Source organism: Roseicyclus persicicus (genome assembly GCF_012395815.1).
GTDB classification, from domain to species: domain Bacteria; phylum Pseudomonadota; class Alphaproteobacteria; order Rhodobacterales; family Rhodobacteraceae; genus Roseicyclus; species Roseicyclus persicicus.
In genome coordinates this window covers 31,758-88,257 of record NZ_JAAZQQ010000008.1, presented here as the reverse complement: position 1 = coordinate 88,257, position 56,500 = coordinate 31,758, and the positions used below count along the sequence as shown (strand labels likewise).

Annotated in this window: 51 protein-coding genes (1 of these 51 running past the window's edge); 19 read left to right on the top strand and 32 right to left on the bottom strand. The window is 62.4% G+C overall.

Annotated features, from left to right (window positions below; all coding sequences use genetic code 11):
- The 8 genes from HCU73_RS18525 to HCU73_RS18490 all read left to right on the top strand — a co-directional run.
- A protein-coding gene (locus HCU73_RS18525) for a TrbL/VirB6 family protein (protein WP_168624959.1) crosses the window boundary here: on the top strand, window positions 1-784 show its 3' portion. 242 nt of this gene lie to the left of the window's left edge; the window shows 784 of its 1,026 coding nt (coding positions 243-1,026); the start codon falls outside the window, past its left edge; its stop codon occupies window positions 782-784.
- 275 nt (window positions 785-1,059) lie between these two features.
- Window positions 1,060-1,674 (top strand): DNA-binding response regulator, encoded by a 615-nt coding sequence (locus HCU73_RS18520; protein WP_168624958.1) that lies wholly within the window; start codon window positions 1,060-1,062, stop codon window positions 1,672-1,674.
- Window positions 1,667-2,257: a hypothetical protein gene (locus HCU73_RS18515; RefSeq protein WP_168624957.1), complete on the top strand. Its 591-nt coding sequence runs from the start codon at window positions 1,667-1,669 to the stop codon at window positions 2,255-2,257. Before HCU73_RS18520 ends, HCU73_RS18515 begins: the two co-directional genes overlap by 8 nt.
- A 3-nt stretch (window positions 2,258-2,260) precedes the next feature.
- The gene (locus tag HCU73_RS18510) at window positions 2,261-5,665 is read left to right on the top strand and encodes an ATP-dependent helicase (protein ID WP_168624956.1); all 3,405 of its coding nucleotides are present in this window, start codon (window positions 2,261-2,263) and stop codon (window positions 5,663-5,665) included.
- Between the two features lie 70 nt (window positions 5,666-5,735).
- Window positions 5,736-6,869 carry a ComEC/Rec2 family competence protein gene (locus HCU73_RS18505; RefSeq protein WP_168624955.1) on the top strand — a complete coding sequence of 378 codons (1,134 nt, stop codon included), beginning with the start codon at window positions 5,736-5,738 and terminating at the stop codon, window positions 6,867-6,869.
- Between the two features lie 2 nt (window positions 6,870-6,871).
- Complete coding sequence (locus tag HCU73_RS18500) at window positions 6,872-9,145, top strand: ThiF family adenylyltransferase (RefSeq protein WP_168624954.1); 2,274 nt, start codon at window positions 6,872-6,874, stop codon at window positions 9,143-9,145.
- The gene (locus tag HCU73_RS18495) at window positions 9,142-10,302 is read left to right on the top strand and encodes a patatin-like phospholipase family protein (RefSeq protein ID WP_168624953.1); all 1,161 of its coding nucleotides are present in this window, start codon (window positions 9,142-9,144) and stop codon (window positions 10,300-10,302) included. Before HCU73_RS18500 ends, HCU73_RS18495 begins: the two co-directional genes overlap by 4 nt.
- Before the next feature lie 196 nt (window positions 10,303-10,498).
- Window positions 10,499-11,461: a hypothetical protein gene (locus HCU73_RS18490; RefSeq protein WP_210730712.1), complete on the top strand. Its 963-nt coding sequence runs from the start codon at window positions 10,499-10,501 to the stop codon at window positions 11,459-11,461.
- Window positions 11,462-11,622: 161 nt separating this feature from the next.
- Here the strand turns inward: HCU73_RS18490 and HCU73_RS18485 are convergent, their stop codons facing one another.
- The 3 genes from HCU73_RS18485 to HCU73_RS18475 are packed head-to-tail and all read right to left on the bottom strand — an operon-like array spanning window position 11,623 to window position 16,535.
- Window positions 11,623-13,602 carry a type IV secretory system conjugative DNA transfer family protein gene (locus tag HCU73_RS18485; RefSeq protein WP_168624951.1) on the bottom strand — a complete coding sequence of 660 codons (1,980 nt, stop codon included), beginning with the start codon at window positions 13,600-13,602 and terminating at the stop codon, window positions 11,623-11,625.
- Window positions 13,595-15,946, bottom strand: a complete 2,352-nt coding sequence (locus HCU73_RS18480) for a relaxase/mobilization nuclease domain-containing protein (protein ID WP_168624950.1) — start codon at window positions 15,944-15,946, stop codon at window positions 13,595-13,597. The genes HCU73_RS18485 and HCU73_RS18480 overlap by 8 nt, the downstream gene beginning before the upstream one ends.
- On the bottom strand, window positions 15,933-16,535 hold the full coding sequence (locus HCU73_RS18475) for a helix-turn-helix domain-containing protein (protein WP_168624949.1): 603 nt from the start codon (window positions 16,533-16,535) through the stop codon (window positions 15,933-15,935). The genes HCU73_RS18480 and HCU73_RS18475 overlap by 14 nt, the downstream gene beginning before the upstream one ends.
- A gap of 561 nt (window positions 16,536-17,096) precedes the next feature.
- Here HCU73_RS18475 and HCU73_RS18470 point away from each other — a divergent pair.
- From HCU73_RS18470 to HCU73_RS18645, 4 genes are all read left to right on the top strand, one after another.
- Window positions 17,097-17,816 (top strand): ParA family protein, encoded by a 720-nt coding sequence (locus HCU73_RS18470; RefSeq protein WP_168624948.1) that lies wholly within the window; start codon window positions 17,097-17,099, stop codon window positions 17,814-17,816.
- A 10-nt stretch (window positions 17,817-17,826) separates the two neighbouring features.
- Entirely contained in the window at window positions 17,827-18,483 is a 657-nt protein-coding gene (locus HCU73_RS18465; RefSeq protein ID WP_168624947.1) for a hypothetical protein, read from the top strand.
- Window positions 18,484-18,634: 151 nt separating this feature from the next.
- On the top strand, window positions 18,635-18,805 hold the full coding sequence (locus tag HCU73_RS18460; RefSeq protein WP_168624898.1) for a hypothetical protein: 171 nt from the start codon (window positions 18,635-18,637) through the stop codon (window positions 18,803-18,805).
- A gap of 14 nt (window positions 18,806-18,819) precedes the next feature.
- The gene (locus HCU73_RS18645; RefSeq protein ID WP_210730711.1) at window positions 18,820-19,146 is read left to right on the top strand and encodes a hypothetical protein; all 327 of its coding nucleotides are present in this window, start codon (window positions 18,820-18,822) and stop codon (window positions 19,144-19,146) included.
- A gap of 188 nt (window positions 19,147-19,334) precedes the next feature.
- On the opposite strand, the gene HCU73_RS18450 is transcribed toward HCU73_RS18645, so the two are convergent.
- Window positions 19,335-19,544, bottom strand: a complete 210-nt coding sequence (locus tag HCU73_RS18450; RefSeq protein WP_168624945.1) for a hypothetical protein — start codon at window positions 19,542-19,544, stop codon at window positions 19,335-19,337.
- 230 nt (window positions 19,545-19,774) lie between these two features.
- On the opposite strand from HCU73_RS18450, the gene HCU73_RS18445 reads away from it, so the two are divergent.
- Together HCU73_RS18445 and HCU73_RS18440 are read left to right on the top strand one after the other, a co-directional pair.
- Entirely contained in the window at window positions 19,775-21,538 is a 1,764-nt protein-coding gene (locus HCU73_RS18445; RefSeq protein ID WP_210730710.1) for an AAA family ATPase, read from the top strand.
- A gap of 10 nt (window positions 21,539-21,548) precedes the next feature.
- Complete coding sequence (locus HCU73_RS18440) at window positions 21,549-22,787, top strand: hypothetical protein (RefSeq protein ID WP_168624943.1); 1,239 nt, start codon at window positions 21,549-21,551, stop codon at window positions 22,785-22,787.
- Window positions 22,788-22,812: 25 nt separating this feature from the next.
- On the opposite strand, the gene HCU73_RS18435 is transcribed toward HCU73_RS18440, so the two are convergent.
- The 4 genes from HCU73_RS18435 to HCU73_RS18420 form a co-directional block, all read right to left on the bottom strand.
- Window positions 22,813-24,054, bottom strand: coding sequence for a DNA-methyltransferase (locus tag HCU73_RS18435; RefSeq protein WP_168624942.1), 1,242 nt, complete (start codon window positions 24,052-24,054; stop codon window positions 22,813-22,815).
- 165 nt (window positions 24,055-24,219) lie between these two features.
- Window positions 24,220-25,152: a DUF2493 domain-containing protein gene (locus tag HCU73_RS18430; protein ID WP_168624941.1), complete on the bottom strand. Its 933-nt coding sequence runs from the start codon at window positions 25,150-25,152 to the stop codon at window positions 24,220-24,222.
- Window positions 25,153-25,514: 362 nt separating this feature from the next.
- Complete coding sequence (locus HCU73_RS18425; RefSeq protein ID WP_168624940.1) at window positions 25,515-26,546, bottom strand: DUF7146 domain-containing protein; 1,032 nt, start codon at window positions 26,544-26,546, stop codon at window positions 25,515-25,517.
- A 3-nt stretch (window positions 26,547-26,549) separates the two neighbouring features.
- Window positions 26,550-30,911 carry a strawberry notch family protein gene (locus HCU73_RS18420; RefSeq protein WP_168624939.1) on the bottom strand — a complete coding sequence of 1,454 codons (4,362 nt, stop codon included), beginning with the start codon at window positions 30,909-30,911 and terminating at the stop codon, window positions 26,550-26,552.
- A gap of 179 nt (window positions 30,912-31,090) precedes the next feature.
- Between HCU73_RS18420 and HCU73_RS18415 the strand changes: the two genes are divergently transcribed.
- Window positions 31,091-31,387: a hypothetical protein gene (locus HCU73_RS18415; protein ID WP_168624938.1), complete on the top strand. Its 297-nt coding sequence runs from the start codon at window positions 31,091-31,093 to the stop codon at window positions 31,385-31,387.
- Window positions 31,388-31,409: 22 nt separating this feature from the next.
- Here HCU73_RS18415 and HCU73_RS18410 read toward each other — a convergent pair whose 3' ends face one another.
- The 13 genes from HCU73_RS18410 to HCU73_RS18345 form a co-directional block, all read right to left on the bottom strand.
- Window positions 31,410-32,432: a nucleotidyl transferase AbiEii/AbiGii toxin family protein gene (locus tag HCU73_RS18410; RefSeq protein ID WP_168624937.1), complete on the bottom strand. Its 1,023-nt coding sequence runs from the start codon at window positions 32,430-32,432 to the stop codon at window positions 31,410-31,412.
- Window positions 32,425-33,018, bottom strand: a complete 594-nt coding sequence (locus HCU73_RS18405) for a DUF6088 family protein (RefSeq protein ID WP_168624936.1) — start codon at window positions 33,016-33,018, stop codon at window positions 32,425-32,427. The genes HCU73_RS18410 and HCU73_RS18405 overlap by 8 nt, the downstream gene beginning before the upstream one ends.
- A gap of 57 nt (window positions 33,019-33,075) precedes the next feature.
- On the bottom strand, window positions 33,076-33,720 hold the full coding sequence (locus HCU73_RS18400) for an antitoxin of toxin-antitoxin stability system (protein WP_168624935.1): 645 nt from the start codon (window positions 33,718-33,720) through the stop codon (window positions 33,076-33,078).
- Window positions 33,713-34,132, bottom strand: a complete 420-nt coding sequence (locus HCU73_RS18395) for a hypothetical protein (RefSeq protein WP_168624971.1) — start codon at window positions 34,130-34,132, stop codon at window positions 33,713-33,715. Before HCU73_RS18395 ends, HCU73_RS18400 begins: the two co-directional genes overlap by 8 nt.
- Before the next feature lie 274 nt (window positions 34,133-34,406).
- Window positions 34,407-34,784, bottom strand: coding sequence for a DUF6915 family protein (locus HCU73_RS18385; protein WP_168624934.1), 378 nt, complete (start codon window positions 34,782-34,784; stop codon window positions 34,407-34,409).
- Window positions 34,785-34,794: 10 nt separating this feature from the next.
- Window positions 34,795-35,286, bottom strand: coding sequence for a DUF6878 family protein (locus HCU73_RS18380; RefSeq protein WP_168624933.1), 492 nt, complete (start codon window positions 35,284-35,286; stop codon window positions 34,795-34,797).
- Between the two features lie 101 nt (window positions 35,287-35,387).
- Complete coding sequence (locus tag HCU73_RS18375) at window positions 35,388-35,906, bottom strand: DNA repair protein RadC (RefSeq protein ID WP_168624932.1); 519 nt, start codon at window positions 35,904-35,906, stop codon at window positions 35,388-35,390.
- 108 nt (window positions 35,907-36,014) lie between these two features.
- On the bottom strand, window positions 36,015-36,455 hold the full coding sequence (locus HCU73_RS18370) for a JAB domain-containing protein (RefSeq protein ID WP_168624931.1): 441 nt from the start codon (window positions 36,453-36,455) through the stop codon (window positions 36,015-36,017).
- 125 nt (window positions 36,456-36,580) lie between these two features.
- Window positions 36,581-37,780 carry a DUF932 domain-containing protein gene (locus HCU73_RS18365; RefSeq protein WP_168624930.1) on the bottom strand — a complete coding sequence of 400 codons (1,200 nt, stop codon included), beginning with the start codon at window positions 37,778-37,780 and terminating at the stop codon, window positions 36,581-36,583.
- A gap of 226 nt (window positions 37,781-38,006) precedes the next feature.
- A complete protein-coding gene (locus tag HCU73_RS18360; protein ID WP_168624929.1) occupies window positions 38,007-38,531 on the bottom strand; it encodes a DUF488 domain-containing protein in 525 nt (174 codons plus the stop codon).
- Window positions 38,532-38,584: 53 nt separating this feature from the next.
- Window positions 38,585-38,956 carry a DUF4186 domain-containing protein gene (locus HCU73_RS18355; RefSeq protein ID WP_168624928.1) on the bottom strand — a complete coding sequence of 124 codons (372 nt, stop codon included), beginning with the start codon at window positions 38,954-38,956 and terminating at the stop codon, window positions 38,585-38,587.
- On the bottom strand, window positions 38,956-40,308 hold the full coding sequence (locus HCU73_RS18350; RefSeq protein WP_338052138.1) for a replication-associated recombination protein A: 1,353 nt from the start codon (window positions 40,306-40,308) through the stop codon (window positions 38,956-38,958). Before HCU73_RS18350 ends, HCU73_RS18355 begins: the two co-directional genes overlap by 1 nt.
- 48 nt (window positions 40,309-40,356) lie before the next feature.
- Window positions 40,357-40,827: a RidA family protein gene (locus HCU73_RS18345; RefSeq protein WP_168624927.1), complete on the bottom strand. Its 471-nt coding sequence runs from the start codon at window positions 40,825-40,827 to the stop codon at window positions 40,357-40,359.
- Window positions 40,828-41,036: 209 nt separating this feature from the next.
- On the opposite strand from HCU73_RS18345, the gene HCU73_RS18340 reads away from it, so the two are divergent.
- Entirely contained in the window at window positions 41,037-41,765 is a 729-nt protein-coding gene (locus tag HCU73_RS18340; RefSeq protein ID WP_168624926.1) for a helix-turn-helix transcriptional regulator, read from the top strand.
- A 141-nt stretch (window positions 41,766-41,906) separates the two neighbouring features.
- Here the strand turns inward: HCU73_RS18340 and HCU73_RS18335 are convergent, their stop codons facing one another.
- Window positions 41,907-42,311: a single-stranded DNA-binding protein gene (locus HCU73_RS18335; RefSeq protein ID WP_168624925.1), complete on the bottom strand. Its 405-nt coding sequence runs from the start codon at window positions 42,309-42,311 to the stop codon at window positions 41,907-41,909.
- 424 nt (window positions 42,312-42,735) lie between these two features.
- Here HCU73_RS18335 and HCU73_RS18330 point away from each other — a divergent pair, with 424 nt between their 5' ends.
- Window positions 42,736-43,056, top strand: a complete 321-nt coding sequence (locus HCU73_RS18330; RefSeq protein ID WP_168624924.1) for an H-NS histone family protein — start codon at window positions 42,736-42,738, stop codon at window positions 43,054-43,056.
- A gap of 81 nt (window positions 43,057-43,137) precedes the next feature.
- On the top strand, window positions 43,138-44,439 hold the full coding sequence (locus tag HCU73_RS18325) for a competence protein CoiA family protein (protein ID WP_168624923.1): 1,302 nt from the start codon (window positions 43,138-43,140) through the stop codon (window positions 44,437-44,439).
- A gap of 115 nt (window positions 44,440-44,554) precedes the next feature.
- On the opposite strand, the gene HCU73_RS18320 is transcribed toward HCU73_RS18325, so the two are convergent.
- From HCU73_RS18320 to HCU73_RS18290, 7 genes are all read right to left on the bottom strand, one after another.
- Window positions 44,555-44,719: a hypothetical protein gene (locus HCU73_RS18320; RefSeq protein WP_168624922.1), complete on the bottom strand. Its 165-nt coding sequence runs from the start codon at window positions 44,717-44,719 to the stop codon at window positions 44,555-44,557.
- 389 nt (window positions 44,720-45,108) lie between these two features.
- The gene (locus HCU73_RS18315) at window positions 45,109-45,582 is read right to left on the bottom strand and encodes a hypothetical protein (RefSeq protein WP_168624921.1); all 474 of its coding nucleotides are present in this window, start codon (window positions 45,580-45,582) and stop codon (window positions 45,109-45,111) included.
- 100 nt (window positions 45,583-45,682) lie between these two features.
- Window positions 45,683-47,854, bottom strand: coding sequence for a ParB/RepB/Spo0J family partition protein (locus HCU73_RS18310; protein WP_168624920.1), 2,172 nt, complete (start codon window positions 47,852-47,854; stop codon window positions 45,683-45,685).
- A gap of 127 nt (window positions 47,855-47,981) precedes the next feature.
- Entirely contained in the window at window positions 47,982-49,094 is a 1,113-nt protein-coding gene (locus HCU73_RS18305; protein ID WP_168624919.1) for a helix-turn-helix domain-containing protein, read from the bottom strand.
- Between the two features lie 203 nt (window positions 49,095-49,297).
- Window positions 49,298-50,227, bottom strand: coding sequence for a ParB/RepB/Spo0J family partition protein (locus HCU73_RS18300; RefSeq protein WP_168624918.1), 930 nt, complete (start codon window positions 50,225-50,227; stop codon window positions 49,298-49,300).
- Entirely contained in the window at window positions 50,217-51,362 is a 1,146-nt protein-coding gene (gene repA / locus HCU73_RS18295) for a plasmid partitioning protein RepA (RefSeq protein ID WP_168624917.1), read from the bottom strand. Before repA ends, HCU73_RS18300 begins: the two co-directional genes overlap by 11 nt.
- Before the next feature lie 293 nt (window positions 51,363-51,655).
- Window positions 51,656-52,540, bottom strand: a complete 885-nt coding sequence (locus HCU73_RS18290; RefSeq protein WP_168624916.1) for a recombinase family protein — start codon at window positions 52,538-52,540, stop codon at window positions 51,656-51,658.
- A 238-nt stretch (window positions 52,541-52,778) separates the two neighbouring features.
- Here HCU73_RS18290 and HCU73_RS18285 point away from each other — a divergent pair, with 238 nt between their 5' ends.
- Window positions 52,779-54,014, top strand: a complete 1,236-nt coding sequence (locus tag HCU73_RS18285) for a helix-turn-helix domain-containing protein (protein WP_239025636.1) — start codon at window positions 52,779-52,781, stop codon at window positions 54,012-54,014.
- A gap of 18 nt (window positions 54,015-54,032) precedes the next feature.
- Here the strand turns inward: HCU73_RS18285 and HCU73_RS18280 are convergent, their stop codons facing one another.
- The 3 genes from HCU73_RS18280 to HCU73_RS18270 form a co-directional block, all read right to left on the bottom strand.
- Window positions 54,033-54,572, bottom strand: a complete 540-nt coding sequence (locus HCU73_RS18280; RefSeq protein WP_210730708.1) for a hypothetical protein — start codon at window positions 54,570-54,572, stop codon at window positions 54,033-54,035.
- 78 nt (window positions 54,573-54,650) lie between these two features.
- Window positions 54,651-55,493 (bottom strand): helix-turn-helix domain-containing protein, encoded by an 843-nt coding sequence (locus HCU73_RS18275; protein WP_168624915.1) that lies wholly within the window; start codon window positions 55,491-55,493, stop codon window positions 54,651-54,653.
- A 238-nt stretch (window positions 55,494-55,731) separates the two neighbouring features.
- Window positions 55,732-56,388, bottom strand: coding sequence for a hypothetical protein (locus HCU73_RS18270; RefSeq protein WP_168624914.1), 657 nt, complete (start codon window positions 56,386-56,388; stop codon window positions 55,732-55,734).
- Between the last annotated feature and the right edge of the window lie 112 nt (window positions 56,389-56,500).

Genomic DNA, 56,500 nt, shown 5'->3' with positions numbered 1-56,500 from the left:
CAACGCTGTGTCCAACGCCGTGATCGGGGGCCTCGACTATGTCGCTGGTGCGCTCGTATCGTCCGTCGGTGGGGCAGGGGCAGGTGCCAGCCACTTTGCGGGAGAGTTCGACAATCTGATCGAGCGCTTCGCCACGTACCTCAATGCAATCGGCAGCAATCTCAACTGGATGACCGGTGCCATCCTCGGCGGCATCGGTCTGGTGCTCCTGAGCCTCCTTGGCTTCATGACCGGCATCGTCCTCATCTTCGCCAAGATGATGCTGACCCTGATGCTGGGCCTCGCGCCGATCATGATCGCTCTGTCGCTCTTCGATGCGACCAAGGATTTCTTCCACAGATGGGTCTCGACGACGATCAGCTACGCCTTCTACCCCATCGTCATCGCCGCCATGTTCTCGACCGTCGTCGGCATGGCGAATTCGCTGCTGGCCCAGCTCGGAGATCTGAACTCCGCGACCAACATCGGCTCGCTGGTGCCGTTCTTCGTGATGGTCTTCCTGGCGAAGGGGTTCGTCGCGGCAACGCCCTTAATCGTGCGTGGGATCTCGGGAAACCTGATGGTGGCAGCTGCACCTGCGATCGTCAGTGGGTCTGCTGGCGTGCTCCGGGGCTTAGTAAACACCTCAGGTGTCCAGGGCAGGGAGCGGATCGGTGCGCTGACGACGGGTGAAGCGATCGGTCGGGGGGCAATGCAGGCCCCTGCAGCCGTGCGGAGTGCGGCAGCGACCGCGAGCGCGCAGGTGGTCAGGATGGCTGAGAGGGCGAAGCGGTTGGGAAGTTGATAGGCTGCACCCTCTATGAAGGCAATTCAATTAAGTGCTACCATTCCTCGAGGCGCTGATAGATCAAGAGGATACCTTTGAATAATGCTGTAGTGAAACCACTTACCAAGTGTCGATCTGATGGCACGCCCTACACGCGTCGTCCTGAGGTTGAAAAGGCACTTGCGATACTGATTACACGGCCACGCAAGGATATCGTTGCAGCCCTGAAGGTTCGTGACACAACGTCACCACTTTACATAAAGTCTGAGTGCATCGTTTATCTTATACGAAACATGCGTAACGACAACGACGTTGGCTATTTCAACGAACTTTACCGTGAGCTAATGCGTCGACTTGCCTCAGCGTTACCGTTCATATCGGGTGAACAAGCAGACCGATCGGAAAATGTTCATGCCGCAGGCGGGCGAGAGCGAGTGAGAGACCTTTTCGTCGCCAAGCTCATGGAAGACCGAAGTGATGCTGGGTCGGCCCTCGACTATTTCGAAATAATGTTTGCCAGCGCCATCGCAGCTCTCCGCAGGACGTCCATGCATAGGGCGAAGAAGCACGCCTGGCGCACCCTTCCAATCGAAGACGAAGAGAACTCGAATGAGCCTTCTCTGGCAGTAGAGCGCGCTGTCGGCAGTCTTGATCTTAGGGAAGAGCTGCTTTCCGACGACCCGTTTTACCGGTCGCGCATCGCTGCCGCGATTATCGCCTTACCAGACAAGTACCGAAGAGTCATCGAGTTGATAATGAGAGAAATACCGATCGATTCATCTGATGATAGCGTCATGACCATTCGAAAGGTGATCGGCGTTAAATCTGAGAAAACAGTTCGGAACCGGCGCGACGAAGCATATCAAATGATACGCAAGGCTCTGTCAAATGGAGACGGACATGACTGACAGCCATGACGACATCTTCGAAGAAATCCTTCTCACGTTTTCAGTCGAGCATTTGCAAGACAATGCAACCCTTGAACGATTCCTCCGACAGTATCCTCACCTTGCTGATCAGCTTATAGAACTTTCCCTTGATCTTAGGCTGCAGCGAGCAACAGAAAAAGTGACAGCGCCAACCGATGAGGATTGGGTTGAAGCATCGCTTTTAGCATTTCACGCGATATTACCCGTTCACACTTCGGCTGAAGTGAAAGATCCGTTCACCAACCTATCTTCGCAGGAACTGGTAGCGCTACGTCGTGAACTTGATGTACCGAGCGGTGTAATTCAGGGATTTAGCTCTCGGCTTGTGGACGTTGCTAGCGTACCTGCATCATTTGTTGACGCTCTTGCGATCGGCCTCCGATCCACTGCGGACGACCTACGTCGCTTCATGGCAGCACCGCCTCGACGTGCACCTAGCATCAGCTACAAAGCTGACAATAATCCGTCTGCTGAGACAGAAAAGATTACGTTTGAAGATCTCCTTATGCAGTGCAAGGTTCCAGATGAGCGACGACGTCAACTTCTGGCCTCGCGGGATTGACTCATGGACGCCGTAGAACTAGCCCGGCAGCGTGCAGCAGCACTTCACGATGAAGTGGTCTCAAAGGGCGCTGACCCTTGGGATCCCGAGGCGCTAGTTAAAGCCGCGGCGTCCAGTCTGGAACTAGACATAGAGATCGTCGAGCCAGGCAGCGCGATTCTGGAAGGCGGTCGGGCACAGTTCGATCCCATAAATCGTGCCATCAGACACGAGGACTCGGGAACAATTTTTTTCAAGGCCTTCCTCGTAGGCCACGAACTCGGTCACGCCACGCTCGGCGACGACCGGGTTCAGCATGTCGCCCTCGACGTTGATCCCACTCGATCGCCAGAAGCATCGCCAGTTGGTGAGGACCGGGTTGTTGACTACAGTCGACGGCAGCGCCGGGAGGTCCAGATGGACCTCTTCGGTCGCGAATTCTTATTGCCGCGCAAATGGGCTCGCGCACTACACCTTGAGGGCATGACGGCGTCAGAAATTGCGACGAAGTTGGGTGCACCCTTTGACGTTGTCGCGTTGCAGCTTCTTGACGCGCTGCTGCTTCCAGCGGTCGAACCGGAAGCAGAGGACACCGAGGTAAGACCTCCAAAAGCGCTGAACGCCGATCAGTGCAAAGCCGCAATGCATCGTGGGTCTCCGTATCTTTTGGAGGCCGGACCGGGAACGGGAAAGACACAGACTCTCGTCGGGCGGGTTTCTGGCCTCGTCGATGAAGGAGTCGATCCCCGATCAATTCTTGTGCTGACCTTCTCCAATAAAGCTGCAGGAGAACTATCTGAACGCATCGCTGGACTAAGGCCAAAGGCTGCGTCAGCGATGTGGGTTGGGACATTCCACGCCTTCGGTCTTGATTTGGTGCGCAGATACCACAAGCAGCTGGGTTTCCCTAGAGAACCCCGCATGATGGATCGCAGCGAGGCGATCGAGATCATGGAGCGCGAATACCTTGCTCTCAACCTCACCCATCATCGGGAGTTCATGAATCCTGACCGCCCCCTCAAGGACATGCTCACCGCGATATCCCGGGCGAAGGACGAAGTTGCGGACGCTGACCGCTACGCCGCGCTGGCGCAAGAGATGCTGGACAGGGCCGCCGACCCCGAGGCCCGCCTTGCCGCTGAGCGATGCGCTGAAGTCGCTCTTGTCTTTAAGAAGTACGAGGAGTTGAAGCTCGCGGCATGCGCGGTGGACTTCGGAGATCTAGTGTCTCTCCCCGTAAAGCTCCTCGATTCAGATTCTGAGGCCGTATCAATTCTACGGGCTACCTATAGCCATGTCCTCGTTGATGAGTACCAAGACGTAAACCGCAGTAGCGTGAGGCTGCTCCAGCGACTAACGGATGGTGGAAAGAACCTTTGGGCCGTTGGTGACGCGCGGCAGGCCATCTACAGGTTCCGCGGTGCGTCCTCATTCAACATGTCGCGATTCAAGACAGAAGACTTTCCTAGTGGCACCGGAGATCGACTACGCCTCAACTATCGCTCAACACCCGAGATCGTTGGAGCGTTTTCGAATTTCGGTGCGGGCATGCAGGCTGGTACCGGCGATGCGTCCCTAAAAGCATATCGACAGCCCAGCGGTGTCCCACCGGAGCACGTCACCTTTGGTGACAACGACGACGAGGCGAACGCACTCGCAGACGAAATTCTGCGCCATCTTCATAACTTCGACTTCCGCGACCAAGCTGTGCTCTGCCCTGGCAATGACAGGCTCAACCGCATGGGTCGCGAACTGGAGCGACGAGGGATTCCGGTCCTGTACCTCGGCAATCTCTTCGAACGACCCGAGGTCAAGGATCTTTTATCCGTTCTTTCGTTGCTCGTCGACAGGCGGGCCATGGGATTGGTGCGTAAGGCCTCGCTCCAGGGATTGTCGACCGGGCTAAGTCTGGCGGGTGCGGCATCGGTGGTCGGGCACCTTCGACAAACGGAAGCTGGACCGCTAGCCTGGGCTGGTGCATCGCCCTCTCGGCCAACTCTGGACGCCGCTGACACTGACGCCATATGCCGGTTGGCCAGCATGCTGGACGGATTTGATACCAATGCGCATCCTTGGTCCGTTCTGGCGCACGTCATGCTGGATCGAACACGAACGGCGGCGCTGATTGCATCGACGGAGGATATCTCGAGTCGTGCCATGGGCGTGGCGATCTGGCAGCTGATGGGCTTCCTGCGCGCTCAACGTTCGGGGCCAGGTCTGCCGATCCAGCGCACGCTCGACGCGATCAGGCGGCTTATCCAACTCGCCGATGAACGGGATCTTCGACAGATTCCGCTGGCAGCTCAGGGCATCAACGCAGTCCGGCTGATGACCATTCACGGCAGTAAGGGACTTGAGTTCCCCGTGGTACACATCATGGGTCTGAATAAAGGGAGCATGCCCAGCACTGCACGTAAGCCGGCCTGTCCAGTTCCCGATGGCATGATCGCTGGCGGAGAAGGCGGAACGATTGCTCTGGCTGCTGCTGATCACGCTCTCGAGCAAGAATGCCTTTTGTATGTCGCCGCCTCTCGTGCCCGAGACCGCCTACAGCTTTACTCAGCGACCCGAATGGCGAATGGCAATCGGCGCAATCCCTCGGATTTCATCGCCCGGCTAGGCGTGACGGCTGCCCGCGCGGCAGCGCCGCGCATGGACCGGGAACCGGACCCAGAGGAAGGGCCGCTCCCGATCGCCCTTGGGCCTGCAATCAAGATCACGACGGCGCAATTGGATCTGTATGATCGTTGTCCACGGCGTTTCCTTTACACTCATGTCCTTGGCGTCGGAGGTCGACGCACGGCAACAACTATGACGACAATGCACGATCTCGTGCGCACCATAGTGACGGAGATCGCTGCCACTGATCCCTCCGATATGTCACTTGGTGACGTGGAAGAGCTGCTGGCGCAGAGATGGACTGAAGGGCCACTCGCTGGGGATGAGTATCGACTGCACCGCGAACTTGCGGCCTTGCTTGTTCAGCGGTTCGTAGCGATGCGAGCAGGCACAAGCCGCTCGATAACGCCGTCTCTCCGAATAGGCATCGGGACGACCACAGTCACGGCTAATGCAGACGATGTCATTATGACACCAAGAGGGCAGCATATCGTGCGAATGGTTCGGACGGGTCACCAGTCCTCCAAGACCGGACAAGCCCTCGCCGACGCAGCTTTCCAGATGGCGGCCGTCAACTCACTTCCCGGCAGCACAGTCGAGATCGTCCACCTCGGCGACGACGATCACACTACAAAGATCGAGTTCGATCACAGGGCTCTCGGCAAGAGGATGGAAAAGCTTGCCGAAGTCTTGGCAGCTATTGAGGGCGGAAACTTCACACCAGTGCGATCCGACCGCACATGTCCCTTCTGCCCCGCCTTCTTTACTTGCGGTCCAGTGCCCGACGGCAGCCTTCAAGAAAATCTTTAACAAAACATTACCGGTCGGACAATGCTGGTGAGATTGACCCTGTGAGCGCTGAAAGCCACAGGAGATGAATATGACCGCAAAGCTGACCTTCCATCCCCTCGGGAATGCCGACTGCACCAGGATCGATTTCGCCGACGGCAAGAAAATGCTGGTCGACTATGCCGACATGCGGAACGAAAACGACCTCCACGACAAACGGATTGACCTTCCTACCGAACTGAAGGGCGACCTCCGGGCCGCTGACCGGGACAACTATGACGTCGTCTGCTTTACGCATCTGGACGACGATCACTGCTGCGGGACAGGAGATTTTTTCTGGCTCGACCATGCCGCGAAATACCAAGGCGAGGGCCGCATCAAGATCAAGGAACTGTGGGTGCCGGCTGCCGCTATCCTTGAAGACGGCTGTGACGACAGCGCCCGAATTGTCCGCCAGGAAGCACGGCATCGGCTGCGGCAGGGTTACGGCATCCGCGTCTTTTCCCGCCCGAAGAAGCTGGCCGACTGGCTGGCGAAGCAGGGGCTTTCCCTTGAGTCCCGCGCGCACCTGATTACCGATGCCGGCCAATACGTTCCCGGCTTTTCCAAATACGGGTCGGAGCAAGCCGAATTCTTCATTCATAGCCCCTTCGGCTGGCGTCAGAATGAGAATGGGATTGTTGACCGTAACCAGGATAGCATCGTCTTCCAGGTCACTTTCCTTGAGGGCGGTCGAGAGACCTATGCGCTGTTTATGTCTGACATCCACGCCGACTCTATCGATCAGATTGTCTTGACCACAAAGCGTCACGGGCATGAAGACCGCCTGCTGTGGGACATTTTCAAGGTCCCCCATCACTGCTCCTACACGGCGATCGGCTGGACCAAGGGCGAGGATGAGACCCAGCCCACCGAACATGTAGAGTGGCTTTGCGAGAAGCAGGGGCGTGATCGCCATATCATGGTGTCGACCAGCAAGCCCATGCCCCTCAAGGGGACGGCCGAAGACGCCGATGTCCAGCCCCCCCACCGGCAGGCCGGTAACTACTACAAGGCAGTCGCGCGTCGCGCAGACGGCTCGTTCAAGGTTACGATGGAATCGCCCTCGACGGCCAGGCCGAGGCCACTCAGCATTGAGGTGACGAGCCGCGGCGCGCAACTCCTGACTGTCTCGGCTGTGGCCGGCGCGGCCAGCATCATCGCCACGCCGGCGCGGGCAGGCTAAGGATGACAGCGGTTCTCCATCCTTGGTGGTCGGCGTTCGGGAAGCCGGTGGCACCGGATGCGGTGACGCTCGATGCTGCACAGGCAGTCATTGAGTACGTCCTTTCTGGCAGTGCGCCGGCCGTCACTCTAGTTGGAACACGGCAAACCGACGATGGTGCAGTGGCCGCTCTTCACCTCGAAATTGAGGTGGAGCGGCCACAGGACCTAGCTGTTCCTGTCCGCAGAATGGAATCGGTGGCCCTGATCTTCGGGACGAATGGAATGCAGCCGGCGGTTCTGGCACTACGCCCTGACTTCCCCGAAACCATGCACCAGAACTGGACGCCGGACGAGATGCCGCGCGCCCTGTGTGTCGACGACCGGCCTTGGGCGGAAGCGAAGCTCACTTTCACACCCGCGGAATTTATGCGTCGCGTTCAGCTTTGGCTCGCGAAAGCTGCCCGCGGCGAACTTCACGACACAGCGCAACCTTTGGAGCCCCTCTTCTTCCACAACCCCGCAAAGATCATTCTCCCGACGGCTGCTCTGATGCAGACCAATGAGCCCGCCGAATTGGTCGGACATATGCGTAGCGAGCATGCGACGATCATTGTCACCGAAATCGTAAAGCACGGCAGCAACAAGAATGATCCGATGTTCGTGGTTATCCCTATGCGCGCAGCCCCCCAAGGCATGCGGCGACTGCAACACGCGCCACAGACACTCGATGTGCTCGCTCAGCAGTTGCATGCGTGCGGCATTGATCTTGCCGCAGAACTTCGTAAGCGCGTGATAGAATGGGCTGGCGTGGATTCCACTGCCGTCCGGCGTCTTCAGGCACGTATTGCGCTTGTTATCGCTTTTCCGGTCGCTGGTCATGATGGTCGGCAAGCCGATGACCTACGCGCATTCATCACTCACGATACCGCCGGAGATCTCGGTATCGCCCTCGGTGCCCTTGCCCGAAACGAGAGCAACGTGGGCTCTGGAAGCGGCTATGTTCGGATGGTCGGTATGGCCACGGGCGCGATCGTGCCCACCCTCTCTATCGAGCCGGCCGACGTCCATCTGGATTTCGATCGGGCGGCAGGCGCGACGATCAGCGGGCAGACCCAGCCCGACACCCGCCGCTGCGTACTAATCGGCGCAGGGTCGCTGGGGTCGCAGCTAGCCATCAACCTGGCACGTGAGGGCCGGTTTCAGTGGACGATAGTCGACGAGGATCACCTGATGCCGCACAACCTTGCCCGTCACGCCCTGTATCCCATAGATGTTGGTCGCCCCAAGGTCGTCGGGTTGGCGCATCGCATCCATGCCCTGCTTGGCGACCCCGTCACCCTTTTGGAAGCAGACTTTCTCCATCCGCCAATTGAACTCGCAGCGAAGCTGGACGAAGCGATAACCAAGGCGGATGTAATTATTGACGCCTCTGCTTCCGTCGCCGTTTCACGTCGCCTTGCGGATTTGCCGCGCCTTGGGGCGCGCCGCCTGTCGGTTTTCTTCAACCCCGCTGGGACAGCGGTGATCCTTCTGGCGGAAGGGCGCGATTGCGCGCACACCTTGCATGATCTCGAATCGCAATACCACTCGCTGATCCAGATCAACCCAGCGCTTGCGCATCACCTGCAGGCGGAAAGCGGCGTGCGCTACAGCGGCTCCTGCCGCGCTGCAACCAACCGCATTCCCGCCAGCAGGGCGGCGCAAATGAGCGCAATTGCGTCTCAAGCCATTGTGGATGCACTCTCCGGCGACGACGCAGTTATACGCGTCTGGACCCTCGCCGACGATCACAGCGTCAGCCTGGCGGAAGCGTCGGCACTGGCGGTCCAGAAAATCGCGCTCGGCAGTTGGACTGTAACCTATGACGAGGGCCTTTCCGGGCAGATTGCGGCACTGCGCACAGAACGCCTGCCGCACGAAACCGGCGGCGTGCTGCTTGGTATCACCGACACAAGCCGTCGCTCCGTTCACATCGTTACGGCTCTACCGGCACCGCGGGGCAGCTCTAGTAGCGTCACCGCCTTTGAGCGCGGCGTGTCCGGCCTTGCCGCCGCCGTTAAGGAAGCAACGGAGCGCTCCCTGCACCAGGTCCGCTATGTGGGCGAATGGCATTCCCATCCACGGGGCTCATCGATCCGCCCCAGCTTGACTGATATCCGACAATTGTGCTGGCTGACGGATGAACTGGAGAGCGAGGGCGTTCCCGCCTTGATCGCGATTGCCGGTGACCACGGTCAGCTCAGCGTGATGCTTGCGGGCAAAGGTCGTCTGACGACCGATGGAAATGCCGTATGAACGATCTCACAGTAGCGCAGGACATTCAGAGCCTGTTCGCGGCCCATTCCGCCGAAGTCGATTTCCTGCAGGCCCGCAAGCTCGATGACACAATTGGTCTTTGCCTCTCGGGCGGTGGCTACCGCGCGATGATCTATCACACGGGCGCACTCATTCGCCTCAACGAGCTCGGTTTCCTACCGCGCCTCGGCGAGGTTGCCAGCGTCTCCGGCGGCTCTATCACCGCCGGCCTACTGGCGTTGCGCTGGCCAGACCTGCACTTTGACGAGAACAACCGCGCGGTCAATTTCGATGAAGTCTTCGTTTTGCCCTTGCTGCGTTTTTCGGGCAAGGGCATCGACATCAAGGCCGCGCTCTACGGCCTCCTGCCGGGCTACACCGCCGCCGACAGCATTGTGCGCGCCTATGACCGGCATCTCTTCCATGGGGCGTGCCTGCAGGACATCACCGATTGCCCGCGCTTCACCTTTATGGCTACGAATCTGCAAACCGGCAGCGGCTGGCGCTTCGGAAAGAGCTATGCCGCCGATTACCGCGTGGGAATGATCAGCAGGCCGGTGATTCCGCTGGCGCGCGTTGTCGCGGCCTCATCGGCCTTCCCGCCGATCCTATCGCCGGTGCACATCGACCTGTCGGGCGAGTCCGTCCAGCCCACGGCCGGAGCCGACCTTCACCGGGAGCCGTTCACCATGACCGCTGTTCTTGCCGACGGCGGCATCTATGACAATCTCGGCCTTGAACGAGTCTGGAAGCGGTGCCGGACCATCCTCGTCAGCAATGCTGGCCGCACGATCCCGGAAGTCGGCCGCCCCACCGGGCGTTGGATCGGCCAGATGTTCCGAACCCTCAGTCTGATTCAGCAGCAGGCCGAGCACTCCCGAAGACGAATCCTGTTCGGCATGGCCAATGGGGGGCAACGCCAGGTGGCGTACTGGAGTATCGATGCGGCATCGGCCCACTATGCAGTGCCGGACGCTCTGCCGCTCAGCACTGAAGAGGCTGCGGCCGCCGCTGCCCTGCGGACCCGCCTGAACCCGTTCTCCCCTGACGAACGGCGCCTGCTTCTCAGGGCCGGTTACTCCGGCGCCGATGCTTCTTTGCGCGCTCGCGGCCTCGCGCAGAACCAGCCGGCGGCCAGTTTCGACTTCTTATCGTAAGATATTCGATCACGTCCTCCGGTTCTGGTGTTGCGTCGCCGCAGGGCAGCTCCGAGAAATTTGCGGATCGAGGAAAAGGTGACACCAACTTTTTGAGCAACGGCAGGAAAGCAGTATGTCCGAACAGCCTCAAACAACCACGCCATCGAGCCTCTCAGCGTCAGCCAGAAATTACGCCCGAGAAGAGGACGCTCGTGTGATCGGTTCCAATGTCTTAGGGCTTATCCAAATCTTCGGTCAACACATGGATCTCGAAAGGCTAGATGGCGTGACTTTGGCCTACGACTACGCCCAAGCCTTAGAAGAGCTGGACCGTGGTGTGCAAACCAGTTCTGTACTGACGGCCAGCAAAGACTGGGGTGTCGGTGTCGCCATGACGCCAGCCGTCCTGCGAGACGGTGTTCTGAAATCGCATATCCTGCTCAATGCGGCGTTCTTGGAAGGACTTCTCGACGAACCCCAGAGCAAAGCGTGCCAGGAGGCCGTTCACATCATTGCGCATGAGTGTGCGCATGTCGAAATCAATACCGTCAAGGATCGTCAGTTTCCGAACAAGATCCTCCGCTACCGGCCCAAGACCTGGTTTGAGGGGCTTCGCTTAGAAGTTATAGAGGCATCGTGGGACGAATATGCCGCCTGCCGAATTTCAGCCGGCTTCGGAGCAGCTCCGTCAGAAAACTATCAAGGCGTTTTTCTGAAGATTCTTGCAGATGCCGGACATAATGTGCGGGAAGCCATTCTGAAGTGTCGCCATGACGCAGATTACGACGCGCTTCTGATCGAAGCTCAGCGCAATATCGGAAGCCTAATAAAATATGCCTCGTACGTGCTAGGTACTGCCGATGGCCTAGAGCAGGAAACTGAAACAGACCTGCCAGATATATCAGCCTCCCTCCAGGATCATTGGTTTGCCCCATTCTTCGTGCGTCTCCAACATTCCCACAGGGTCCTCTGGGAACGCTACGGCCAGTGGGAAAGCCTGAAAGAGTTCGAAACGATCGCCGACATCTGGCTTGATATGCTCGCTGATCGTGGCATCGACGTCACCCCACAAGTTGACGGTGCGATTTTTGTGAGTATCCCGTTCCGTGCGGATACCAGCTCATACCAAGCCATGATGTGGGGGTTGCGACAGACGACCAAGAGACATCGAGGTTAGTATCTGCTAAAAAATACAGGCCGCGAAGACCGAAGAGAATCCTAGTCCGCTAAGGACGTTGAGCGCCCGGCTTTGCACCTAGTATTTTTCGTGCTTTGGATCTTCGCTTGGGAACGCCTCAATATAGCCAAAGTCCCACGTGGACGGTGTGTACGGGCCGATCACGTATACTCAGCGATGATGGCACGCGTCGTCTGAACTGCCTTAGCTAGTTCGGTCCTATCGGCCTTGTCGAGTCCCAACCTATTCAGATCGATCGCCAACTGACCGGTCACGCCAACATCAACTTCGGCGCGGGCAGCGCGCCCTCGTGCGCGACGCGAAAGCGCAGCGCTTGAAGCTGTCGTTTCCGTTGGAGGGACTTTATCGGCAACCGTCGACACAGTTCCAGCTCCCTGTACCCCCGTCGCCAGTCGCACCTCCTGCAATTCCAGCTTCAGCTTCTCCACCGTCTCTCGCGTCTCAGTCATCTGCCGATCGCGCCGCAGTCCGTCTTCATCCGGATATGGGAAACTCCCCGCCTGACCCGCGTGAAGCACCTTCAACGCCGGGTCTTCGAAATACTTGATCCGCCGTGCCCGGATCGGCATCTGCGCGTCGATGACGAGGATCACCTCGTCGAGGTCCATGCGCCGTGCCTGATCCTCGGTCAGAAGCGGCGTGTCCTCTGTCCGCTCAGAAACGCTCCGGCCCTCAAAGGGATTGCGCCCTACGGCGCGGGACCGGGTCACCACGCGCTTGGTGGTCTTGCCGACAGCCTGGCTCAACTCCTCGATGGTCTTCTGCTCGGACGGGGTGAGGTAGAGCTTCACGCCCGCGCCGCCCTGCAGCGACCGACGGGTGTTTTCGCCATAGATCTCATCCAGTGCCGGGATCGTCTGCGTGACAATGGCGAGGTTCCCGCCGAAGGAGCGCAGCGTCTTGATGCTTTCGGCGACGATCGGCATTTTTCCGAGCCGGTCGAACTCGTCGAGCATGATCATCACCGGCCAGGGTTCGTCGTCCCCCGGCTCCTGCGCCTGCAGTGAGGCGATCAGGTCCGAGAAGAAGAGCCTGATCAGCGGGGCCAGCGGGCGGATCATCTCGGATTCGACCACGAGGTAGATCGCATGCGGCCGCCGCCGAATGTCCCGGAACGAGAAGTCCGAGGTCGCGGTGGCCGCGTCGATGGCACGGTTGTCCCAGGTGTCGAGCCCCGAGGTCATAAGGAGCGACAGGTACGAGGTCAGTGTGTCGTTGTTGGTCGATGCCATGCGCTCGAAGATCAGCTTGGCCGAGGTGTTCTTCACCTCATTCGCGCGCTTGAGATATTCCTTCTGCTTGTCGCCGCCCGAGGCGGTGATGCGGTAGATCTCGCCAATGGTCGGTACACCGCGCTCGAAGGCCAAGAGACCGGCCGCGACGAAGAGGTCGATACCGCCTGCAAGAAGCCCACTCAGTTTTTCATTGTCGGTCTGCAGGAAGAGCTTGGCGGTGAGCTTCAGCTCCATCTGTTGCCGATCGGGATTGGTCATCGCCGCGATGCGCGCCAGCGGGTTATAGCGGTGGGTGGGGCGGTCCCAGTCGGTCGGCGCGAAGCGGAACACCTTGTCGCCCATGCTGGCGCGGAAGCGCGATGTCTCGCGGAAGTTCTCGCCCTTCACGTCGAGCACCACGGCCGAGCCCTTGTAGGTGAGCAAGTTCGGGATCACGAAGCCCACCCCCTTGCCTCGGCCCGTGGGCGCCACGATCAGCGCATGCGGGAAGGTTTTGGAAACGAGGAAGGGGCGCTTCGATTTCGGGGGGCCGAGCTTGCCAAGAAGGAAGCCGCCGCCCGGCTTGGCAAAGAAGCCGTTACGCTTCATCTCGCCCCGGGTCTGCCAATGGGTCGTTCCGAAACGCGTCAGTGCATCGCCGAGAAGCGTGACGCTCAGCATCAGCGCGGCAATGCCAAAGCCTGCGAGGATCAGGTTCACCCAGAGGAAGTCCCGCGGCGCGCTGACACCGAGGGCGCGGTATTCCCGCGCGAGCAGGGTGACGTCGAAAGCTTGCGTCGACAGGCCATAGCGAATGGTCAGGTAGCCCGTGGCCACGACATAGCCGATGGCGAGGCCGACCAGCGTCAGGCTCAGGATCCCGCCCGCGATCTTTCCCTTATCCATGGGTGATCCCCTTTTCGCCATGGGTCGCTGCGTGACGTGCGCGCTGCGCCTCGATCTGCTCTTCGGCCAGGGCATCCAGCACCCGCTCCATGGCAGGGCCATGCGCCGTTACTTCGCTGCTTTCCAGATAGGCCTTGGCAAGTTCCAACTGTCGAAGTGGGTCCCCGGTGAACTTGTCCAGCACATCCGCGTGTCCTGCGCGGAGGGCAGTCACCGCGTTCGGCGTGAGGTTGCGGTCGATCTGGGCGGCGAGGCGCTGGCAGTCCGTCTCAGTGAGCGGTTTCACGTCCTCGGCCTCTGCCCGCTGCAGGAAGGTCAGCACATCTGGGGCGGTCTCAGCCATGAAGCGCCGTTCGGCATAGTCCTGTCGCGCCTGATCCTCGATCTCAAAACTTCGCTCGCTGATATAGGCGCGCGATGCGCCCATGGCGCGCAGACGGTTGATTTCCTCCTGGACCGCCGCCCCGAACTCTTCGTCCGGCATCTCGGCGCGGTAGCGCGCGAGGGTGCGGTCGTCTTCCGTGATCGGCCCGAGATGCTGGATGGGATCGCGTAGCGCGAGGTCCATGTCACCGGCGTGGAGCCTGCGGTCCTTTTCGTCGACGGCGAACTCCTGCGGCTTGCGGCTGTCGGTGATCTTGTCCCAGGCCATCGAGGCCAATTCGGCGTGATCGGGCGACCGCTGCGCGAAGGCGTTGAAGGCGGCCCGGGCTTCCTCCACTTCGACGGCACCAGCCCTGCGCACGGAAGGGTCGTCCGAAAAGGGATGGTCGAAGTCTGTCCGGCGGAATTGGGCGACGAGCTCTTGGAAATCCCGGCGCTCGGACGGGGCGAAAATGTCGGGCTCGCCCGCCGCGCGCTCACGCTCGGGCAGCGTGACGCGTTCGGCCAGGGCAACCGGGTCACCGTCGGTCTCATCCACATCATCGATGGCCCGCAGGATACGCGCATCGGTCAGGGTGTCGCCAAGTCGGACATGGACGGCTTCCAGCCGGTCCAACGCCTCCTCGCGATCCTCGCCCTTCTCCAGATCGAGATCGCCCGCCTTGGCGATGGCACGCAGATCCTGCGCCAGCCATTGCCGTTCGAGCGCGGCATTGCCGGCACCCTCACGCATGCGGGCGGCCACGGCTTCGGGATCGATGCCCGTGCCCTGCAGCGCCTCGCTGAGGCGCGTCTTCACCGCATCGTCGTCGAGGCGCCCCATCTGGTCCTCGCGCATGTTGGCCCGCGCATAGACCCCGTCCCGGGATGGTGCGTCGAGCAGCGCAGCCGAGCGGTCTCCAAGCGGATTGAGATGCGCGACGGAGGCCAGCACATCAGTGAGCTTGCGCTCGATCTCCGGCCGCTCGGATGCGGGTGCTCGGTCGATTGCGGCTTCGATCTGACGGATGTTCTGGGAAAATTCGGTGATCAGCGTGTCAAACGCCGTTTCGTCTTGGGACATGTAGATGGCTCCGTCAGATTGGATCTGACCGCCACTGGCAAGGATGGTGCTGGCCCGCTCGAGCGCCTCGGCCACGTCATCGAAGTTCGACCGGGACGCCTCGACCGCCAGACCCCGATAGGTCAGCGCGTTGCGCGCCACCGTTTCCAGGGCCGCGGCCAGGTCGGCACCGGTGCGCTGACGCTCGACCGGCGCTCGGCCCTCGTCACGGGCTTTGTAGACCTCGTCGATCTCGGCGCGGTAGGTCGTGACCCCCCGGTCAAGGCGCCGTGTCGCCTCGAGCCGGATCCCGTGGACCTGCGCCGCCTCGACCATCGCCACCCGAAAGGCGTCGTAGTTGAAGTGGTGATCCTTCCCGAGAAAGAACATTTCGCCATCCTTGCTGCGGCGGTTCAGAACGATATGCGCATGTGGATGCGCGCGATCTTGGTGTATTGCAGCAATATAGTCGAATTGCGACCCCTCACCTTGAAAGAACCGCTCACAGACCGTCTCGGTGATCGCGCGCACCTCTTCGCCGCTGGTGCCCACAGGAAACGCCATCAGAAGATGCGAGGTATGCCCGAGCTTCGGACTGTGCCGCTCGCCCCATTGGTTCTCGAAGCGCCGCACGACCCGGTCGATCTCGGCCTCGGACAGGGTCTTCTTGCCATCATGGGTGCCACGGCTGTCGAGGATATGGCTCGACTTGGTGGTGAGGTAGGTCAGCTGGGCCTTGAGCTGGGCGCCCGTGTGGCACCCGCCTCTCGAGATCGGCTTGAAGATGGCCGGCGAGTAGCCGCGTGCCGCCCGGACCATCTGCGCCTTCTTGGCAAGCCCCTGCCAACTGCCCGAGACCCGGCTCCAGTCACGATCGAAGAGGGCGGGCCCGACGCCGCGCGCCTCACTCCGCGCCATGCTCGGCCACCTGCGCCGCTTCCTGCCGTGCCAGACCGGCGAGGGCCTTGGTGACCTCGAGGTCCAGTTCGCGACGCCGCGCGCGGAACATCTCCTGGATCTGGTCGGCCATGTCGAAAACGAGCACCGCAAGGTCACGGATCTCAGCATGACTGGCGGGGGTATAGGGCAGACGCTCGCCTTTGCGCTTGGCCTCGTTCAGGCGGCGCGCGACCTGGTTGACGTTATTGCCGACCCGGTTCAGCGCCGCGCTCATCCCTTTCAGCTCATCCGTCATGCCCTCATCCGGGCGCAGGAGATCGTCGGCGGCCAGCATCAGGCAGCGCATGGCGTCTGACCGGTGGGCAATGCCGCGCCGCGCGAGAGCCGCATCGAAGCCGCGAAGGTCGCGATCAGTGACCCGCATGGTCAGCACACGGGTGCGGCTGTCGTTCGCCGAGACGGCGGAACGGCCCCGGCTCAGCACGTTGTAGACCGTCTTGGGCGAGACCTTCAGCGTTGCACTGATCGCACTGACGGCGACGCCTTTCGCCCGTTCCCGGACAATCTGACGGCGTTCCTGATCGGTCAGTCTGCGACTGTGTCCCATGTGAAGTATACGTTCCTATTTCTTGCCAACTTCGTACAAGCCCGCCTTCTCCCAGCACAAGCGGAGAAGGCACCAAGGGCTTGTACTCAATGTAGAAAATCGGCCAGACAGGCCGATTTGACGTCCTTTGGCAAATGCAGCGCGCAACGCGCTCAATGCAACGCGTCCCGCGTTCCCTGCATCGCGCATCGCGTCCTTTGGACTGCGTTTTGCGCGCCCTGCAGCACGGCTTCTGGCAAATGTCAGATGGCCCCTGCTCCCCGCATCGCGCATGGTGCGCAATGCATCACGTCCAGTGCGAGATGCGTCGCGTTTCCTGCGACGCGGCCAATGGCCCATGTCGAATGTCGCACGTCATCTGGGGCCTGCATCGCGCGGACGGGATAAAGTCAGGTGTCCCGTGCAGCGTGCCTCACGTCCCCTGCACGATGCATTATGCGCCCCGCATTTCGCCTGAGGCAGCCCGCATCCCGTCTTCTGCTTGACGCCGTCACGCATGGAGGTTAGCGACACGGTAACATCTTTGTTGCGTTTCACCATTCTTGCGAGAGGTCCGCCCCCATGCCGAACGACAATCTCGTGGTGATCGCCGCGATGGCCCGTAAAGGGGGGAGTGGTAAGACCACGCTCTCGCGCGCCCTGATCAGCGCTGCCGTTGCCGCCGGACGTCGCGTCCTTCTGATCGATACTGACAGCACCGGCGCGCTTGGCACCTGGCACAAGCGGGCTGAAGCCGCGGGTTTGGGATCGCCCCTGCTGCGCTCGGCGACTGTCGAGAGCGTAGGGGCCGTGGATCGCCGGATCGAGCAGGTCTATGCGGCGGACTCGGCGGATTTCATCTTCATCGATACGGCGGGCGTCGGGGCCGAGTGGTCGGACGGGATCGCCGTTCTGGCCGATCACATCGTGACGCCTGTCATGCTCTCGACCTCGGATCTCGATGTCGGCGCACAGACGGCAGACTGGTTCGAAAAGCTCCGCGCCCGCGTAGATGACCCCGACAGCCTGCCCCGTCACCATGTCGTGCTGAACATGGTCGACACAAAGACCACGCGCGCCGATGCCGCCCTCATCGAAGCAGCGATCGCGCGGTTCCCGGTGATCGAGACCGTGATGATGCGCCGGAACGTCTACAAGGAGATGGACGAGAAGGGCCTCCTGCACGCTGTGGCATTGCAGAAGCAGGCCGATCCGAACCCCCTCATGCGGCCCCATGTGCGCCATGTGGTCGAGGCCCTCGAAGAAGCGACCGACATCCTCAACAACATCCTGGCCGCGTGAGGACGGGGTTGTGAGGAAGAAGATCCCGACCATCACACGGCCCGACCCGGCTTATGCTGCATCACTGCGGCCAGAGTTGGGAGAAGACCCGGGAAGGGAAGAGGTACGGCTCGCGGCAGCGATGCCAGAGACTGTGGCCGTGGAACCGGCGCCAATGGGAGATGACGTCGCCGGGCACCAAAGCACACCACCTACCTCCACGTCTCAGCTCAGTCAGGAGACGGACGCGAGGGCGGCGCCTGCGGTCATGTCATCACCATCCCGCTCGCGACGCAGTCCGGCGACGCGCAAGATCGACATCCGGGTGAATGCGCTGGAACGACAAGAGGAAGCCCTGATCGATTGCGGCGTCGATCCCGCCCATGTCATCCGCGCCGCCCTGCGCCGTGCGGTCAAGAACTGGGAGCTCGGCTCCGAGTTCGTCCCCCCGTCGGAAGAGCAACGCACGCGGATCACCGAATGGCGCACGCGAACCTCACTGGCAGTCGATGCCGGCGCAGTGACCACCCTCCTGCGCGCCCACGACCCGCTGGACGTGTTGAGCAAATGGGCCCTGATCCGCGGGCAGTTGGAGCCCCGTGTCTGGGCAGAGATCGACATACTCCTGGACGAGATCGCCGTTCGCGCTGCAGCGCAGAATGCAGAAAAGGATACGCCAGAAACCTGACTATAAAGACAACTTGTCCTTTTGTCGGTGGGTTCTTGCCGAGGCCGCCGACTTCATCTTGCAGTTGCAGAAACCCAACCCTAAGACGTTCAAAACGATATTGCGGCCTCGTTGTTAACAAGTCCTGAGGTCAGTTTGAGAGGAGCACATCGTGACCACTTTTCCGCGGCTTACGGCCGAACCGATCATGCGCATCCTCTGCAAGAAGACCGACACGCTGGTGGGCTACCTCTACCAATGGAACAATGGCGACCTGCAGCCGGCGTGGCTGGACTCCGCCAAGGTTGAAGTGCGCTACGAACCCATCTCAGCCGCCGCTTGATATGTGCGGGCCCGATGGCGGCCTCCATCGAAAGAGCACCCGGTCCCAAGCGGGTGACCGCATGGGTCGACCGAACGGTACAAAAAGACGCTTCGTTGCGGGGACGACCCTTAACGATTGATAAAGAGATTTGCGCGAAGCTCTTCGCCATGAAACGGGTCTGGAAGCTCTGTATTAGGGACATTGACGGCTTTGATCGCCGCCAAGGCTACGCGCTCGCCGTAAGCGCCGATGAAGCACGCTCCCTCGCTGGAAGCCCGCAAGGTCTGCATGTCTTCGAAAAGCATCCGGCAATGATCTGGCCAGGGCCGCAGTCAAGCTTGGTTGTCTGGTCGAACTGATGCCTCTTAGCAAAAGAACAAATACTTACGGTGAAGATCTCTGCCCGGACAGTACCTTGATTACATCGCTTCGCAGCCCCGCAACGAGCTTCTCGACAAACTCCACCGCCTAGTTCACTCCCTCGGCGCGCAGAACTAGCCGCTGACCGAGTCGGTAGCGGGTGTCGCCGCTCTTTGTGATGTAATCCTCATCGACAAGGCCCTGCCATGCTGATTTCGGCCTTGCTCACGCGCGAACCGTTGACGCGGAAGTCCACGGTGCAGCCGCGCATGAAGCGCTCAATCTGGGGACCGGAGCGGTAGATGCCGATGGGTGACGGTCCGCTGCCCATGCCGGAGCCGCCTGTGATGATTTCGGCGAGGGTGTCGATGGTCTGGGGCGAGAGAGGGAAGGGCATGACGATCAGTCTTGTGGGCTTGGCAAAGGGCGGCAGACAGCCACAAGAGCGCCGCAGGATAGCTTCATGCCTTGGACATCCCCAAACGGCCTGACGTCGCGACAACCCCTCTGGCGGGCTCCTGAGAGGCAAATAAGCCCCATTTATCGAATAGATAGACGATGCTCGCCTTCGGCGGTAGTGTCAGCAGCGCAGGCAGACGAAGAATTGCTTCAAGGTGGGCGGTGGTAATGGCGGATAAGTCAAAGATTTACGAAGTCGATTTCTTCAGATGGTTCAAAGACCGCCTGAAGGATAAGGGGCTTCAATTCTCACAATGCGGTTTCAAGCTCGGCCAAGGCTTGGGCTCGCGCCATGACATCAATTTAGAAACCGGCTTCTGGAAGGAGCCGAATTACTCGGCGAATAAACCGCCGCGATGGCTTTATCAGATCGAGCCTGACGGCGCGGGCTGGAAAGCCGTCAATCCTGCTGGCGGCGCGCTGAATCTCGGCGCGATCAACGCTTCTCAGGAGGACAAGGCGGGGGTGGTGTTCCGCCTGGTGCCGCTCGTGCGGCAGGAGATGAACGACTATTTTCAGGACGACAGCCTCGAAGTCCATGCGCTCTTTGTCTTCCACGGGGCAACGCCGCAAGGCTCTTCGGCGGAGCCGTTCCACTTCGATCCCGGTAGCGGGGCGATGAAGTTCAAAGGCGCTGCTCTGCCCTATCTACTTGCGGGACTTCTCGGGGTGCAGCCGCGCGAGCATGAGGTCGAGGTCTCGATTGCGGGGACGCCTCGCCCGCTGACCTATGGCGAAGTGATCGACGCCTTGGCGGCGGACATCACGGTCTCGCCTGAAGGTGGGGCGACAGGGGCGATCCCTGTCTATGACCTGAGCGATCAAGCTGAGTTCGAGCGCCTGAAAAAGGACATCGCCGACGCCTGGAAGGCGGCGGGGCCGGTCGCGCCTCTGGCGGCGGCAGCGGGCTCCGGCCTTGAAGACGAAGAAGATGAGGCAGCGGATGACGACGAGATCGTCGCGCCTGCCTCGCTGCATATCCCTGAGATGAGCGATCTTCTGGGGATCGACTCAGCGGTCTATCGCCAGATCAACGCCGCCCTCGCCTCGGGCAAGCGGCATATCATGCTCTACGGGCCTCCCGGGACGGGTAAGACGACGCTCGCCCGTCATATCGCCACGGTACTGACCGGCGGCAAATGGACGTTGGTGACGGGCTCTTCGGATTGGACCTCGCAAGACATCATCGGGGGCTATCAGCCTGTCGGCAGCGGGTCAGTGGCCTTCATTCCGGGGGTGCTGCTGCGCCGCTTTGACCGCCCGCTCATCATCGACGAGCTGAACCGCTGCGACATCGACAAGGTGATTGGGCCGCTATTCACGGTGCTGTCGGGGCAGCAAACCACCCTGCCCTACCGGCTCGACATCGAGGACAAGGACAGCCTGCAATATGTGATCCTGCCAGAGAGCAAGCCCTCGGCGGCGGCGCATGAGTTTGCGCCAGGGCTTCATTGGCGCTTGGTAGCGACGATCAATTCCATCGACAAGGCGTCCCTCTACCAAATGTCTTATGCGCTCGCGCGGCGCTTCGGCTGGGTCTATGTCGATGCCCCGCGTGATACGGCGGGCTTCATGGAAGCCTTCCTGCGCAAGGAAGATCCAACTTGGGCAGGACCGGCGGCAGGAGCCCCTTGCCCGCTCGCGTCCTTCTGGGAAGCCATCAACTCAGTGCGGGTGATTGGCCCTGCGCCAATTATCGACGCCATCAAAGCCGTCCAGGCGATGGAAGATGATGCGGCGTTCTTCGCCGCGCCGACGCCCTCGATGAAGGAGGCGCTGCTCGACGCGGTAGACATGGTGCTCTTGCCCATGCTCGACGGGATCGTCGTGCAGGATGCGGAGTTCCTCGCAGGCAAGGCTATCGAGGTTTTCGGCCTCGATGCTGCCCAGGGCGAACGGATCAAGACGCGGATGGCATCCGTGGCCGTGTAGCGAATCCGTGATGGAGACTCTCGACCGCGCCATCAATGATTATGCAGCGGGGGTTTTCCTGCGGTATTTCCGGCAGGGGACGCTGGCGGGGGCTGATAGCCCTCATCTCGATTTTGCGCGGGACATGGACTTGCTGCGCGCCCATTGGGCGTTGTCGGAGCCTGTGAGGGCGTTCCTGTCCTATGTGCTGAGCCATCGCCACGAAGCGCAAAGCCTGCTGCAATTCGTGCAACGGACGGACGATGCAGTAGCACGCGGGCGGATCGACGCGCGAGGCACGATGCTCGCGCGGCGGGTGGCCGGTCACCCGTCGCTCGTAATCTACGAAGAGCCCGTGCGCAGCTTCAACACGGGGCCGAACCAGGTGGTGGCATGGGTAGTCCATACCGTCTCGACCTATGCGGCGCGGCTCTTCGCCCTTCAGCCAGCGGGCTCGGCCTATGCGCGGCTTGTCGAAGAGACGATGGCGGATGTGACGGCGGTGAAGCGCCTCGATGCCTTGCGCGAGGTTCTGAAGAGCGTGGCCGTCCATCGCAGGCCAGGACCGGGAGCCCTGCGGGATGCGGCGCGCTCGCGGCGGATGATCTACCGGCTTGCCATTGCGGCCTATGACACGCTGGCGCAAGTTGAGGCCGGAGACGAAGAGGCGCTGCTGAGCGTTCTGCGCAGCACGTTGATCGGGCCCCTCGAACAATGGCGGCGCTTCGAGCTAGCTGTGGGGCTTGGGATCGGAGAAGCCCTTGCCGCAGAGACAGGCCAGCCGATGCGCCTTGCCTTGCTGGGCAAGACATCGGGAGCGCCAGTCATCTCCTGCGGTCGGTATGACATCTTCTGGCAGGGCGGCGGCGGGCTGTTCGCCCCGCCCGGCCTGGAACCGTCCGAAGAGCGCTTGGAGCGGGCTTTGGCTGCCTATGGGATGCAGCTCGCGGCGGATCGGCCTGACTTGGTGGTCGCCGACCGGCGAGCCGATCAAGCGGCATCAATCATCGAGGTCAAATATCTGGCTGGGGACACGGCAAGCGCCCGCTTCCGCGAGGCAGCGGGGCAGATCGTGCGCTATGCGCGCGGCTATAGGCCAGAGGCGGAGATAGACGGGCTTGTCCGCGCCTCGCTCATTGCCCTGAGTCGCGAAGCCCCTGCCCTTCTGGATGAAGCTGCGCCTGCGCCCCGCGTGGTGGATTTTGCGGGGCTGACTGATGGGCGGCTTCAGGCTTGGGTGCGGGAGCGGCTGCTTACTCCCCCTGCCTAGCGGGTCTAGGCAGGGGGAGGGGCTATCACTCGGCGGCGATCTTCGGCGATGCCTTCTTGCGCATCGAGGCGGGGCGCTGCGCTCCGCCGTCCTTGAAGAGCGGCACATCTTCTTCCGCGACCGGACGCGCACAGGGCGAGGCGATCTCGTAAGGAATGCCGCGATCCTTGGGGAGCGGCTGAAGCGTGGGCTCGAAGCGGGCGCGGGCACCGAGGAGATACTCCTCGGACAACTCGCAGCACGTCCAGCGGCGCTTAAGGTTCTCGGCCACGACGCCCGTAACGCAGGAGCCACCGAAGGGATCGACCACTAGGTCGCCGGGGTCGGTGAGGAAGCGGATGAAGTATTCGGGAAGCTGCGCAGGGAAGCGCGCGGGATGGATCGGGATGTTCTCGGCGCGGCAGTGATCCTGATAGCGCCCGTTGGACTCGGTGTTGGCGATGGCCAGCAGGTTCGGCGGGACGGAGCCGCCATTGTCCTTGTTGAACTTGTCAGAGATGTCATGCCCCGATGGGCGCAGCTTGGCCTTGTAGCCGTTCTTCAGCAGGTGCTCCATCGACTTGGAGTAGGGCTGAAGGACGCGCTTGTTATTGGCCTTGGGGAACGGCGTCTTCGAGAGCCACCAGACGGTGTTCACCGCGTCTTTGACGCGCACGCGGCGGACATTCACCCACTCGGCAGGGGTGGGGAGCTTCGAGGGGTTGAACCAGTAGTGCTCCTGGCACAGGTGGAAGCCGTATTCCTCGACGAGCATAACGAGCAGCTTGAAATGATAGAGGCTGCGGGTGGGCTGGCCTGGCACCCATGCGCCGCCGATGTCGATGACGAGGCTGCCGGTGTCCTTCAGGACGCGGTGAAACCCTTCAGCGAAGGGACGGAACCAGTCGCAGTAGCGATCTGCATCTTCATTGCCATAGCTCTTCTTGCGCACCAGACCGAAGGGCGGTGAGGTCATGATGAGATCGACGCTGTTCTCTTCAGCCTTGCTGAAGAGGTAGCTGCGGCTGTCGCCCCAAAAGATTTGCCCGTGATCGGTCTTTAGAAACGGGCGCAGGAGCTTCGCGGGAAAGTCGCGGGGGTTGGTTTTCTTCTCCCCCATGGAAAGCCCTTCTTCCTCGGTGAAGCGGCTGTGCAGGAAGCGGATATACTCGCTGAGAGAGGCATAGCCCTGAGCGGCAGCGGCAGCCTCGATCTCGGTGCGCTCTTCCTCGGTGAGGCGGATGTTAGCGGTTTTTGTTCTGGGATTCTCTGCTCTTGGCCGTGCCATCGGGTTCCTCACCTGTTTTACAAAGGCACCCTAGCTGAGGGTTTTCCGTGATACAAGAACCAGATGGATTAACTGCAACACAAAATTCAGCGTTGGCCTCTGGGTAGGCTTGCGGGACCTCAGAACCAGGTTGACGCTTTCAGCAGCGGCGAAGCCTAAGGGGGCTCACGCCCCCTTTTCGAACTTCATGACCGGGATGCCCAGCTTCTTGGCTTTGTCGGCGAGGTTCTCTTGGATGCCATTGCCCGGGAAGACGAGGACGCCGACGGGCAGCACATCCAGCATGGCGTCATTGCGCTTGAAGGGCGCGGCCTTGGCGTGCTTGGTCCAGTCGGGCTTGAAGGCCACCTGCGTCACGCCCCGGGCCTCGGCCCATTTGGCGGCGATGAGTTCAGCGCCCTTCGGGCTGCCACCGTGCAGGAGGACCATATCGGGATACTTGGTCCGGACCTGGTCGAGCTTGCCCCAGATCAGGCGATGATCGTTGAAGTCGGTCCCGCCTGTGAGGGCGACCTTGGGGCCTGCGGGGAGCATCACCTCGGTCTCCGCGCGGCGCTTGGCGGCCAGGAAATCGCGGCTGTCGATCAGCGCTGCGGTCATGTGCTGGCGGTTCACCATCGAGCCGGTGCGGGGGCGCCAGGTAGAGCCCGTGTGATGGACGAACTCGGTCGCGGCGTGATCGCGCATCATGTCCATGCAGTTGCGCCGTTCGATCAGGGTCATGCCTTCGGCCGTCAGGCGCTCGAGTTCGGTGGATTTCACCTCGGAGCCATCCTGCTCCCGCTGGAGGCGGCGTTGCGCCTGCTCGTTCTCGTCCAGCGACCGCTCGATCCGGGCCGTGGCGCGGTGGAAGAGGTTGACCTGACCCCAGAGCACCTCTTCGAGGTCGGGTTCCATGCGGGTGTCTTCCAGGGTCGCGACGAGGGCATCGAAGATGTCGGCGACGGCGACCGCGAGGCGCTGCCCATCGGGCATCGGGCGCGGATCGGGCTCGTCAAAGGGGCGGTAGCCGTAGAGCTGTAGCTCGTCGAGCGCATGGGCGGTCTGGGATGCGGCATGGGCGGGTTCATACGCGTCGTCGTGGGTGTGGAGCGTCATCTGTTGTTGCCTCCGGGCCTGTCTCGTCCGCGCGTCATCCCGCGCGGCCTTCATGGGCTGCGAAAGCCGTCACGGGGGACGCCCCTTCACCCCGCCTTCGGGGCCGGAACGCACGTGGAGGAGGACGGGGGGCGGCTGATTTGTCTCGCGATGCAAAGGCGGCTCTGCCGCCGGCGGAAATCAGTCGCCCCCCGTCCTTGAAGGGGCGGCCCCTTTGACGGTCGCCTGCCCATCTCTTGAAGGCCGTGTGGGTGACGGGTGGATGAGATTGCCCGGAAAGGGGCAAAGGTGATGATCCACACTCGCGACCGGAATGCGAGCCCCTGCCCCCGCACCCCCGACTGCCCTCTGCGCGATGCTGCTCAGCCGGATAGACGATGCCGATCCTCGGGCCCGATCTGCCCTGCCAGATGCTGGCGCAGTGCCTCCTTGCCGTACGCCCGGAGATCATCGTTGAAATCCCCGAGACGCGGCTCCAGCACCCGAACCGCAATCCCGGCAACAAGAGCTCTGGCGCTCAACCTCTCTGCCGCGCGTTGCCCGGCCTGATCGCGGTCTATGGCGATGTAAAGGCGCTGCAGCCCCTCCGGCAACTGGACCGCCCCGAGGTGACCCGACGAGAGAGCCGCCCAGACGGGAAGGCCGGAGGCCGCCTCGGACAGGGACAGCATGGTCTCGATGCCTTCGCCGACCACGAGGATGTCTTCATGCGGGGTCAGCCTGACGGCATTGCCAAGGAGGTGACCCATGGCACGCCGCTGCGTCTCGACATCCGCTTTCCCCTGACCGTCAAGAGCCAGCCAGGTGCGATGCACACCCTGAAAAGCCCCTGCCCCATCGGTGACCGCGGCGATCAGCGCCGGTCTGGGGATGCTCCGGGTCTGGCCCTCATCTCGATGCCAGCAGTTTGGGTGGAAGCGGAGCGCGCTCATCCTGCCGCCTTGGGTGATGCCCCGGGCGCGAAGGTAGGTGTCGGCAAGCGTGCCTGCGACCGGCACCGAGGCTGCAAACAATCGCGCCGCCGCCGCTGGCGTGCCACCGGGGGCTTTGGCCTTCTTCGGCACTGGCGTATTCGGGAGGACCGGCTGGGGACGGCCAAGATGCGCCCGGGCCTCGGCCAAGAGATCGGGAAAGCGCGAGATCCCGGTTCGCTCGCGGATGATGTCGAGAAGATCACCATGCAGTCCGACCGCCGCATCCTGCCACTTTCCGCGCGCGCCCGGTCCTGATGTGGGTCCAGTCAGCCGCACGAAGAGCGAGCGGCCGGGGTTGTTCTGCAGATCGCCCACTATCCAGTAGGACCCTTCCCGCCGTCCGGCGGGAAGGTAGGCGCGACACACGCTCTCTGCATTCTCCGCGAGTGCGCGGATCACATCTTCGGTCTCGGAATACATGGCTCAGCACCCTCCACGCGCATGTAGTCCTGTCACGGGACAACGTGCAAGCAGACGATCAAGCACTGCGATGCCGCTGGAGTCTGCTGGGCAGAAGAGCCGCAGCTTCCAGGCGATGATCTCCGAGAAGAACCCATCTGCCTTCAGCCGGTCTTTGGCGGCACCCAAAAAGCCCGACAGCTCGATCCGGTTGACGCCCATGACGCGCGAGCGGTGCAGCTCCATCCCTTCGGCCAAGCGCACGACCGTCTTGCCCTCCAGAACAAGGGCATGGACTTGCGCCGCCGTGAGCTTCGGCGCATCGGCGGCAAGTGTGGTCGCGACCCACGACGGCGAAACGCGGCGACCGATGATGCGCTGACCGTCATCGGTTTGCAGTCGGTAGACGCGGGTTTCATCCTGTGGGAGTTGCTTCCAGATCGGCAGCAGCAGCCCCGCCACGATGTGCAGCGTTGACTCGCTGAACTCCGGTACCTCGGCCAATTCCGCGGTCCAGGCGGCGGCGAAGGCCGCGCGCTCGGCCTCGAGCCAATGGGTGTCCTCCATGATCTTTGCCGGAAGGGTGCTGGCCTCCATCGGGCGGATCAGCCGCAGTCGAGGCTCGATGGTGCCGTCATCCAGCATCAGGCTGGTGGCAGGCACCTGCACGGCGGCGCGGCCCGACCGGCTGTTGACCAGAAGCCGCGCCTTCTGGTCGTCGAGCCAGTCGAGCGCATCCACGAGCGAGGTCGGCGTGTTGCGGCGCTTTTCTGCGATGGTCAGGAGCTGGGTTTCCGCGCCGGAGCCGGGATGGGTGTAGATCACCCGCGCGTCCGTGATGCGGAAGCTCTCGGCGCGCAGCGTCTCGAGCCCGAGGTCATAGACCCCGGCGGCGATGGCGCCCTCAATGCGCTGGTCGAGCAATTCCTCGAAGGCCGCGAAGAGCACGGCCTGCATGTCGATCGTCAGCGCGAGCAGGCGATTGAGGAAAGTCGTGATCGGGGGCAGGTCGTCTTTCAGCCCGTTGCCATCGGTGAGGCTGAGGCCGGTCGCATCCTCGAAGGCCCCGAGCGAGCAGCCCGCCACATCGCCGCGATAGATGCGGCGGTAGAGCTGGCGCAGGGCATCGCGGGCGTAAGGACTCTCGAGATTGTCCTCGGGCCGGAACAGCCCCTGCCCGCCGGTCTGGCGCTGACCGCGCGTGATCGCACCCAGCGTGTCGAGGCGGCGGGCGATGGTGGAGAGGAACCGCTTCTCCGCCTTCACATCGGTAGCAACGGGCCGGAACAGCGGCGGCTGCGCCTGATTGGTGCGGTTCGTCCGCCCCAAACCTTGGATGGCGGCATCGGCTTTCCAGCCGGGTTCCAACAGATAATGAACCCGCATGCGCTGGTTTTTCGCGCCGAGGTCGGCGTGATAGCTGCGCCCCGTGCCGCCCGCGTCGGAAAAAATCAGGATGCGCTTCTGGTCATCCATGAAGGCGGCGGTTTCCGCGAGGTTGGCGGAGCCGGCACGGTTTTCCACGACAAGCCGCGCGGCAGGACCCTCGCCCTTGCGAACGATGCGGCGCGAGCGGCCCGTGACCTCGGCCACGAGATCGGTGCCGAAGCGCTGGACGATCTGGTCGAGCGCGCCCGGGACGGGCGGCAGCGAGGCCAGCTTCTCGATCAGCGCATCGCGTCTGCGGGCGGCCTCGCGGCATTCCACCGGCTGACCATCACGCACCACCGGCCGGGACGACAGGTTGCCCTCGCTGTCGGTGAAGGGCTCGTAGAGCTGCACCGGGAAGGAATGGGCGAGATAGTCCAGGACGTATTCCCGCGGGGTGATGTCGACGCGGATGTCGTTCCACTCGTCGGTCGGGATCTCCGACAGGCGGCGCTCCATCAGCGCCTCGCCGGTCGAGACGATCTGGATGACGCACGCCTGCCCCGCCGCGAGATCGGCCTCGATGCTGGAGATCAAGGTGGGGGTTTTCATCGACGTCAGCAGGTGTCCGAAGAAGCGCTGCTTGGCGGATTCGAAGGCCGAGCGCGCGGCGGATTTGGCCTGGCGGTTCAGCGTGCCGCTCTCACCCGTGATGTTGGCCGCCTCCATCGCAGCGGCAAGGTTGTTGTGGATGATGGCGAAGGCCCCGGCATAGGCATCATAGATGCTGCGCTGCTCGGGGCTGAGCGCATGCTCGAGCATCTCGTACTCGACGCCATCATAGGAGAGCGACCGGGCTGTGTAGAGCCCGAGCGACCGAAGGTCACGGGCGAGAACCTCCATCGCGGCAACGCCGCCCGCCTCAATGGCCTCGACAAACTCCCCCCGCGTCGCAAACGGAAAGTCTTCGCCACCCCAAAGGCCGAGCCGCTGCGCATAGGCGAGGTTGTGGACCGTGGTCGCACCCGTGGCAGAGACATAGACCACGCGAGCATTGGGCAGCTTGTGCTGCAGGCGCAGGCCCGCCCTGCCCTGCTGCGACGCCTCGGTGTCGCCGCGCTCGCCCTTCGATCCGGCGGCATTGGCCATGGCGTGGCTTTCGTCGAAGAGGATCACCCCGTCGAAATCCGCCCCGAGCCAGTCAACGATCTGGTCGACGCGGGATTTCTTGGCGCCCCGCTCTTCTGAGCGCAGCGTTGCGTAGGTGGTGAAGAGGATGCCCTCGGTCAGCGGGATGTCGCGGCCTTGCGCGAAGCGCGACAGGGGCGTCACCAGAAGCCGCTCCTGGCAGAGGGCAGACCAGTCGCGCTGAGCATCTTCCAGGAGCTTGTCGCTCTTCGAGATCCAGAGCGCCTTACGGCGCCCACGGCACCAGTTGTCGAACAGGATCCCGGCCGACTGGCGGCCCTTGCCAGCGCCGGTGCCGTCGCCGAGGAAGAAGCCGCGACGGAAGCGAATGGCGTCAGGGGCATCCGCCGGTGCGGCCGAGACCATGTCGCCGGTCTCATCGACGGTCCATGATCCGGCGAGATACGCACCATGCGCTTCGCCCGCGTAGATCACGGTCTCAAGCTGGGCCTCGGAGAGCAGACCGTCGCGCAGCACGGCAGGCGGGAGTTTCGGACGATAGGAGGGTTTCGGGGGCGCGACCGAGGCCATCGCCGCCGACTGCACGAGCTTGGTCGGGTGCGGGGCCGCCCCAGGGATGTCGATCGCCTGCAGGCGGAAGGTCTCGTAGATCGCGTCCGACAGGCGCGCGGCGCCGAGATCGTCCGCCGTCTCGCGCAGGGTGTAGCCGAGGTCTTCGGCATCTGGCGCTGCGACAATTGCATTGGCACTGGCCGATGACGTTGCCCCCAAATGTCGAGCGGGAGGGCCGGACGTACGGGCTGGTTTTTCCCGGAAAGGGGAAGTGGGCTGAGGGCGAGGCAGCGCGCCCTCTTCCAACTCGAGGCGCGGGGGGCACTCGGCCACGATCCGGGTGAGGAGCTGCGGCGCATCGACGGACATCGCCCGAGCCAGATCGGCGGTGATCCCACCCCGTTCGCCGCCGCGGCACTTGTCGAAGACCGAAATCCGCGTCTCGAAGCTGGTGCCATGCTTGGCGAAGGCGGCACCGGACACAGCGCCGGTGAAGACGAGATGGGCCGTCTCCGTCAGCCGGGCGAAAGTGTCGACCCAAGCAGGGGCATCGGGCGCAAAACCCGCCCCCGTGATGGCGACCAGACGCCCGCCGGGGGCCAGCCGGGCAAGGGCCGAGCGCAGGTGCCGGGCCGTCGCATCAGTGCTGCGGCCATCGACATTGGCCACAGCCGAAAACGGCGGATTCATCAGGATGACGCTGGGGCGCAGCCCTGCGTCGAGGTGATCGTCGATCTGCGCGGCGTCGAAACTGGTGACGGGACGCCCCGGAAAAAGGAGGCGCAGAAGGTCGGCGCGGGTGTCGGCCAACTCGTTCAGCGCAAGGCTGCCACCCGCGATCTCAGCGAGGATCGCCAGAAGCCCGGTCCCGGCCGAAGGCTCAAGGACCAGGTCACGCGGCGTGATCTGTGCGGCGGCCAGTGCAGCGAGCCCCATGGGCAGCGGCGTCGAGAATTGCTGGAACCGCTCCATCTCCTCCGAGCGCCGGGTATGCGTCGGCAAGAGGCCCGCCACCTTGGCAAGGATCGGCAGCAGTGCCGCAGGCGATCCAGCACGGGCCAGCAGCGCGCGGCCGAATTTCCGCAGGAAGAGGACCAGCGCCACCTCGCCCGCCTCATAGGCGAGCTTCCAGTCCCAGGCGCCGTCGGCATCGGAGCCGCCAAAGGCGCGCTCCATCTCTACGCGCAGGCGCAGCGCGTCGATCTGGAAGCCCTGCGCGAGATCAGGCTGCAGTGCCTCGGCCACGGCGAGGATTGCGGGCGCGGGTTCAGTGGACGGAACAGGAACGGGAGGCGCAACAGGCACGAGATAGGTCATCGGGAAACTCCGGAATGAGGGACAGGGATAGGCCCGGACACCCTCTCTCTCGGGCACCCTCAGGCCTGATCTTCCCCGACCCCTCTCTCCCTCTCGAACCGGTGCGTTCCGTTCGCTTGGCTTGATTTTGTTCCTGTTATGTTCTATATTGAGGGCCAAGCTAGAAAGGGAGTTTCCCGATGGACAGCACCACATACACCCTGCCCGCGACACCGAAGCAGATCGCCTATGCGCGGTCACTCGCCCTGCGCAACCAGACCCTCCTGCCTTGGGAAGTTCAGCAGGACCGTCGGTTGCTCAGCGCCTGGATCGAGGCGCAGGCCCATCTGAAACCGGTCTCCAACATGGACCGGCTGCCGACATCAAAGCAGGTGGCCTTCGCGGAGAAGCTCGCCCGGATCAAACGGCGCGCCGTTCCGGAGGAATGCTTCCGCGACAAGGAGCTCATGTCGAAGTGGATCGACGGGAATAAGTAGCGGGAATCTTACGAAAAGATGGTCAGTCAGGCTTGAACGCTGCATTGGCCTTGCGCGCGATGCCCGCGCAACGGTCCATCAAGTCGCCAAAAGGCTCTGGTGTTGATGCAAGCAGGCCGTCCTCGACCATCCGGCCATAATCGTCAGCGAGAGCGTCGAGGGCTGCACCGCTTGGGGCCAGCTGGAGTTGACCACAGGTTGCGGCGCCGTAATCGATCCACGTGGCATCCGCCGCCTTCTCTGCAAAGAACATCGTCTTGTGCCGGGCGACAGCGGTCGCAAGCGCGCGATCTTGGATGGCCGCAGCGGCGATGCCCGCATCGTCCAACCGGGCGACATCATGCCAGTGGCGAGAAAAGCGATCCCCTCGCATACGGTTTTGCAAACAGAAGACGTGGATCGCTGTCGCCTTTTCCCAGAACGTCCGTTCCGCATGCATCACACGCGGGCGGGCAGTGGGAAACTCCACGCCTGCGATCACCGACGCGGCATCGCAAACGATATCGCGTGGGGATGCGGGCTCTCCTGTAGAACGCGCACCGAATTCCAGCATCACGCTCGGAGAAACGTATCCCGTGCCGCGCGCGAGGTGTGGGTAGTCGATGAACAGCTTGTCGCCGTCAGTCCGAAGCCTGGCATCGATCCCTTCCCGATCAATCGCCTGCTGCAGGATCGGCTCGACGGTCCCGGCCACCCATTCAGGCAAGGCGTGTCGAACACGTTTCGACCAGCGCCGCTCTTCACTGGATGTGGCGGGCATGGCGTCTTCACGGCCCTCGAGCAGATCCGGGATCAGCGCCCGGATATCGAAGGTCAGATCCACATCCTCGGAAAACCGGTCAATGACCTGGTAGGCCTTCGACAGAGAGGTGCCACCCTTGAAGACGAGGTTTGTGCCAATGGGCGATCCAAACAGCTGCTGGATCGCCCAGACCACCCAGACGTCCTTTTCGAGGAGGTGGGCGGGCCGGCCAAGCCGATCGGCTGCAACGCCAAGAGCATCCAGTCGGTCGTTGGCGTCGAGGCGCAGGAATGCCTCAGCCATGGACCATCTTTCCGATCAATCGTGCCAGCCAAGTCGGGAACTGCGGCGCGGCGGATACCAGTTCGGTCTTTGCCGCCTCCGTGAGCTTGGATCGCAGGATTTGCAGGGCCTTGGGAGCCTCATCCGGTCCAAGCCATGCCAGAGCGCGGACGGCCTGGCCCGAGGTCTTGTTCCCAAGAGCCAACTGCCAACGCGGCGCATGACGCAGTTCGACCGCTTGCCGCCCAAGGTTCAGCACGCGGCTTCGACCGGAGGTGAGGTAAACCGACTTGACCGGCACCTGTGTCGTGAGGCCCAGAGCGTTTGCTGCAGCAGCACCGCTCGGCACGATCGTCTCGCCCCGCTGCACTGCGAGCGCTTCAATCGCCTGTTCAGCGGACGGACTGCGCGGGCCAAAGCGTGTCTGGACCGGGCGCATGTAGATGCCGCGTCCCGCACGGATCAACTCGCCGCGCGCGGCCAGACGCGACAGCGTCTGATCAACCGCCGCGCGCGAGCCAAGGTGCAAGAGCCCCTTCGCTGCCAAGGGCACCCCCTCCGGCAACGTCGTAGCGACATTCATAATGCTCTCGGCCATGCGCTCCATGATCGCTCCTTTGTCAGAAACATACGCGGTTTTCTGACAGTTTTCAACCGTGCGCCCTTACCCGAAGCGACGCCCGGCTTCCGTGAACGTGTAATCGTTGACGATGATCCCCTCCTCGATGGCCTCATCCGAGGTGAGGTGGTCGTATTCCGCCTCAAGCTGGCGGTAGAGCCAGCGGGCCAGATCACGCAGCGCCTCGGTCACGATCTCCTCGGCATCTTCGGTCGGCGGCTGCCAGGTCGGGCTGTCCCGCGTGACGTCCACCGACATTGTGTATTCGTGATAGTAGCGGCCCCGATGGCTGACCTCGGCGGCGAGCTGGTAGAAGTTCCGGCGCTGGATGGCCTGCAGCCGGTCCGCGATGCCATGCAGCGTCGCGTCGGTCGGGGCGTAATCCCGGATGCGCGCGGCCGCGCCTTTGGCGTGGGACCAATAGCCCTCGAAGCAGGCGCCGTCGCCCTGGCTCCAGAACCCGGAGAACCAGATGCAGGGCTTGGTCCGCGCCCCGCCGCCCATCAGGCGGATGGGGGTGGTCTTCAGGCGGATACCGAGGACCTCGCAGACCCGCTCAAAGTCCTCATAGACCGCGTCCCACCAATCGTCGTGGGGCCCGAGCTCGCGATACCAGCTACGCGCCTTTTCCTTGGCGGCCTCCGAGAGTTCGGGAAACTGGTAGACCGTGGTGCAGATCACCTCAGGCATCGGCGTCCTCCCCGTTCAGCGCGGTGACCAGCCACTCCTGGCTGCTGGTCCAGCCGATGGATTTGCGAGCGCCGAGATCGATAACATGCGCGCCGCCGCCGAAGGCGTCGAGGCGGGGCCGGGAGCAGGTCAGGGCATACTGGAAGCCCCAGAGGCCGATGAGCTCGAGCTCTTCTGCGAGGCGCAGCACGAAGCGGATGACGGCTTCGACATCGCCGTGGTCCTCGTCATGGATCCAGAGGGTGCTGCCCTCGGGCGCGTCCTGGCGCACGAGGTCAAAGCCTGCAACCTCCGGGTCCTCGGCATCCTGATCGGCTTCGCGCAAGCTCTGGAACAGGGCGAGCGCGCGGGCAGCTTTGTCGGGGGTGCCGACGTCGAGCAGACATGAGAAGTGGGTGAAGTAATCCGCCATGGGGACCTCCTGAATGGGGAAGACCCGGCCGAGAGGCCGGGCGCTGGATTGGGATGAAAGGGTGGTTGGGAGCGATCCGCCGGATGGCGGATCGCCCGCCGCCTGTCGCGCGGCATGCGCGCAGAGCATCTGCCGGTAGAAGCGCTTGCGCGCGGCCCGGAAGCCGCGAACGGCGCGCGTGTCGGTGTGAAGCGCCCGGACCGCCGCGCGCAGGACGGCGTATGGCGATACCGTCAGTGGAAGGCCGAGGCGCTGATAGGCCGGATCGGTCATCTCAGGTGACCTCGACCACGGGCGAGGCGAAATACGGGTCGACCAGCGCCTCGGTCCGCTCGGCCCGGCCCATCCAGGGTTCGGGCCGGATGGCCTTCGCCCAATCGGCAAAGCTCGGGATGAAACCGAGGTCTTCTTTCACATGCTGCTCTCCGACCCATCGGGTCGGGATGATGCGCCCGGTCGAGAGGATCAGGGTTGTCCCGAAGATCGTCTCGGCCATGAAGATGCCCTCGGCATGGTGACGCAGCGCCCGGTGCCGGAAGTCGGCTGTGATCTCCTTGCTCTGGTCGAACCAGGCATGCACCGCCATGAAATCCTCGACCGTGCCGCCCCATTTCTTCACCGAGGAGAGGGCGTGGTGATAGGGATGTGCCATCGCCGCACCCTCAGAAATCATGGGTGAAGAGTTCGGACGAGGTGTACCGCTCGTTGAACTCGAGATGGATGCAGCGGGCCGCGGCGTCGAAGCAGAATTCGCCCCAGGCACCGTCGTTGTTTTCCCAGCCGCCATGGGTGTCGGAGAGGAAGTCGTAGGCGAGTTGCTCGACGACATCTTCCAGCGAGAGCTGCCGCATCTCGACCTCGGGGTCGTCCCAGGTGAGCGCGGCATACTCGATCTCGGTCGCGGGGAAATCGACGGCGGTTTCACCAGACCATGCACCGATACTTTCGATCTGGCCGCTGTCCCCCGCACCGTCGAAGGTCACGGTGACATGGGTGATGCCAGCGGCCATGAGACCGTCGAAGAGGCGGTCCTTGTTGCCGGGGCGCAGTGCGTCGATCCGGGCCGCGCGTTCGGCATGCGCCGCGAAGATCTGCGCCATGTCGACGGACGAGGGTGTCATCGGCGGCGTGAGGGTGGGTTCGGTCAGGGTCATCGTGAGTCTCCGCTAAGGTTAAGGGATCGGAGCCGGTCCGGGCGATCTCTCTCCCCCGGACAAGCTCCAAATCCCCCCTGCCCTCCTCTGCCTCTCGGGCCTCAGGCAGCGACTTGCAGCGCCCGGGCGGCAAAGGCGCGCCAGAGCGGGTCTACGAGACGCCCATCCAGAAGATCGGCGCGGTGGCGCAGCCGTTGCGCCAGATCCGGCTCGGCCCAGGCAGTCGCGCGGCCGGCCTGCGCGCGCAGCTGGCTCGCCTCGGTCACGACGCCCCGCGCTTCAGCCGCGCTCGTGACCGGGTGGCACCAGGCGACAGCGTGGTCGCTGTCGGCCCCGGCCAGCACAAGGCGCTCGTCGCGATCGAGTATCGCCAGAAGCTGGGGCGTGGCATCCGTGGCCATGCCCTCGGCATGGTCGATCGCGCCCTGCATGGCATCGGCCAGCGTCGCAAAGCGCGCGAGGACCAACGGCGCGGCCCGGCCCGACATCAGATCCGCAGGCCTGCGGCGCGACAGGGTCAGGGCAAAGGGGTGGTTGGGATCAGCATCGCCCACAGCGAAAACCGGCGAGAAGCCTCGCGGGCCGGTGGTCGGGTGGATGGGCAGGGGCAAGTCGAACATGGGGAAATCTCCGACGGCGCGGGAAGCCTCTCTCCCCGCTTCATCCGTCAAAGACCAAACCGCCGCCCTCGTCCTCGAAGGGGCGGCGGTGATGGGTCCGATGGGCCTTCAGAGCTTGCCGAGGGCCCGCAGGCTTAGCTCTGTCCCGGCGCCGACGATGATGTGGTCGTGCAGCGTCAGCCCGAGGTACTTGCAGCCCTTCTGGATTTCCTTGGTCATGCTGAGATCGGCCTCCGACGGCGTCGGATCGCCCGAAGGGTGGTTGTGGATCAGGATCAGGGCGCTGGCGTTCAGCATCAGCGCTCGCTTGATCACCTCGCGCGGATAGACCGGGACAAGGTCGACCGTACCGGTCGAGAGAAGCTCATCCGAGATGATGCGGTTCTTGCGGTCGAGATAGAGGACGTGGAAGCGCTCGATGGGGCCGCGAACGGTGAGCGCACAATAGTCCATCAGCGCCTGCCAGCTGCCGATGACCGGGTTCTGACTGAGGTAGCGACCGAGGATGTCGCGGGCCTCGAGGACGATAGTTTCTTCCTGGGGGGTCATGGGGGTCTCGCTGAACTGCGCAGGCCGAAGCCGCGTGCCCTCTCGGGACGGGGCCAGTGGCATGCATTTGGAAGGGGAAAGCGCGACCGCCGCAGATGCGGGCGGTCGCGTTGTCGGGGCCGACGTCAGCCGACCCGGTCGAGGAGCTTCTTGGCGCGCCCTTCCATGTCAAGGCGGGCGTCCTGCTGGGTCTTGTCACGAGCAAGCCGCGTGATGCCCTGCACGAAGTCGAAGATGCTCTCTGGCGGGCGGCCTTCCTCCATCAGCACCTTCTCGATGATCTTGCCCGACTCCGCCTTCGAGAAGCCCCGCTTGCGCAGGAAATCCGCGCGATCTTCGTCGCTGCGCGCCACGATCTGCTGCCGCGCCGCCTTGATGCCGTTCACGAAGCCCTGCGGCGAGGAATTGGCAAACCGCGTCAGCGCGGGGGCAGCCTCAAGGGCAAAGCGGGAAGCCGCGTATTTGGAATGGCGGATCTTGATCTCCTGGAAATCCTCGACGCCCCAGAGGTTGCGGTTTTGGCACACGGCACGGAGGTAGAAGCTCGCCATGCCGAGGGTCTTCGCCCCCACCTCGGAGTTCCAGCAATAGAAGCCCCGGAAGTAGAGATCGGGGGAACCGTCGGGCAACCGGCCCGCCTCGATCGGGTTGCGATCATCGACCAGGAACAGGAAGACGTCGCGGTCGGAGGCATAGAGCGTGGTCGTGTCGCGGCTGATTTCGACATCGGGGTTGTAGACCCCGGTCGACCAGTCGAGCACGCCCGGTACCTTCCAGCGCGTGTCGCCGGTGCCATTGCCCGCGATCCGCTGTACCGCCTCGACCAATTCATGGTCATGGATGCGGCCATAGTCGGGGCCGGTCACCGCGCGCAGTTCGGTTCGACCATCTTCCGTCTCGAAGGTCTTCACCTGCTCGGCGCGGTGGTTGGTCAGACCGTATTGCAGGTTGATCCCCGCCAGCGGCGCGGGCAGCTGCCGCAGGTAGGAGGCAGGCGCGCCGACGATGCTGGCAAGCTGGCCGAAAGCCCAGTGCGTGGGCGCGACCGGCTCCTGCGCCTTCGGCAGCATCAGGTGCAACCGCTCGGGGTTGTCGCGCGCGGCCTCGACGCGGATGTCGGCGGTCTGCACCACACGGCTGCGGCTGCGGTCGGACCGACCCTTCACCGATGCCCAGAGATCATCGAGCGACAGATACCGCTCGTCATCGGGCCGGTTGAGCCATTCGGACGACACCCGCCCGTTCCGCTCACCCCGGCTCACATCCACTTTCCAGCCACCGGCTCGCATCGGTGCGACCGGATCCAGAACTTCCACAACGCCCATCGCTTATCTCCCGCGACGGGCGCCGGGAGCCACTCTCCCAGCCCTCAACCCGTCACCGGGAAACCGGCACTCCTCTTACTCTGACCGACGTGAAGGGCGGAGAGCGGTCGTTGGGCGGTTGGTGGTCGCGGGCTGCCTAGCCGCGACACCAGAGTTTGCTGTGCGTCTTCATGGAACCGCTTAGTCAACGGGAACGATCTCGATTTCGGCGAGATCCCTCATTCGGTTAACCACGCAATGGTCTCAGGTGGTCGATCACGACCCCGTGCAAAGCGCTCAACCTTTGTGCAATCAAGGACCGGTGACATGCCTCGGGACTGCACTCGACGCAAAGCAATGCCGCTACGCCATCCTGCGGCAACCCCGAAAAAATCGCCGTGAGGTCGGCAGGGTCAAGGATTTCATCAGTGTAGCGTCGGATATACTCGCTTGCGAGCTTCTGACGTGAGCGTTTGCCCACCCCAAGGCGGTTGTCTTCCGCATACTGGAGATGGCGCAATTCGGTGGTGGGAGCGAGTTCTGGACGGTGCTCATATCCTATCTCTGCGTCGAACAGTGCCGCTTGCAATCGGCGGGAGTTTGCCCAGGCATAATCAGGGCCGCGAACACCGCGTCGCTGGCGTACATCAAGCAAGCGACGGACATTCGCGCTCTTCAGACGATGCAGGAACGACACGGCGTCGAAGCCATAGACGCCGATCGTCGCTACCCTCAACTCCGGACCGGCTGGTCTCACGATGGCGTCGGACATTGGCTGCCACCTTTCATCTGATGGATGTCTATCGCTCACATGCTTGAACCCACTCATGGCGGGGTACCTTGATCAGCGCATTGTCCGGCAATCCAGCGGCAGATCATCTCCACCACCTGGCGTTGCTCCGCCGAGCCGAGCGCCCGCCCCGCAGAGAACTTGTGCCAACGCGCCAGGCAGTTCCGGCAACAGGTCGCGGTGGCGTGCTGAGCGACGAACACCGGATGCCCGCGATAGGGTGTCTGGCGACCATCATTGCGCGGCTCGGCCGGTGCCAGTCGCCGTTCGATCAAGTCTTCGGCGTGCATTCGGATGATTGCGGGGCCGCGCAAAGCCACCATTGCCCGGTCCCTGTCAAGCAGACGGAACCTTGCCCGGAAGGGATCCTGGGCAAGACGGTTCAGAATGGCATCCAACGCGTCCATCAGCTTTTCGCCCCGCGAATGGTGCTGCGAAGTCCCGGAAGGTGGTCATGCAGGACGCGCTCCGCGCCATGCCGCGTGGGACGGTAGTAGTCCTTCCCCACCAGGTCATCCGGCGGATACTGTTGCTCAAGCACGCCGTCGGGGGCGGCGTGCGGGTAGCGATATCCTATGGCGTTTCCCAATTCCCTCGCACCCGCGTAGCGGCCATATCTCAGGTGGGCTGGCACAGCCCCGACAGCACCCGCCCGGACATCCGAAATCGCCTCGTCCATGCCGCCGATGACGGCATTGGACTTCGGAGCCGTCGCCAGATGCACGGTGGCCTGCGCCAGCGCCAGGCGGGCCTCCTGCATCCCGACCATATCGACGGTATGAGCCGCCGCGACGGCAGCGAGCAATGCAGTGGGATCGGCCAGCCCGACGTCCTCGCTGGCATGGACCATGAGCCGCCGCGCGATGAAACGCGGGTCTTCTCCAGCCACGATCATTCGGGCCAGGTAATGCAGGGCGGCGTCGACATCGGAACCACGGATCGACTTGATGAACGCGCTGATAACGTCATGATGCTGATCGCCTTGACGATCATACCGCACGGCAGCCTCGGTGATTGCCCGTTCCACGGCCGGAAGGTCGATCACCGAGCGACCTGTATCCGCCAGACCATCGGCGCTTGCCTCCAGCGCTGTCAGGGCGCGGCGGGCATCGCCTCCGGCAAGGCGCACCAAGGCATCCATGGCTTCGGTCGATATCGAAACCGAACCATCCAGGCCACGCGGGTCTGCTACCGCTTTGTGCAGCAATCCACGGACCTCGTCTTCGGTCAGAGATTGAAGCTGCAGCACCAGCGACCGTGACAGCAGCGGTGCCACCACGGAAAACGATGGATTCTCCGTGGTGGCCGCCACGAGCAGCACGATGCGATTCTCGACGGCCCCAAGCAGCGCGTCTTGTTGCGTCTTCGAAAAACGATGCACTTCGTCGATGAACAGAATGGTCTGTTCGTCATGCCGATCACGACGTCGGCGTGCATCTTCGATGACCTCACGCAGTTCTTTCACGCCGCTGGAAAGCGCCGACAAAGCGACGAAATGACGAGACTCGACGGCAGCAAGCAGGCCAGCAATCGTTGTCTTTCCCGTGCCTGGGGGTCCGTAGAGCACGACCGATGTGGCTGTTCCGCCTTCTACGAGCCGCCGTAGCGGCGCGCCCATTCGCAGCAGGTGCGTTTGCCCGACGACTTCATCAAGCGAACGTGGTCGCATCCGCACCGCCAGCGGTGCGGATGCCCGAACCCGCTTCTCGGGGCGAGTTCCGGATGTCGTTTGGCCGAATAAGCCTTCCTCCACGACCACGTTCTCCTGGCTGTTGTTTCTCAGTCGTTGCCGGGTGCTTATCTGGCGCTAGTCGAGAGCGACCACCGCTTCGACCTCAAAAAGCATGGGGTCCAGTGCAAGCCTGGCAACCGGAACCAGGGTCTGAGCCGGCAGTCTGTCGCCGAACATCGCAATGACGTTCTGTGACAGCACCCCGAGCTTGGACATGTCGTGGTCGACGACGTAGATCGTAAGCTTGGCGACCTGATCTGGTCTGGCTCCGATCCCGTCCAGGGCCGCGCCAAGATTCGCATAGGCTTGTGCGACCTGCTCGGCAAAGTCGGGAGACAGCCCTCCGGTGCGGTCAAAGCCGGCCTGCCCGGAGATGTATGCCACCCGTGCATTGGCCGGTACAATCACCGCCGTGCTGTAGCCGAATTGCGTCGGATCGCCGAGGCTCGGCGGGTTGACAAGGGTCAGTTCCTGCGCGTTCGATGCAGCCGATGTTGCCATGATGAGTAGTCCTCCGATGAGTAGGTTCTTGATTGCGTTAGCCATGATTTTGTTGGTCCCTAGGCTGCTGAGATGGATCGGGATGGGGGCGACTTTGCCCACATCCGACCATAAGGTTCTGCTCAGTGCGATGCCTGAACCCCGAGGGTCCGTAGCTCGCCGTTCCATGTGAAGAAGCTCCTGTTTGCGTTTGTGAGAATCGCATAGACCGCAATAGTGCCAGTTCCTGTCACCTTTTTTGCTAAGGTGGGGCCATGAACAGTCGCATCAGACAAGACGCCATCGTGCGCACGCTCCGCCGCAATGGCACCTCCACGGTCAAGGAGCTGACCGAAGAGGTCGGCGCCTCGCGCCGCACCGTGTTGCGCGACATCAGCGCATTGCGGGATGAGGGCTACAGGATCCATTCCGACGTCGGTCGCGGTGGCGGGCTTCAGCTCGATCCGCAATCGATGCAGACGACGGCCAAGCTCTCTGTGCCCGAGGTCTTCGCCCTTCTGATCAGCGTCGCCGCCGTGCGCGCGGCGGGCAACCTGCCGTTTTCGGAACTCGCGGATGCCGGTTTGGCCAAGATCGAGAAGTCGCTGCCCGCCGACAGGGTGAAGGACCTGCGCGCCTTTCTCGGCTGTCTTCACATTGGCAGGCTTTCGCCGCTTCAGGACCTATCTGACATGGGCAAGATGGACCGAGAGCTGCTGCCAGCGTTCGAGACGGCCTTTCTCCAACGCGAGTTCCTTCGCTTTGATTATCGCGATGCGAAGGGTCGAACTTCACGGCGGGAAGTTGAACCGCAAGCGATGCTGATCTTGCCGCCGCTTTGGTATCTTGTTGGATGGGATCCAGACCGTGGGGAATTCCGTCATTTCCGGATGGACCGGATCAGGCATCCGGAGACCGTTGCGGGAACAAGCTTTCGCCGCCGCCACGTGCCGTTCGAAGATGATGTCTGCCCCTACAGTGAATTGCAGAAGAACGCCCGATAGTGGCCCGCGCGGGAAACACAGCGCTGACCAGCAAGGTGGCATCTGAGTCATTTCTTCAACGGTCGCAAACGTCGGCTCTGGGCCGAGAACGACAGAACCCGGCGGGTTTCCCCGCCGGGCCAGAGGGGGAGATGCCGTTCCTCAGAACGGGATCTCGTCGTCGCGGTCGACCAGCTCGGGGTTTTCGTTCTCGGCCGATTTCGGGCGGCTCAGGAAGTCGACCTTCTCGGCGATGATCTCGCAGCCGTAGCGGTCAGTGCCGGTGGCGTCGGTCCACTTCGTGTAGTGGATGCGCCCGTGGACGAGGACCTTCATGCCCTTTTCGCAATGCTCCGCGACCGTCTTGCCAAGACCGTTGAAGCAGGTGATGCGGTGCCATTCGGTGTCCATGACCCGGTAGCCGTTCTCGTCGCGCAGGACGCGACCTTCCGAGAGGCGGGGGCGGGAGGTGGCGAGGCTGAAGTTGGTGATCTTGGTGCCGCCCTGGGTGGTGCGGACTTCGGGGGTCTGACCGATGTTGCCGGCGAGGATGACGATGTTCTGCATGGTAAGCTCCTGTGTGTCCTGTCTTCGGGACCGTCCCTTCGACAAGACCCGGAAAAAGCCCGTCGGGTGACGCGTGCACGGTGGACGGAACGGACGCCGGAAACCCCCAGAGGATCGGGGTGGAGCGGGCAGCCCCGAAGGGGAAACACGGCCCGGACTGACGCGGGGTTGCGCGCAGGAGCCCGAACGGGATTAGGGATTGTCAGTCGAAGGGATGGCCCAGGAGACAGAGATGCGCGGGGAGCCCAGGCCAGACCCTGTCACCTTGCCCATCGGAGAAGCCTGACCCCCAGTTAAGCAACTCACTGGCGACGACGGCGGCGATCACCAGCCTTTGCCACCCCTGCCCTTGCCTTCCGGGAGTTGCGGTGCGTTGCCGCGACGGGCTATCGATACCGGGAAATTCAGGACACGGACCGCATCAATGGCTGATTACGATCTCGAGGCACTGTCGCTCAGCGAGCTGAAGAAAATGCAGAAGGACGTCGCCAAGGCGATCTCCACATTCGAGGATCGGCAGAAGGCGGAAGCCCGCGCCAAGGTGGAAGCTCTCGCCCGGGATCTAGGCTACTCTCTGGCCGAACTTGTCAGCACCGAGAGGAAATCCTCCCGTGCGCCTGCAGCGGCAAGATACCGGCACCCTGAGAACCCGGCACTCACCTGGTCCGGCCGGGGACGCAAACCGCAGTGGTTCGTGGACGCACTGGCTGCTGGGAAGACGGCTGGTGAACTGGCAATCAGCTGAGGGCATCCAGCACGTGAAAATGCACGGTCCCGTTATTCATGCAAGACACATGAGACTTAAAAACGCTAAACAAAAGGGACCATGGATCGCGAGCCACGTCGGATAATCGAAGAAGCAATTTTTGAGAACTTGGGTCCTTTGTCGACCCGTGAACTTATTTTGATGCCCCGCAGTCGATGGGAGAGTTTAAGGGCGGGCATCACTGATCATCGGAACGGGAAAAAAGGCCTGGTTGCCAGATGCGTCGCTTGTGGTGGGCAGGTCTATATTACAACTTCCCACGGGCGTCCTTTGTTTGCCCACTATCAAGGTTCTGATCCTTGGTGTCCTTGGTATTCTGGTCGAAACATGCGCCCGGATGACGCTCGGGCCGCACAATATCGCGGTAAGCAAGAGTCAGACATGCATCGCCGAATGTGTGAACTCATCGCTGAACTTGCGGGTTTGGACGAGCGCGTCGAAAGCACGAGGGTCGACGAGTATCTACCGCCAACGGAAAGTGCGCACGGGCGCTATCCGGATGTTCTTGTTCAATGGCGTGATTTTGGACAGTTCGCCATCGAATACCAGATGTCGCACACCTTCCAGACCGAAGTCTCCCAGAGATGCATACACTATGACCGTGAAGGCATACCGCTGCTTTGGGTGTTGTCATCCTTCGATGCCGAGCACGTGCCACAGGCCGTATCGGACGTAATTCATCGGCACCGGGGCAATGCATTCGTAATGGATCAGAAAGCAGTCAACGCATCGCGTGAGCAACGCACGCTCGTTCTTACATGCCATATGTCGAACGGCGTGACCTACGACAAGCCTGTCTTGATTCGGTTCGACGCTCTGAGATTTCCTAAAATCCAACTTCCCTATTTAGAAGATCGACTTACGGGGCCATTGCTAGAACAAATAAAATTGAAACGGTTACCCTACTTCCATGCTTTGCGAGCATGGGGAGATAGGATGAAAAACCTGCCACTGTCTGAACTTGAACCGTTCACAGAACGGCAGCGTGTGGACCGTCTAGTCGCTGCAGCGTTTTCTATTGTTGCCGAGGCGGCTGGTAAGCCTGAAAACTTCGCGAGCGATCATCCAAATATTCGGGCGATGCTGAACACTTTCCAAAACTCGGGGTCATTGGCAAGATATGCACGACTGCTTACGACGCTGATCAAAAACACGTCGCAACGCGACCTGCTAAGGGGCAAGGTGGGAGAACACCTACAACGTTCGATCACCGGTCACAGGCTTGGCCATGTCGAACAGGTTGATGAACAAGCTCCGGAGTGGCAGCTGTTGCGCGAGCTACTGCCGGAAGCGCTAGATCCCTTCATACGGCGGCAGTTGGTCGATGCAGGAGCCCTGCCTCGTTGGGCGTCAGAACCATAGGTCGTGCCACAAACGCCACGTTTCTGGCGCGTGTTGATCAAACTGGTCAACCGGCGAAGGACCCGTTCGAGGCCGCTGCCTGGACGCCGAGCCCTGAGCAAAAGAACCGTGGGCATCATGCCCACGGATCGACTTCACCGACCACTTGAACCTCGTCGCCGTCGATTTCATCGGCGGGGACGGCGCCGAAGGTCCCATCCCCTGCCTGGAAGACGACGATCGAGACCATGAGCGTGGCGGCAAGGGAGGCGGCGAAGGCGTGAGCATCTTTGCGGGACATCTGTTTGGCTCCTGTCTTGGAGGCGGGGGACCATCCCCCGCGCGACAGGACCCCGCAGGCCCGAAGACTGGCTGACATCACCGGGTGCGTTCGGCTCGCCCGAATCCACCCGGCGGCACGGGCTTGCCCGTAGTCCGACCCCTCGCGGGTTGATCTCTAAGACAGGATTCGGGGCAAGGAAGGGAATGGCGAGCGGGGGATGGACCCCCAACGTCAGGAGCCGATTGTCCCGCTGATGCGTGGAACGCCGCCAGCCTCCCGGCCAAGCTCTTGGTTGAAGACCTCCGTATTTTTGGGATGAAACCTTTGGCGTCCCGCGACGTCGCGGGACGAGGGTGTGGTCGGTGAGGGGCCTGCCGGAGGGCAGGCCCCTCACGCCTTGTCAGGGCTCAGGCGGCCAGGCCCACGCCCCCTGCCCTCTCGCCGTCCTCGTCACTGACGATCTCGAGGCGAGCGTTGCGATAGCCCTCCCGTGCGATCCAGAGCTCCGCCGCTGTGACGGACTCCGCAAGATGCAGCAGCTCGGTGTTGCCACCGAAGTCCAGCAGCACGCGGACCTGCCCCAGCTTTGGTTCCTCGGCGACCTCGAAGACCAACCGGCTGTCCGCCGAATGGCTGCGCATGATTGTGACGAGGATGACCCCGTCCGAGGAGAAATTCCCCTCGTGCAGCGTGAAGGAGGCCGGAGCGGTCCAGGTCGGATAGACCCGGGGCGGCTCCTTCTTCACCAGACGGCCGGCGCCGTTCGAACGCTCCCAGGCGGCGAGCTTCTTGGTCAAGCGTGCCGGCGGCTTGGGACTGCCGTCGGTGTAGCGGATCAGTGCCCCGAGGGGGGCTGTGTCGATGATGGTTGTTGCAGACATGATTCCTCATCCCGAATGCGAGCGTTCGCATTCATCATATTGATATTGCTGTATTTTATGAGAGTGAGGGCGGGTTTGCCCGCCCCCCGGATGGCTCAGATCACTCTGCCGCCATCATCGACGCATCGCTGTCCGGCAGATCGGCCGTCAGGAAGGCCGGGAGATCGACGTCCTCGGGCTGACCCGCGTGCTCCCCCCGCCCTTCTGCAATCTCCTCGCCGTCGTCCACCGCCAGATCAGCGCGGCGCAGGACCTCGGGCAACCAGCCGCTGCCCTTGAGGAGCCGTTCGGCCTCAGTCGCCATCTCGCCCTTCTTCAGGTGATCGAGAAGCTGCGCAGTCCCCTCCCCCTTCGCCTCGCGGACGGCGTCGAGGATCCGAGCCTTGGGCACACGGTTGAGGTAGCCATCGACGGTCGGCTCCCAACCCGCCTCGACCATGTCGAGATCGACCGCGCGGGCCACCAGATCTGCATGAGCCATGCGGCGGGTCAGGCCGCTGGCGGTGATGCCCGCACCATAGGGGTTCACCTTTTCGTGGAGCGCGTTGATCCCGAAGCTGAGGCAATGCGCCAGCAGAGCCAAACGGCTGCCCTGATCGAGAACGGTCAGATAGTCCCAGAGCGCCGCGTCATCGCCGAGGGGCAGAACGGCCTCCCACGCCGCGTGACGCTCATCGACCAGCTTGGCCACCACGCTGTCCTTCAGATCGGGCGCTTGAGCCGACATATAGACGTGGCGCACCGAGGCTTCGAGGCAGCTGCCCGTCGCAGAGGAGGTTCGGAAGGTGTCCGTCACCAGCTTCAGGAGCAGGAGCGTCAGCGCGACGTCTGGCGACCGCCCGATGGCTTCGCGCAGTGCGAGGGTCCGGTGGGCCGTCAGTTCCATGACCAGCCGCTCGGGCAGCGGCTTGAGCGCACCGTCATCTTCCTCATCGGACGGATCCGCCCCGATCTGCTGCCCCCCCGAAGTGATGGCGGTGCTTCTGGCGGAGGTCGCCGACGGTTTCCAGCTGGAACCACCGACATCATCCCCCTGCCCCATGGCATCCGCAGCATCACCATCATGGACCGCGGTCTCCTCGCGCGGCTCGTCGTCGGGCCGGACATAGCCACGGTAGACCGCGAGGCTGCCGTTGCGATCCAGCGTGACGAAGACGCCCGCGCGCGCGATCTCGGCCTCATCGTAGATCAGCGGCCGCTGCTCAAGCGCCTCCATTGCCATCTCGAGCTGACCGAGCCGCGCATCGATCTCTTCGGGGTATTCGTCCTGGCCGGAGTATTCCTCTTCCAGCGCACGATACTCGGCGAGGAGCGTCGCATGGGCCGCGCTTTCCTCGTCGGTCATGGGCGCGGGATCACCGGCCAGACGCCGCAGACCGTGGCTGTAGCCATAGGGCAGGTCGGTCGCCACCTCGATCCACTTCCAGCCCTCGGAGGAAAGCGCCTCGGCTTCTGCCTGGAGCCTATCGGCGACCAGCCGGTCGAGGAGGGCAGGGTCCTCCAGCCAACCGCCGTCATCGCCCTGGAAGAGATCGCGCAGCACGACACCGCCCGCCGCCTCATAGGCATCGACACCCACGAAGACCGCGCGACGATCCGAGGCCCGGACCGAGGTTTCCGTCAACATGCGCCGGATGGCATAAGGCTCTTTGTTCCAGGAGTTCTTCACCGCATCCCAGACCTGTTCCTGACGCGCGTGGTCCGGATTCACCGTAAAGGCCATCAGCTGTTCCAGCGTCATGCCATCCTCGGCATAGACCTCGAGCAGGGCAGGGGTTACGGAGGCGAGTTTCAGGCGCTGCTTCACGATCTGAGGCGTGACGAAAAAGGCTGCCGCGATCGCTTCCTCGCCCTGACCTTTCTCACGCAGAGCCTGAAACGCACGGAACTGGTCGAGCGGATGCAAGGCGACGCGCTGCATGTTCTCCGCCAGCGAGTCGTCCTCGGCGAGGATCTCCGACGTAGCATCCCGCACGATGCAGGGGATCGGCGCCGTCTTCGCCAGCCGCTTCTGCTTTACCAGCAGCGACAGCGCCTGGAAGCGACGACCGCCGGCCGGGATCTCGAACATCCCGGTCTCGACGCCATCTGCATCAAGCACGGGCCGGACGTTCAGGCTCTGCAGGAGCCCGCGCCGCCCGATGTCCTCGGCCAGCTCTTCCACCGAAACGCCTGCCTTGATGCGCCGCACGTTGGACTGGCTCAGCACGAGCTTGTTGAAGGGGATGTCCCGCGATGGGGACAGGACGACGTTCTGGGCAACTTTCGCCATCAGATCTTCTCCACGACGGTCGCCGGAAGCCACTCTCCCGATCTCACCTCCCGTCACCCCTCAAACCCCCAGCCTTTTCCTCTCTTCGTCCGTCTTGACCGCGGTCAAGACGTGCAAGTTGGATGCTCTATGCCTTCATGATCGTTTCAAAGTATGCCTCGGGCTGCCTGATCGCTTCGCCTTTTCCCAACAGGTAGTCCAAGATCAGCAAAAGCCGTCCAGCCCCAGCTTTCTGAAGACCACGCATCAGTTTTTCTTGGCGTATTCTAAGCAATCGACCGATGTCGAAGAGAACGCGGTTGAGGGCTTCGCTTGTTCGCGGCGGGTCTGGGAAGAAGTCCGCGACATGTGAAAAGTCCGTCCACGCCATTTTTGCAGGGTCCCGGTTCATGGTCGCTGCCCCAACGCTTTGGAAAGCGTTGGTCTGCCTCACCTGCGTTTCTTTCTTTATATGTTCTTTTTTTACAGACTCTATCTGCCGGTCATTTTGTCCGTTCTTGGCGGACATTTCGCTCGCGCACTCACGGCCGAGGGTTTGGTCTTGCGATTGCTCTCGGTCCGCACGGGTGTTTGAATCGTGGCACTCTCCGTAGCTCGGCTTGGCGTTGGCTCCGAGCTCGCGGAGACCAGCGATGATTTGCAAGACTGTGTCGGCAGTCAGGGTTGCTCGACGAAGCAGGTTTCGGATCGTTTCAAGTGAAGCCCGCCGTGCGTCATGGAGTTGTTCGTCCTGTAGGAGGGACGCGCGCAGCGCCAGGGCTTCTGCCTTGAGGGAGCGCAGGCGTTCACGCTCTTCCATGACCTTCGATGCTCTGGCCGCAAGAGCGTCGTGGCTCTGCATTAGCGGACCCAAGTCGATCCCAAACGCATCCCTGATGATCCCACCGTAGCGGAGAGGGAAGCGTTTCCCGTTCGCTGAACTCTTTCGCTGGATGAGTCCCGCAGCCTCAAGGCGCCCCAGGCAGCGGCGAAGCGTTCTTTCATCGATGCCGTTTGCGCGCTCTGATAAGGAGGCGTTGGAAGGGAACACAACGGTCAGCTTGCACTGTGTTTCACCAGAGTTTGGGCTCTGATCGCGCGGAATAAAGCTGATGAGCGCTGTCAGCACGGTGACGTCGTTGCTCGTCAGGTTCAGGTCTTTCCGAAGAACCCGCACCGGCCCCAGAAGCTCGTAGGGGTTAGGGCAGGCAATAGCTGGTTGTTCCGCCAAGGCGGTTCGTGCTTGAGTGACATGTCTCATGGTGTTTCGGAAGAAAAAGCTTCCCCGTTCACCGCGAGCGGTGTTGAACTCGATTCGTTTTGGGGGTATCAATCAGGTGTCGAGACTGATTGAGGCCCTTCGGAAGCACCGCTTTCGGGGGGTCTTTCCTTTTCTAGCCGTTCCTCCTTTCGTTTTCTGCTCGTTGCTCTTGATGTCTTGACCGCGGTCAAGACACGGGGTCGTCACTTTGGGCCGTCTTGACCGCGGTCAAGAAGCTCTCCGATCAGCTTTCGGACGGCCTCTTCGACGCGTGGGGCAAGATCAGCGTCCACATCGATAGTGATGCGATTGCCTTTGCGGCCGATCTTCACGCGCTCACCTGGCTCAGCCTTGGGCGGAGTTGTCTTGGTGGCCGTGAGCAGCGTAACCGCTGCGTCAAGCCGCTCTGGGCCAGGCAAGCTACGGGGGATTTCGCGGGCGACTTCCTTGGCTCTCGAGACGTCCTTCTCGCACAGCCTGAAAAGCTTCTCCCAGACCCGCCGACCAACGCCATGTGCTGGTCCGATGGCCTGGATCAGCTCCATCGGAATGCCCGTCGCGATACGGTTCATCCGAGAGACGAGAGACTCATCGATCTGGAGTGCCCGATAGGCGATGGTCTGGGCGTTCTTGCGCGTCTCGTCTGTTTTCCCAAGTTCTCGAATGATGCCGGCGACGAACAAAGCCCTCTCGATAAACGAGGGGTCTTGGCGGGCATTGTTCTCCACGCCCTGGGCGATCAGTGCTTCCTCTTCGGTCATTTCCATGACCGTGGCGCGCACCTTCTGACCAAGTTCACGACAGGCGAGAAGCCTGCGGCGCCCATAGACGATCTCAAGTGCGCCATCTTGGGTTCGGCGGACGAGAATGGGAACCTTTTGCCCATGCTCCCGGATCGAGGACACAAGTTCCTCGAGGCCATCGCTCGGATCGATACGGTCCATGACCGCGGACATCCGCACGGTGCTCGGGTCGATCAGGCGCGTGGCGTGTTTGTCTTCCTCGAGCACGGATGCTTGCGCACGAGCGACTGTCGGGCTCGTACGTTTGAGATCAAGATCCACGTCCTCTTCTGCGGTCGCGGCATTGCCCATCGCGTTCTTGAGGGAATCTCCGAAGACCTTACGCGCCATGGCTACGCCCCCATGCCTTTAGGATTTCGCGTTCGACTTCGTCGGTCACGCGTGAAACGGACTCGATCGCACGCTCGTATGTTCTGCGGTTCACGTCGCGAGGTTCGACCTCAAAGATGCTCTGCTGCGTATTGGCGGCATCACCTACCGCTGTCGACTTCAGGAACTCGGCTGGGAGGACCGCATCGCCAAGGACCGTCCGAAGCAGAGACGAGATTTGGACCTGTGGACCATCGGTATTCTCGTAGCGGGTGATCAGCACCCGCACGAAGTTTAGACCGTGTTCGGGAGCGTGCGCCTCGACGACGCCCATCAGGTTGCTTGCCATACCGAGGAAGCTTGCTAGGGACATGACATCAAGCATGGACGCGTTGAGCGGGATCAGGACCCCGGTGGAAGCAAAGAGGGCAGAGATCACCGAGAAGTTCAGCTGCGGCGGGGTGTCGAAGATCACCACGTCATATCTGTCTAGGACAGGCTCAAGTGCTTCGCGGATCCGGCTGTGGAACGTGGTGGCTCCGTGCCTGAAGCTCAAAGCGACCTCAAACTCGTACTCCATGATGTCCATGGAGGCGGGGATAAGGTCGACCGTCGGGAAGTTCGTTTTGCGAATGATTTCGGAGGCGGGCAGGGGACCTTCCGACCGGATCAGATCGTAGGAGGTCGGCATGTCCGGATCGAGTTCAGGAGTCACCCCAAACAGGTTTGTCAGACTTGCCTGGCTGTCGAGGTCGATAAGCAGGACCCGATAGCCGCGAAGGCCCAGTAGCTGACCAACATGAGCTACGGTCGACGTTTTTGCAGATCCGCCCTTCAGGTTGAAGATTGTCACGACCTGGCATGGTTCGCCGGCTCTTCTGTGAGGGTGCTCATCGGGCTTGATCCTGCCCGTCTCAAGAAGGACGCGTTGGGCCTCGACCATTTCCTCGGCAGAGAAACTGCGGCGGTTGCCACCCTCGAGTATACCTTCGGGAAAGCCGTCGAGGTTTGACACATGGTGGCGGAAGGTGTTCTGGTTGAGCCGTAGGAGATCGGCCGCTTCCCGCATCGCGAAGCGGCGGAGGCCCTTCTGGGCATCCGGTGGAAAAGTCTCCTGAGCATGTTCTCGCAAGCGACTACCAAGCCGCTTGGACATGACATCGAATCTTTGAGAGGCTCGTATCCCGCTCATCACTGCCCTCAAGTCTTTATTGTTTTGTAGACCTTAACAGTTTTGGAGATTAAATCCAGCCCGAACTGTTGAACGGCCTAGGGGCGTTGAGGCGGCCTATTTCTGACGAGATAAAGCTGTTAAGTATCAATGCTTTGGGCGACCTCGTTCGTAGGTCACTTCAACAGTTCGTGGCCCGTGATGTCGTGGCCACAACATGTATTGTGGACGCCTACGTAGCGACGATCTTCAGAATCGCACGGTCGATTCCCGCAACTTCAATCAAGCAACCCCAGCCTCTCAGCCCGTTCCAACTGCATCTTCACGGATGACGGCTGCCAGCTGGTCCGCCCACGCGGCGTCCGCTCCCGCATTTTCTCGAGCCTGTTGCAGATTTCTTGCAGCGTAATCTCCGGGTTCGCGCCCTTGATGCCGGCAACGATGGCCGGCAAGCGGTCGTCGGTATCGCGGCGACCGGCACGGCCCAACACGGTTTCGTCCAAGAACCCATCCCGCACATACGCGTTCACAGCGCGGAGCAATCGGCTTTGCGTCCACTGGCGCTCGCGGGGCAGGGGGCCGTTGACGATACGCAGCACGTCCTCCCAGGCCATGTCGGGCCGCAGGCGGCGCACATGCGGAACCCAGTCCTGCGCCGTCTCGTTCAGCCGCTCCATGTAGCCGTCCTGCCGCGCCAGCCGCACCTTGCGCAACGCCGCGGGATCGCGGGCGCGCAAGCCCGGGTTGCCGCCGATCCGGCCCTTGCTGCGCGCCGAGGCCAGCCCCGCCTTGGTGCGTTCGCGGATCAGGGCGCGCTCGAACTCGGCCGCGGCGCCGAGAACTTGCAGGGTGAACTTGCCCTGCGGCGAGGACGTGTCGATCGGATCGGTCAGAGAGCGGAAGAAGGCACCTTTCGCCTCCAGCCGCTCGATCACCTCCAGCAGATGCGAGAGGGACCGCGCCAACCGGTCGATGCGCACCACGACCAGCGTATCGCCCTTACCAATCCGCTCGAGCACGCGGGCCAGCACGGGCCGTGCGCGGTTGCCGCCAGAGGCCTGCTCCTCGTGGATCTCGACGCAGCCCGCGGATTTCAGGGCCTGCGACTGGGGCAGGGGGGTCTGATCCTCGGTCGAGACCCTAGCGTAACCTATCAGGGGCATCAAAAAACGCTTTTTTCAGTTTTCGGTATCGCCAATAAACGACCGTTTGTGAACGCGCGCAAGGGGTGTGTCTCTCGGCGCGCTTAGTTCGGGAAGCCTTGTATTTATGGGCCTAAGCCCACGAGAGGTGCTCCAGCGCGATCAAGAAGACAGGATCCTCGGGCGCCTCTATAGTAGATGAGAAAGCCACCCCTTAAACTTCATCGTCAAGCGCGCATAATGTCCGTATAATGCGCGCATGAACCGATTGCGCCAAACATACATGGACGACGGCGGGGTGCCTCTCGAAGACTTGGAGGCGTCCGAGGACCGGGAAGACGCTGACCTCTGGTTCCTGCCAGGGCCGATGGAGGTCGAACCGGATTACCTGCCTCCCGGACCTGCACCTGAGCCGAAGGAATCCGATGTTGTCGATGCCTGGCGCGCGGCCGAGGCAGGGCAGGCGGCGCAGCTCGCCCGTGTTGCTGCGCGCCTGGGGATCCTCGGTGAACGCCTGCGCCGCGGCCCGGCTGGCTGGCGGCAACGGCTCGCCCTGATCGAAGCCGCGGATCTCAGCTGGCTCACGCAAGACCGGATCGGCCTTGACCGGCTTTCGCTTTACATGGCGCTGCGGGTTTCGACCGTAACGGATGATGCGCAGGCGCTGTACCGGATCGGCTGGACCGTGCGGCGGCTGACCGGCGGACCCGCGCCGTTGGCGCGTCGGTCAGGTGTGGGCGACCTCGAAACCTTCCTTGGTCGGCGTGCCCGTTCGGGGCAGGGGGAGCGTCTCGACGAGGCTAAGGCTCCCTTGCGCATGGTCGAGATGGCAGAGCGGGAAGCCTTCGATGACCGGGCCGCCGGATGGCTCGCGATGATGGATCAGGCCGAAGACCTTCACCCCGTAGCGCGGGCCTGCATGGGTTTTCATCTCTGGCACGTCGCGGAGCTTTCACCGGTCGATGACCCGCTGGAGGCCGCAGTGACGGCTGCGCGTGTCGCGATCGCCGATCTCGCGCCGTCGGGGATCGCGCCCGGCGCGATCTTCGCCCCCATTGCCATGGGCGGGGGAGGGGGCTTCCGCGCGAGCGGTGATCCGCCCACCCGATTGGCGCGCTGGCTGAACGCAATGGAAGGTGCCACCTTCGCTGCTCTGCGCAGGCTGGAGCAGATCGAGGCTTGGGCGGCGAATGCGGAGCGCGTAATGGCGCCGCTGTCAGGCAAGACGCCGCCGATGCTGCGGGATCTCTTCACAAGCTGGCCGCTGGTCTCAGTACAGATGGCCGAGAAACTGACCGGCGCGCATCGGGCAACGGTTCAGCGCAACATCGACTGGATGGAGGAGCGGGGCCTGATCCGGGAGGTCACGGGGCAGGGGCGCTATCGCATGTGGCGGATCGTCGAGACGCGCGCGACAGAGGCAAGGTCGACCTCTGATCGAAATGATGGGCTGTCGGCTGAGGATATCTACGACGTGCTGGCCGCGCGCCGATGACACCCGGATACGTGCCTGTCAGGCGTCTGCATCCCGCAGCTCCCGCAGAGCAGCGAGGTAGCGGTTCATGCGGCGCATGTCCTTTTCGGTCAGCGCCGTTAGTCGCGACGCATTCAGGTTGTCGAGGATGTCGGCAGTCTTGACCCGACGCGCAATCTTGTTGCCCTTGGCGCGCCGAACGAAGGCCACGTAGACAGCCTCGCTGTCGCCTTCATCCTCGGGCCGCTTCGTGACGAGGCGCAAGGCGTCGAGCACAGTCGGCGAGAACCCTTCCTTTTCCAAGCGCTGGAATGTCCAGCCGGGGCCGTCCTCGACGACGTCCTGCAGGACGCCCACGATCCGTTCGTCCTCGGTCTCCAATGAGATCATCACCCGGAGTGGATGGAGTAGATACGGCGCACCGGCCTTGTCGGTTTGTTCCCGATGGGCTTCTGCAGCGATTTCGATGGCGCGTTGAAGGTTCAATGGCTTCTCCTGGTGCATGAATGTGATCGTGACCACTCGGTCGAAAATATAGCGAGATGGTATTCGCACGATGTCCATCCGCTCAACGCCCATGCGTTCGATACCTGAAGGAAATCCTCTCTGGTCTATGGCGTGAGCCGGTATAGGCGGTGTCGCAGGAGCACCGCGAAGTCATCGCGAAATCTCGCCGGCCATCACGGCCTTCCCATGAACGGCGAGCGTCGCGGTGAATCTTGGACAGCCGAACTGTCGGATGACGTCCAGGACACGTGCGTCGTAGGCTGCTTGTCCGATGATGCGACACAGATCTGACGCGTGAAACTGCCGGTTGCCGCTGGGTGCGGCTTTGATCTGAGCGAGCAACACCCGCTCACGTGGGTCAGCTGCCTGTTGCGGAGTTGGCGCTTCCGTTGGTCGGCTTTCCGAACCGGGTGAGGTTCGCCATCGGCGCATGAACCCGAGAAGATAGCCGGCGGGAACCCTGTCGTTCCCGCGAGCTCGGTTGAAGGCAAGGAATCGGTCCCAGATCACCTGCGTGTCGACGTTCCAGCAGGGCAGGGCCCTCTTCGCAGCTTTGATCAACTCCGCCCAACACGTCTGGAAGACGTTTGATACCTCAGAAATAGTGATCTGTCCCGAGAAAATAGTTTTGTTATTTCTTTCTCTAGATAGTGATGTGTCGCCTGTGCCTGACGCAACATCCTGATCGCCGTCCTCAGTATCGAAGGCCGTAAAGCGGAAGAGCCAGGGCGCGAATTTGCCGTTGGGCTTGTCGCGTCTCAGCTCCAGCTCAGACGCCTCGAGTTCAGACAGCAGCTCGGTCAGGTACTGGCGCGAGATGCCCATCTTGGATGCCAAGTCGGCCAGGGTGAAGGCGGCCGTGCCCCGCGGCAGTCCGTTGTAACCCTCCTTCCACGCTATGGCGTCGAGGATGACGGTCGCCAGCTTGTGGGCGGAAACGGACAGATCTGTCTGAGTGATCCGCCTCAGGATCAGGCCGGTCGTGGGTTCCATGGTCGGTGTCTCCTGTGAGAGACGACCCCATGCCGAGAGCAAACAACATTCTTGCCAGCAAAACAACTTTGCTGGTTGCGGCGGTTCGGACAGTGCGCTAGAAGATCCTTGTTCACGGGTTCTTCTAGTGCGGCGTCAGGCTTTTCGGTCTGGCGTCGTTTCCCTTATTGGGTTCGGTGCACAGTCACAGGTGCAAGATGATTGGGTGCGGACCTGCCTCCGGCAGGCCCGGGCAAGTTCAGTAGCGGACCTCTTCGAAGCCGTAGTTCCCTTCATGATCCCGCCAGTCGACGAAGACCGAGCGGTAGCTGACCCAGTTACAGTGCCCGGTGTTGGGCAGCTGTGATGCGGGCGGGACCTGGGCAACACTCGACCGTGTCCATCGATAGTCACCCTGCACCCCATACGAACCGAGGCGGGTGTTGTCGTAACGGTTGCAATCGCCATCCCGGTTTTCGCGTTGGCTGAACTGGATGTGAAAGACACGGATGCTGCGGACGAAGTCGAAGGCGTCGCCCGAAATATCGATGTCGGCCTGCTCGTCTGACTGGACTTGGACCAGGGGCAGGGGAGCTTGCGGTACGCTGGCCTGAGGCGCCTCCCGGACGCCGATGTCGTAAAGGCGTTCCATCGGCGAGAGCGGGGCAGGGGCGTTGAACGACGCCCCCATCGGGCAACGCCAGATCTGCAAGGGTGGCTCGATCGGCCAGGGTGTGATCCTGCGGATGAAGACCGCGCGCGCATGGGCACAGGGTGCCGATGCCGGCCAGCCGCCCGCGAGACAGAGCAGAATGGCGCAGTCGACCTGGTAGGCTTGCGCCGACTCGACCGAACCGACGAGGCTCGATACTGTGATGGCCGCAGCAGCTGCTGCGGTCCGGACCTTGTGATTCATTACGCCGACTCCAGCTATAATGGTGCGGCGATACAAAACAACACTAACGATAGCAAGCGGATTTGATTGATCGCGCGCACCCTGGGCACATCACGCCCCGAACGTAAGGGGC

Coding starts and splice junctions, on each gene's coding strand:
- HCU73_RS18520 (WP_168624958.1), top strand. CDS start 1,060: ATGCGTAACGACAACGACGTTGGCTATTTCAACGAACTTTACCGTGAG.
- HCU73_RS18515 (WP_168624957.1), top strand. CDS start 1,667: ATGACTGACAGCCATGACGACATCTTCGAAGAAATCCTTCTCACGTTT.
- HCU73_RS18510 (WP_168624956.1), top strand. CDS start 2,261: ATGGACGCCGTAGAACTAGCCCGGCAGCGTGCAGCAGCACTTCACGAT.
- HCU73_RS18505 (WP_168624955.1), top strand. CDS start 5,736: ATGACCGCAAAGCTGACCTTCCATCCCCTCGGGAATGCCGACTGCACC.
- HCU73_RS18500 (WP_168624954.1), top strand. CDS start 6,872: ATGACAGCGGTTCTCCATCCTTGGTGGTCGGCGTTCGGGAAGCCGGTG.
- HCU73_RS18495 (WP_168624953.1), top strand. CDS start 9,142: ATGAACGATCTCACAGTAGCGCAGGACATTCAGAGCCTGTTCGCGGCC.
- HCU73_RS18485 (WP_168624951.1), bottom strand. CDS start 13,602: ATGGATAAGGGAAAGATCGCGGGCGGGATCCTGAGCCTGACGCTGGTC.
- HCU73_RS18480 (WP_168624950.1), bottom strand. CDS start 15,946: ATGGCGCGGAGTGAGGCGCGCGGCGTCGGGCCCGCCCTCTTCGATCGT.
- HCU73_RS18475 (WP_168624949.1), bottom strand. CDS start 16,535: ATGGGACACAGTCGCAGACTGACCGATCAGGAACGCCGTCAGATTGTC.
- HCU73_RS18470 (WP_168624948.1), top strand. CDS start 17,097: ATGCCGAACGACAATCTCGTGGTGATCGCCGCGATGGCCCGTAAAGGG.
- HCU73_RS18645 (WP_210730711.1), top strand. CDS start 18,820: ATGGCGGCCTCCATCGAAAGAGCACCCGGTCCCAAGCGGGTGACCGCA.
- HCU73_RS18450 (WP_168624945.1), bottom strand. CDS start 19,544: ATGCCCTTCCCTCTCTCGCCCCAGACCATCGACACCCTCGCCGAAATC.
- HCU73_RS18445 (WP_210730710.1), top strand. CDS start 19,775: ATGGCGGATAAGTCAAAGATTTACGAAGTCGATTTCTTCAGATGGTTC.
- HCU73_RS18440 (WP_168624943.1), top strand. CDS start 21,549: ATGGAGACTCTCGACCGCGCCATCAATGATTATGCAGCGGGGGTTTTC.
- HCU73_RS18435 (WP_168624942.1), bottom strand. CDS start 24,054: ATGGCACGGCCAAGAGCAGAGAATCCCAGAACAAAAACCGCTAACATC.
- HCU73_RS18430 (WP_168624941.1), bottom strand. CDS start 25,152: ATGACGCTCCACACCCACGACGACGCGTATGAACCCGCCCATGCCGCA.
- HCU73_RS18425 (WP_168624940.1), bottom strand. CDS start 26,546: ATGTATTCCGAGACCGAAGATGTGATCCGCGCACTCGCGGAGAATGCA.
- HCU73_RS18420 (WP_168624939.1), bottom strand. CDS start 30,911: ATGACCTATCTCGTGCCTGTTGCGCCTCCCGTTCCTGTTCCGTCCACT.
- HCU73_RS18415 (WP_168624938.1), top strand. CDS start 31,091: ATGGACAGCACCACATACACCCTGCCCGCGACACCGAAGCAGATCGCC.
- HCU73_RS18410 (WP_168624937.1), bottom strand. CDS start 32,432: ATGGCTGAGGCATTCCTGCGCCTCGACGCCAACGACCGACTGGATGCT.
- HCU73_RS18405 (WP_168624936.1), bottom strand. CDS start 33,018: ATGGAGCGCATGGCCGAGAGCATTATGAATGTCGCTACGACGTTGCCG.
- HCU73_RS18400 (WP_168624935.1), bottom strand. CDS start 33,720: ATGCCTGAGGTGATCTGCACCACGGTCTACCAGTTTCCCGAACTCTCG.
- HCU73_RS18395 (WP_168624971.1), bottom strand. CDS start 34,132: ATGGCGGATTACTTCACCCACTTCTCATGTCTGCTCGACGTCGGCACC.
- HCU73_RS18385 (WP_168624934.1), bottom strand. CDS start 34,784: ATGGCACATCCCTATCACCACGCCCTCTCCTCGGTGAAGAAATGGGGC.
- HCU73_RS18380 (WP_168624933.1), bottom strand. CDS start 35,286: ATGACCCTGACCGAACCCACCCTCACGCCGCCGATGACACCCTCGTCC.
- HCU73_RS18375 (WP_168624932.1), bottom strand. CDS start 35,906: ATGTTCGACTTGCCCCTGCCCATCCACCCGACCACCGGCCCGCGAGGC.
- HCU73_RS18370 (WP_168624931.1), bottom strand. CDS start 36,455: ATGACCCCCCAGGAAGAAACTATCGTCCTCGAGGCCCGCGACATCCTC.
- HCU73_RS18365 (WP_168624930.1), bottom strand. CDS start 37,780: ATGGGCGTTGTGGAAGTTCTGGATCCGGTCGCACCGATGCGAGCCGGT.
- HCU73_RS18360 (WP_168624929.1), bottom strand. CDS start 38,531: ATGTCCGACGCCATCGTGAGACCAGCCGGTCCGGAGTTGAGGGTAGCG.
- HCU73_RS18355 (WP_168624928.1), bottom strand. CDS start 38,956: ATGGACGCGTTGGATGCCATTCTGAACCGTCTTGCCCAGGATCCCTTC.
- HCU73_RS18345 (WP_168624927.1), bottom strand. CDS start 40,827: ATGGCTAACGCAATCAAGAACCTACTCATCGGAGGACTACTCATCATG.
- HCU73_RS18340 (WP_168624926.1), top strand. CDS start 41,037: ATGAACAGTCGCATCAGACAAGACGCCATCGTGCGCACGCTCCGCCGC.
- HCU73_RS18335 (WP_168624925.1), bottom strand. CDS start 42,311: ATGCAGAACATCGTCATCCTCGCCGGCAACATCGGTCAGACCCCCGAA.
- HCU73_RS18330 (WP_168624924.1), top strand. CDS start 42,736: ATGGCTGATTACGATCTCGAGGCACTGTCGCTCAGCGAGCTGAAGAAA.
- HCU73_RS18325 (WP_168624923.1), top strand. CDS start 43,138: ATGGATCGCGAGCCACGTCGGATAATCGAAGAAGCAATTTTTGAGAAC.
- HCU73_RS18320 (WP_168624922.1), bottom strand. CDS start 44,719: ATGTCCCGCAAAGATGCTCACGCCTTCGCCGCCTCCCTTGCCGCCACG.
- HCU73_RS18315 (WP_168624921.1), bottom strand. CDS start 45,582: ATGTCTGCAACAACCATCATCGACACAGCCCCCCTCGGGGCACTGATC.
- HCU73_RS18310 (WP_168624920.1), bottom strand. CDS start 47,854: ATGGCGAAAGTTGCCCAGAACGTCGTCCTGTCCCCATCGCGGGACATC.
- HCU73_RS18305 (WP_168624919.1), bottom strand. CDS start 49,094: ATGAGACATGTCACTCAAGCACGAACCGCCTTGGCGGAACAACCAGCT.
- HCU73_RS18300 (WP_168624918.1), bottom strand. CDS start 50,227: ATGGCGCGTAAGGTCTTCGGAGATTCCCTCAAGAACGCGATGGGCAAT.
- repA (WP_168624917.1), bottom strand. CDS start 51,362: ATGTCCAAGCGGCTTGGTAGTCGCTTGCGAGAACATGCTCAGGAGACT.
- HCU73_RS18290 (WP_168624916.1), bottom strand. CDS start 52,540: ATGCCCCTGATAGGTTACGCTAGGGTCTCGACCGAGGATCAGACCCCC.
- HCU73_RS18285 (WP_239025636.1), top strand. CDS start 52,779: ATGAACCGATTGCGCCAAACATACATGGACGACGGCGGGGTGCCTCTC.
- HCU73_RS18280 (WP_210730708.1), bottom strand. CDS start 54,572: ATGGGCGTTGAGCGGATGGACATCGTGCGAATACCATCTCGCTATATT.
- HCU73_RS18275 (WP_168624915.1), bottom strand. CDS start 55,493: ATGGAACCCACGACCGGCCTGATCCTGAGGCGGATCACTCAGACAGAT.
- HCU73_RS18270 (WP_168624914.1), bottom strand. CDS start 56,388: ATGAATCACAAGGTCCGGACCGCAGCAGCTGCTGCGGCCATCACAGTA.